Origin of the sequence: Caenimonas koreensis DSM 17982, from assembly GCF_009646335.1 — a bacterium.
GTDB lineage: Bacteria > Pseudomonadota > Gammaproteobacteria > Burkholderiales > Burkholderiaceae_C > Ramlibacter > Ramlibacter koreensis.
The window spans coordinates 1-57,671 of the sequence record NZ_WJBU01000014.1; the positions used below are offsets into that span (position 1 = coordinate 1).

Genomic DNA, 57,671 nt, shown 5'->3' on the forward strand with positions numbered 1-57,671 from the left:
GACGTCCGGTGGCCGATTCACGCAGGTAAAGAAGGGAGCCCGGCCTCGTGGCCGGCGGAATGACACGGAGTGAATCGGCCACCGGACGGCCGCGGCCCGCCCCGAACAGCGATAGCGCACTGAACAGCGACACCGCACTGAACAGCGATAGCGCCCTTAAATCATCAGCCGCAAAGAAGACTACTTCTTGTCGCGCAACTCGCGCCGCAGGATCTTGCCCACAGGCGTCTTGGGCAAGTCAGTGCGGAACTCGACGACCTTCGGCTGCTTGTAGCCGGTGAGATTGGCGCGGCAGAAGTCGCGCACCTGCGCTTCAGTGAGCGACGGATCCTTCTTCACGATCACGAGCTTCACGGCTTCGCCCGTCTTGTCGTCGGGCACACCAACCACGGCGCATTCCATCACGCCAGGCAGCGTGGCAACCACGTCTTCGACCTCATTCGGATACACGTTGAAGCCGCTGACCAGCACCATGTCCTTCTTGCGGTCCACGATCTTGTAGTAGCCCCGCGCATCGACCGTGCCGATATCGCCCGACTTGAAGTAGCCATCGGGCGTCATGACCTTGGCCGTCTCGTCGGGGCGCTGCCAGTAGCCGGCCATGACCTGCGGGCCCTTGATCGCGATCTCACCGGGCTGGCCCATCGGCACTTCATTGCCGTCGTCGTCGAGCAGCTTGAAATACGTGCTGGGCAACGGCACACCGATGGTGCCGGTGAATTCTGTGCTCGTGGGCGGGTTGCAACTGGCCGAAGGCGAAGTCTCCGACAGGCCATAGCCTTCGACGATGGGGCAGCCCGTTTTCTCGAGCCACTGCTTGGCGACCGCGCCCTGCACGGCCATGCCGCCGCCGAGGGAGACCTTGAGGTTCTTCCAGTTCACGGTGTTGAAATCGGGATGGTTCGCCAGCCCATTGAACAGCGTGTTGACCGCCGGGAAGCTGTGGATCGTGTGCTTGGACAGCTCCTTGAGCACAGCGGGCAGGTCGCGCGGATTCGGGATCAGGATCAGCTTTCCGCCCGTGCGCATCGACAGCATCATGCCCACCGTGAACGCGAAGATGTGATACAGCGGCAGCGCGCACACGCTGGTCGGCTGCTCGTTTGCAGGCACCTTTTCCATCACCGGCTTGTTGAAAGCCTCGGACTGCAGCACGTTCGCGATGATGTTCTTGTGCAGCAGCACCGCGCCCTTCGACACGCCTGTTGTGCCGCCGGTGTATTGCAGCACGGCCACGTCTTCGAACTTGATGTCAGGCTTCTTGAACGAGCCGCGGCGGCCTTGTGCCAGCGCGTCGTTAAAGCGCACGGCGCCTGGCAGGTTGAAGGCCGGCACCATCTTCTTTTTGTTGCGCACCACGTAGTTCACGAGTGCGCCCTTGAGCATGCCCAGCATGTCGCCGAACGCGGCCAGCACAATGTGCTTGACCGGCGTGCTGGCAATGCACTGCTCCAGCGTATTCGCGAAGTTCTCGATGATCACGATGGCCTTGGAGCCCGAGTCCTTCAACTGGTGTTCGAGCTCGCGCGGTGTGTAAAGCGGGTTCACGTTCACCACCACGAAGCCTGCGCGCAGGATGGCTGCGACTGCCACCGGGTACTGCGGCACGTTGGGCATCATGATGGCCACGCGATCGCCTTTGACCAGGCCCAGGCCCTGCAGGTAGGCGGCGAGCAAAGCGCTCAGCGCGTCGGTCTGTGCGAAGGTCACTTCCTTGCCCATGAAGCTGTAGGCGACGCGGTCGGCGTACTTGGTGAACGCCTCGTCCATCAGCTGGACGAGCGAGGTGTACTGCGTGGGGTCGATATCCGCCGGCACGCCTGGCGAATAGGAACTGAGCCAGGGGCGGTCGGTGTTGCTGTTGCTGATTACGGCGCTCATCGGTGTGTCTCCAGGTCCCGGTTTGTCTTGCGGGCATTGTCCTCTGGGCGCTTCACGGGTTTCCCCTTGTTTTCCCTATGACGCTCTGGGGAGGCGTACCTACGACGGAGGGAATTTGGGGGCGCCCCAGTGGCCGGAGCGCTCGCTTGTTCAGGGCACTTCGTCTGTTCAGGGCTGCTCGCGGCAGGCGGACTCTGGCGCGGCCTCCTGCTGTGACGGTTTGCGCTAGTCGCGCAAACTCCGCTTTGAAATTTGTCTTCAGGCCGGCGCAAAAGAACTCCCTGCGAGTTTGCAAGCAAACTCTCCGGTCAAACAGCTTTTGCGAGTCAGATTACGTGTCGCGCTAAAGCGCGATCCGGCCTGAAGACAAATTTCAAAGCCGCTCACAGAAGTCGGCCACGCCAGAGTCCGCCTGCCACGAGCCAACGGCTGCGCTTGATCAACGAGACACCAACCGCTCTGTGTCTTATCGGTTTGTGCGCGCAGCAATTGGCCGCGAACGCCTTTCGCTCGACCGCACTGCTCTCCAATCCCAGGCAATGCGAAGCGAGCCGAGACTTGAGTCAAACACCCCCCCGTTGGTGAACTCGCGGCAGGTGGACTCTGGTGGGGCGATTTCTTTTGTGGCTTCAAGAATTGGCTTGAAGCCGGATCGCGCTTTAGCGCGACTTGTGAACTGACTTGCGAAAGCTGTTTGAACGGAGCCTTTAGGCGCAGTGAGTTCTTTCGCACCGGCTTCGAGCCAATTCTTGAAGCGACGTTTGCGCGACAAGCGCAAACCACAAAAGCATGAGGCCCCGCCAGAGTCCACCTGCCGCGAGCGCCCCGAACAGACAGCCAGAGTCCACTTGCCGCGAGCGCACTGAACAACAGCAGCAGCAATCAGCAATCAACCCTTCAACGCCGCAAGCACCTCATCCAGCATCTTCTTGGCATCGCCGAACAACATGCGATTGTTGTCCTTGTAGAACAGCGGGTTGTCGACACCCGCATAGCCCGAAGCCATGCTTCGCTTCATCACGATCGACGTGCGCGCCTTCCACACCTCCAGCACCGGCATGCCGGCAATCGGGCTGGTGGGGTCGTCCTGCGCAGCAGGGTTCACGATGTCGTTCGCGCCGATCACCATGGTCACGTCCGTCTCGGGGAAGTCCTCATTGATCTCGTCCATCTCCAGGACGATGTCATAGGGCACCTTGGCTTCGGCCAGCAGCACATTCATGTGCCCCGGCATGCGGCCCGCAACGGGGTGAATGCCGAAGCGGACATTCACGCCGCGCTCGCGCAGCAGCTTGGTGATTTCATAGACCGTGTGCTGCGCCTGCGCCACCGCCATGCCATACCCCGGCACGATGATCACGCTCTTGGACTCACGCAGCATTTCTGCAGTTTCCTGCGCGTTGATCGGCGACACCTCACCCGCCGGCTGCGCACCCGCGCCGCTTGCCGCCGGCGCGCCGCCACCTGTGCCGAAACCACCCGCGATCACGCTGAAGAAGTTGCGGTTCATCGCCTTGCACATGATGTACGACAGGATCGCGCCGGACGACCCGACGAGAGCGCCCACCACAATCAGCAAGTCGTTCGAGAGCATGAAGCCCGTCGCCGCAGCGGCCCAGCCCGAATAACTATTGAGCATCGAGACGACCACCGGCATATCGGCGCCGCCAATGGCCATCACCATGTGCACGCCAAAGAGCAGCGCGATCACGGTCATCACGATCAGCGGCGTCATGCCGGCCTGGATGGTCGGTGCGTTCATGAACTCGCGCGCGAACCAGACCACGACCAGCAGCCCGGCGAGGTTCATCAAGTGCCGCCCCGGCAGCAGCAGCGGCTTGCCGCCAATGCGGCCAGACAGCTTGCCGAAAGCGATGATGGAGCCAGAGAACGTCACAGCGCCGATCAGGATGCCGACATAAATCTCCATCTCGTGGATGGCCTTTTCGGCGCCCGTGAATTCAATCGACGTATCGACATAGCTCGCGAAGCCGACCAGGCACGCGGCCAGGCCGACAAGGCTGTGCATCAACGCGACGAGCTCGGGCATCTGCGTCATCTGCACCTTTTTCGCTGCGATGAGGCCGACACTGCCGCCCACGACGAGCGCACCGACGATCCACGCGTAGCCAGCAGGCGTGACGCGCGGACCGAGCACCGTGGCGACCACGGCAAGCGCCATGCCGATGATGCCGAAGAGATTGCCGCGACGCGCGGTCTCGGGGTTGGACAGGCCACCCAGGCTCAGGATGAAAAGGATGGTGGCGCCGATGTAGCAGATGGTGGCGAGGCTGGAGGTCATGTTCTTGTTCTTCTCGCTGTTATTTGCGGAACATTGCCAGCATGCGACGCGTGACCGCGAAGCCGCCGAACATGTTGACGGCCGTGAGCGCAAGCGCGAAAACGGCCAGGCCCAGAATCAGTTGCGAGGGCCTGTCGGCATTCGCGCCGGTGAGCGGCGGCGCGATCTGCACCAGCGCGCCAAGCGCGATGATCGACGAGATCGCGTTCGTCACGCTCATGAGCGGCGTGTGCAGCGAAGGCTTCACGTTCCAGATCACCATGTAGCCGATGAAGCACGCGAGCACGAACACCGTGAAGTGCGACAGGAAGCTTGCGGGCGCATACAAGCCCACCAGCAGGAACAGCAACGCGCCGCCGCCGAACACCATGGCGAGCGACTTGCCGTCCATCGGCTCGCTCTCGCCATGGCCGTGGCCCTTGGCCGCTGCTGCCGCCACGACCGGCTTGGCGGCTGGCGCCGCGGGAAGCTTCAGCGGTGGAGCGGGCCATGTCACCGTGCCGTCCTTGATCACCGTGAGGCCGCGGATGGCGTCGTCTTCCATGTTGACAACGACGACGCCGTCCTTCGCCTTGCACAGCTCTTCGGCCACGCGCAGCAGGTTGTTCGAATAGAGCGTGGACGACTGCTTGGCCAGGCGGCTGACGAGGTCGGTGTAGCCGACGATCGTCACGCCGTGCTTGACCACGGCCTGACCCGGCTCAGTCAACTCGCAGTTGCCGCCGTTCTCGGCCGCCATGTCCACGATCACGCTGCCCGGCTTCATCGACTGCACCATCGCGGCGGTGATGAGTTTCGGCGCAGGCTTGCCCGGGATGAGCGCCGTGGTGATGATGATGTCGGCGTCCTTGGCCTGCTGCGCGTACATCTCGCGCTGGGCCTGCATGAAGCCTTCGCTCATGACCTTGGCGTAGCCGCCGCCGCCCGAGCCTTCTTCCTCGTAATCGACCTTCACGAACTCACCGCCTAGCGACACGACCTGGTCCGCCACTTCAGCGCGCGTGTCGTTGGCACGCACGATGGCGCCCAGGTTGGCTGCCGTGCCGATGGCCGCCAGGCCTGCAACGCCCGCGCCTGCGACAAAAACTTTCGCTGGCGGCACCTTGCCCGCCGCCGTGATCTGGCCATTGAAGAAGCGGCCGAAGGCGTGCGCTGCTTCGATCACCGCGCGGTAGCCGCTGATGCCCGCCATCGACGTGAGCGCGTCCATCTTCTGTGCGCGTGACAGCTGGCGCGGCAGCGAGTCGATCGCCAGCACCGTTGCCTTGCGGGCGGCGAGTTGCTGCATCAGCTCGGGGTTCTGGGCGGGCCACACGAAGCCGAGCAGCATGCCGCCTTCGCGCATCAACGCGACTTCCTGCGGGCTGGGCGCGCGCACTTTGAAAACGATATCGGAGCTGGCCCACAGGTCGGCAGCGGTCGGCACGATTCGCGCACCTGCAGCGGCATACGCGTCGTCCGCGAAATTCGCTGCGTCACCGGCGCCGCTTTGCACCGCGACGGCAAACCCGAGCTTGACCAGTTTCTCGACTACATCGGGCACAGTTGCAACGCGCTTTTCGCCTGCTGCCGTTTCGGCTGGAACGCCTATCTGCATGCGGTGTCTCCTCGGGTCATATGGGGCTGACCCGCGAGCTTACATCAGCCTCTGCCGCGAAACCGCATGGCCCCCTGACGCGTCACTTCCGCCAGCAGCCGCTCGCGCGCCTGCTTCTCGCGCAGCCAGCGCGCGTCGTTCGTGCCCAGTTCCGCATCTTCGCCGAGCAACTGCACGCCGGCACTGGCGCCCAGCTGGCGCGCATGGTCGCCAATGGCCCGCAAGGTCATGGCGATGCGCTCGCGCAGCGGCATGTGCAGCCCGGTCACTGGATCGACATACACCGCATCCAGCCCGAAGCGGCAGGCCTGGAAGCGGTTGTAGGTGTAGACCATGTAGTCGTCTTCGACGGGGATGAACGGCTGCTCGTGCAGGAACCACGACGCCAGCGACTGCACGAATCCCGCAAGCGCCGCCGCGCGCTCGACGGTCAGGGGCGTGTCGAACACCCGGATCTCGATCGTGCCGTACTCGGGCTTGGGCCTGATGTCCCAGTAAAAATCCTTCATGCTCTTGACGACGCCGGTGCGCGTGGTCTTGGCAAAGAACTTGCCGAATTCGTCCCAGCTCAAGGTGTAGGGCGCGCGGCCCGACATCGGAAAGGCAAACACGGAATTCAGCCGCGCCGAATCAAACTGCGTGTCATGCCCCTGCACATACGGCGACGAAGCCGACAGTGCAATGAAGTGCGGGATGTAGCGCGACATGCGATGCAGCATCAGCAGCGCCGAATCCGCATCCGGGCAGCCCACGTGGACGTGCTGGCCGAAGATCGTGAACTGCTTGCTGAGGTAGCCGTAGAGCGCCGACAGCTCGTGAAAGCGGGGCTTGTCGTAGATGCGCCGCTCGTGCCACTGCTGGAACGGATGCGTGCCACCGCCGACAACGGCGATATTGAGCTTGTCGGCACATTTCACCAGCGCATCGCGGATCTGCGAGAGCTCGGCCAGCACCTGGGAGGACGACTGGCACACGCCCGTCGATATCTCGATCATGGCCGACGTCATCTCCGGCACGACGGCGCCGGGCAGCTCGAAATTCGCCATCAGGCGAAGCATTTCATCGGAATACGGCGCGAGGTCGTAGTCGTGTGTGTTCACGAGCTGCAGCTCCAGCTCAACACCCAACGACAGCGCGGCGGACTGCTGGAACGGCTCGAGCGCCAGTGGCTTGTAGCTATCCACGCGTGTCTCCTGGTGCGGCGAAGGGCGGAGCGAACGCGCCTGGGGCCTGCACTGTGGGCGGGGAGCCGCCTGGCAGTGGCTCGGCTGCCCGCTGGCGCGAGCTTTCCCCTGCGCGGTAAATGGCAAACGTCGTGATGATCGCGCCGACCACCTCCATCAGCAGGATGGCGGGCAGCGCGATGCTCGCGATGCGCGGGCCCTGCTCGGGCAGTGTCGCCACAAACTGCGACACGAGCAACAGCGCCACCGACGACATCGGCGACATGGCACAGCCGGTATAGATCGCCTGCTTCCAATTGGTGCCGCTGCCCCAGTTCGCGGCCGACACGCCAATGATCTTTGCGGCTGCACGCGCCAGCACCACAGCGCCGACAAGGCCCGCGACAGCGGGGTTCCAATCGGCCTTGGCCGCAACCACCGAGACCAGCACGAACATCAGCAGCATCAGCATCGACGCCGCAATGCCCAGCTGCCGCGGCCACGTCCACGGGCGCGGGTTGAGCTGCTTGAGCAGCATGCCGCACAACAGAGCGGCCAGCGGCGCCGAGCCGCCGAAGTGCGCCGCAAGCGCCGTTGCTGCCGTCAGCAACGAGATCAACAGCATCGACGTGTTCTCGCTGGTCGGGCTCATCACGCGCAGCGCCATACGCAGGGCCAGCGCCAGAAACGCGCCGACGACGAACGAGACGCCCAGCACCACCAGCACCGGAAACAGTGTTTCAGTCATGGACTGCTCACCGCGGTTGATCACGCCGGTGCGCGCGCTGACCAGCGTGAAGGCATAGAGCGTGCTGAGCGTGGCCAGCACCATCGCGCGTTCAGTCACGGGGCCGGACGCGCGCGTATCCATGATCACGCGGCTGAGCACGGCGGGCGACGCGGCCATCGCCACCAATGCCACCGCTTCGGCGACAACCGGGCGCACATCAAACCAGCGCAGCGCGTAGTACACCAGCAGCGCCGTCAAGGTCGATTCGGCGACGCTTTGCAGCAGCACCATCGGGTTGTGTCGGAACCAGCGCAGCGAGATGCGCCCGCCCGCTTCGAACAACACGACAGACACGCCCAGCTCGAGCAGGAACAGCGCCGTGCCCTGCAGCGGCCAGACCGCACCCGTAAAGCCGCCCAGGCCGGCGAGCGCGCCTACGAGCGAATAGCCCACCACCTTGGGCAGGCCGACATGCCGCTGCAGAAGATGGCCCGCCGCTGCGGCGACGGCCATCAGGATCGACCATTGAACAGTGGGCAGGCCGGCCGATGGCCGGATCCACTCGGCCCACACGGCCATGATTTCATTCATGTGCTTCCCCCCGGGCGCACTCTAACCCACGGGATATGGCCCAGCTGTAGGACAGTGCCCTGAATACCAGCTCTTCAGTGCAGCGTGCGCGTGGCGCCGTCGTCCAGCGCAAAGGCAGGGATCTCGACGTCGAAGCGCTCGCCGTCGTCCGCCACAAAGAAAAAGCTGCCGTGCATCGAGCCGGTTTGCGTTCTCAGGCGGCAGCCACTGCCGTACTGGAACGACTCGCCGGGCTTGAGCATGGGCTGGTGGCCGACCACGCCCAGCCCCTTCACTTCCTCGATCTCGCCGGCGGCGTTGGTGATGATCCAGTGCCGCGAGATGAGTTGCGCAGCGACCTCGCCCGTATTGGTGATCGTGATGGTGTACGCGAAGCCGTACACCGACTGATCGGGCGCCGAATGCTCCGGCAAGTACTGCGGCATGACCTCGATGCGGAACTGATACTTGGACATGGCGTGGATCGTAACGCCGCCTGGCAACCAGCGTGGCCGGTGTGGTCAGGCGGTTCGTAGAATGGCGCCATGACCAACAGAGCCTTCCGCATTGCGCCTTCCATCCTCTCGGCTGACTTCGCGCGGCTCGGCGACGAAGTCAAGAGCGTCATCGCTGCAGGCGCTGACTGGATCCACTTTGACGTGATGGACAACCACTACGTGCCCAACCTCACGTTCGGCCCGATGATCTGCTCAGCCTTGAAGCCGCACGCAAAGACGGCGGATGGGCAGGCAGTGCCGATCGACGTGCACCTGATGGTCCAGCCTGTCGATGCGCTGGCGCAGGCGTTCGCGCAGGCGGGCGCCGACTACATCAGCTTCCACCCCGACGCATCGGGGCACGTGCATCGCAGCGTGCAGGCGATTCGCGCAGCAGGCTGCAAACCCGGCCTTGTGTTCAACCCGGCGCAGCCGCTCGATGTGCTCGACTGGACCATCGACGACATCGACCTCATCCTGATCATGAGCGTGAACCCCGGCTTTGGCGGCCAGAGCTTCATCGACTCCGCGCTGCGCAAGATCGAGCAGGCGCGCAAGCGCATCGACGCGTGTGGCAAGGACATCCGGCTCGAAGTCGATGGCGGCATCAAGACAGACAACATCGCGCAGGTGGCAGCAGCCGGTGCCGACACGTTTGTGGCGGGCAGCGCGATCTTTGGCAAGAGCGATTACCGCGGCGTGATCGACGCGATGCGCGTGGCGCTCAAAGGCTAGCGCTGCAGCTCATAAGCGCGGTCCATCGGCGCACGCTTGTCCGTGTCGACCAGGCCGCGGTCCAGGTCTTTTTTCGCCTGCTTGCCTACTTCCTGCGTGGGCGCATCGCCCGCCTCCTGGCTGCTGGCGGATTCGTCCCGCTCATGCGGTGCACGCGGAACGCGCTGCTGTCGCTCCGCTTGCCCTTCACCTTGCGCGGGAACCGTTTCGCCACCTGAGTTGTCGGGTTTTGTCATGAACGAATGCTGAAGCTCACCGGGCGGCATCGCGAGTAGGACGTGCGCGCGACTCACGAGCCTTGACGCTCGGCCATTTGTGGGAGCCGTCCTACCGCGCAACAGCGGCCCGACCTGCACAGCCGCTCGCCGCTCCACTACGGACGTTGCGCATGAGTTTGCGTAGAGTAGGTCACGACAAATTGCTTGGCTGCAGCACCTGCGCGGCGGCAACCACCATCACCAGGAGTCCACCGAATGGCGCAGTCCAAGCAGGAAGCCCAGCGTAAATCCAAGGCCGGCGAAGCAGCCCAGGCCAAGCAAAAGCAGCTGGAGACATTCAGCCAGGCGGGCGAGAACCTGCTCACGACCAACCAGGGTGTTGTCATTGCCGACAACCACAATTCGCTGCGTGCAGGCGCTCGCGGCCCGACGCTGCTCGAAGACTTCATCCTGCGCGAGAAGATCACGCACTTTGACCACGAGCGCATTCCCGAGCGCGTGGTGCATGCGCGCGGAGCGGGCGCGCACGGCTTCTTCGAGCTCACCAAGTCGCTCGTCGAATACACGCGTGCCGATTTCCTGCAGGAAGTCGGGTTGAAGACGCCCGTGTTCGCGCGCTTTTCAACCGTGGCGGGCTCACGCGGTTCGGCCGACACGGTGCGCGACGCGCGCGGCTTTGCCGTCAAGTTCTATACCCGCGAGGGCAACTACGACCTGGTGGGCAACAACATTCCGGTGTTCTTCGTGCAGGACGCGATGAAGTTCCCCGACCTGATCCACGCCGTCAAGCCCGAGCCGCACCACGAAATGCCGCAGGCCGCGAGCGCGCATGACACCTTCTGGGACTTCGTCTCGCTGATGCCCGAGACCACCCACATGCTGATGTGGGTGATGTCCGACCGCGCCATTCCGCGCAGCTATCGCATGATGGAAGGCTTTGGCGTCCACACCTTCCGCATGATCAATGCCAGGGGTGTGTCCCACTTCGTGAAGTTCCACTGGAAGCCCAAGCTGGGCAAACACGCGCTCGTCTGGGACGAAGCGCAGAAGGTCGCCGGCAAGGACGCCGACTTCCATCGCCGCGACTTGCACGAAGCCATTGCCAATGGCGACTTCCCGGAGTGGGAACTGGGCCTGCAATTGATCCCCGAAGCGAAAGCCGAGTCTCTTGGTTTCGACTTGCTCGACCCCACCAAGCTCATCCCCGAAGAGATGGTGCCGGTGCAGATCGTCGGCCGGCTCGTGCTCAACCGCAACCCTGAAAATTTCTTTGCCGAGACCGAACAGGTCGCCTTCCATCCGGGCCATGTGGTCCCTGGCATCGACTTCAGCAACGACCCGCTGTTGCAGGGCCGCCTGTTCTCATACACCGACACACAGCTCTCGCGCCTGGGCGGTCCCAACTTTCACGAGATCCCGATCAACCGCGGCGTGTGCCCGTTCCACAATTTCCAGCGCGATGGCATGCACCGCATGCTGGTGGCCAAAGGGCAGGTCGCGTACGAGCCGAACACGCTGGCGAGCGGCGCCGAGTTCCGTGTGGATGGCGGGGAGCAGGGGTTTCGAAGCTACCCGCAGGAGATGGAGTCGCCCAAAGTCCGGCTGCGCAGCGCCACCTTCGACGACCACTTCAGCCAGGCCTCGTTCTTCTGGAACAGCCAGAGCCCCAGCGAGAAGGAACACATCATTGCCGCGTTCCAGTTCGAGCTGTCGAAGCTCGATTCGGTCGCGATCCGCCAGCGCATGGTGGACAACCTGGCGCATGTGGATTCGAAGCTGGCCCGCAAAGTCGCCGATGGCATCGGGATTGCAGCGCCCGACGCCAAGGCCGCCGCAGGGCGCGCGGGGTTTCGCAATGTGCGCAACAAGCTGCCGATCGAATCGTCGGCTGCGCTGAGCATGGAGGCCAACGCCAACGTGCCGGCAAGCCTTGCCATTGCCACGCGCAAAGTGGCGATCCTCGTTGCGAACGGCGTCGAGATCGGCGCGATGCGAGCGGTGCAGACTGCATTGCAGGACGCGGGCGCGACGTGCCGCATCGTGGCCGATCAACTGGGCAGCGTCGCGACCTCGTCGGGCCAGCAGCTCACGGTGGATCACACGTTCACCAACATGCCGTCGATCATGTTCGACGCCGTACTGGTGCCCAGTGGGGCGGCCAGTGCAGAGCTTTTACAGCGCAATGGCGCCGCGGTGCACTACGTGCTGGAGGCATACAAGCATTGCAAGGCGATCTGCCTGATCGGCGAGGCAGCGGCCCTGTTGCACAGCGTCGGCATCACGGGCGATGGAGCCGGTGCGGCAGTACCCGGTGTGGTGATCGGCACGAACGACCCGGCAGGCAGGGCGCAACTCGCGCAGGATTTCATTGCCGCCATTGCACGGCATCGCCACTTCAGCCGGCCGGACATCGACGCGGTGCCTGCGTAAGCTGTGTCGCGCAACCTGGCGGCGCACAATCACCAGGCAACCCATTTGCGCGCCGCCTCCATGCCTGACACCCACTCCACCGCGCAAAACCACCTGCTTGCTGCACTGGGGGCTGCGGAATACGAGCGCGTGGCAGGCGACCTGGAACTCGTGCCCATGCCGCTCGGGCTGGTGCTCAGCGAGTCCGGCGGCGTCATGGAGTACGTGTACTTCCCCACGACCTGCATCGTCTCGCTGCTGTATGGGCTCGAAGACGGATCGTCCGCGGAGATCGGCGTCGTTGGCAATGAAGGCATCGTCGGTATCGCCGTGTTCATGGGCGGCGAGACCATGCCCAGCCGCGCCGTCGTGCGCAGCGCCGGGCACGCATACCGGCTGAAGGTCAAGCTGCTGCAAAAGGAATTCAATCGCGGTGGTGCTTCGATGCGCCTGCTGCTGCGGTACACGCAGTCGCTCATCACGCAAATGACACAGACTGCGGTATGCAACCGGCACCACTGCGTGGAGCAGCAGCTGTGCCGCGCCTTGCTGGTGAGCCTGGACCGCATGTCAGGCACTTCGCTGTCGATGACGCAGGAGCTGATTGCCACCATGCTCGGCGTGCGGCGCGAAGGCGTGACCGAGGCCGCAGGCCACTTGCAGCGCCAGGGGCTCATTCGCTACAGCCGTGGCCATATTGACGTGCTCGACCGCGAGGGTCTTGAGAAGTCTGTCTGCGAGTGTTATGCGGTGGTCAAGCATGAATTCGACCGCCTCATGTGCGACATACCGGGCGCGCGATCCCAGGGCCGTGAGAGCCCAGCGCGAACGCCGTAGCCCAAGGCTGCTGCAGCACCTCGCATGAGACCCGCCACAGCACGTAGGACGTGAGGCCGAACGAGCGCCTAAGTGCGCCAGCGTACAGAGCAGGCCGTGCTGGCCCGGTATCTTGGCTCGACTGAATTTTCAGATCGAACAAGGATTTCCATGAACCGCTCCCTCATCCTCATCTGCGCCGCTGGCGTCATCGCCCTGACGGCCTGCCAGAAAGAAGTGGTCGTTCCGCCCACCGTGGTCACCGTCCCCGCCGCCGCTGGCGTTCCTGGCCCTGCGGGTGCAACCGGCGCTGACGGCGCAACGGGCAGCACGGGCAACACTGGAAGCACCGGCGCCACGGGTGGCACCGGCAGCACCGGCAGCACCGGCAGCACCGGCAGCACTGGCAGCACGGGCGCCACCGGTGCCACCGGCGACACCGGCCAGCGCGGCCGCACGGGTGACACACTGGTCGTGATCCCGGCTGCTCCCGCATCACGCTGAGCTCGCGCTGCGTGCGCCACCGCACAGACGGCTAGCCTGCGCGACGGCACGATGAGCGCTCCATGCCCCACACCCTGCAGCCTGCAGCCTGCAGCCTGCAGCCTGGCTGAGGAGCTCACATCGCCACCAGTCCCGCACGCCTCACGGCCGTTGACGCCGACGCCTCGCACGTCGCTGACGCTGCTGTGGCCGGCTGGACAAGCGTGTACGAGGCCCTGTCGCCGATCATCGGGCAGGGCGGTGTTGCTGCGTTGTACATGCGCACTGTCCATCTGGCCTGTGCGCAATACCCGTGGCTCAGTGCGGTGTACGAAGCCTCCTTGCCCGCCGGAGATTTCACGGCGCTGCGCGCGGCAATGGCTGGCCAGTTCAGCGCACAGGCCACAGCAGCACACGATTCCATGATGCAGTCGCTTCATGAGCTGCTGCACAGCCTGATCGGCGCGTCATTGACAGCGCGCCTGCTGCCGCCCGTGCCGACACCTATTTCAGCCAGCCCCGCCGTGCAGGACCACCGTTCATGACCGAGCCCAAAGCCACCATCCAGCGCCTGAAAACCGGCGTGCCCGGACTGGACGAAGTGCTTGGCGGCGGCCTGCCCGAATTTTCATTCAACGTGATTGCCGGCTCGCCCGGCTGCGGCAAGACGACGCTCGCACACCAGATCCTGTTTGCGCTCGCCACGCCCGAGTGTGCGGCCCTCTACTTCACCGTGTTGGGCGAGCCCCCATTGAAGATGCTGCGCTACCAGCAGCAGTTCGATTTTTTCGACAACGCCAAGGTCAACGCATGCGTGCGTTTTGTGAACCTGGCCGATGAGACCGCCACAGGCGACCTGTCCACTGTGCTGGCCCGCATCCTGGCCGAGGTGCAGGCACACAGCCCCCGGCTGGTGTTTGTGGACTCGTTCCGCTCCGTCGTGCTCGCGGCAGACCACAAGAAGTCTTTCATGTCGCTGCAGGAATTCGTGCAACAGCTCGGCATGCTGATGACGAGCTGGCAGGCCACCACCTTTCTCATCGGTGAATACTTCACCGACAACGACCCGAACCCGATCTTCACAGTGGCCGACGGCCTGATCTGGCTGCGCCAGAGCGTGCAGCGCAACTCGGTCGTGCGCAAGATGGAAGTCGTGAAGATGCGCGGGCAGCCCACACTCGCGGGGCTGCACACCTTTCGCATGAGCGAAGCCGGCATTCACGTGTATCCGCCGCCGCAGTTCTCCGATGTATCCCACAGTATTTCCACCGCGGCCCATGGCGAGCGCGTGGGCATGGGTGTGCCGGGACTGGACGACATGATGGGCGGTGGCCTGCCGCGTGGCTACTCACTGCTTGTGGCGGGGCCCACGGGGGCCGGCAAGACCATCATGGCGTCGAGCTTTCTGGTGCAAGGCGCGCGCAGGGGCGAGACGGGCGTGATCGCAGCCTTCGAGCAGCGGGCCGGCAAGTCCGGCGGGACCGAACTGGCACGGCTGATCGAGGCAGGCCGTGTCGGTGTGGTCGACGCGCGTTCGCCGGGCCTGTCGGTCGATGAAATCGCCACACTCCTCATCGCAGAGATCAGGCGCCTGAACGCAACACGCGTGGTGATCGATTCCCTGTCGGGTTTCGAGCTGACACTTGCTCCCACATTCCGCGAAGACTTTCGCGAATCGCTCGCGCGCATGGTGTCGGCGCTTGCCAGCACAGGCGTGACGGTGATGATGACCTCGGAGCTCGAAGACCGCTACGACGACCTGCGCTTCAGTCCCTACGGCACCGCGTTCCTCACCGACGCGATCATCGTGCAACGCTATGTGGAAATCGGCAGCCGCCTGCTGCGCGTCATGGCCGTGGCCAAGGTGCGCGACAGCGCGCACTCCAACGAGCTGCGCACATACCAGATCGACGACGAAGGCATCCGCATCGGCGGGCCGCTCGAAGGCTATGAGGGCCTTCTGGGAGGCCATCCTTCCCTGCACCATGACCCGAACTCGCCCAACGCCAGCCGGCGCAGGTAGTCGCGATGGCCGACCTACCCGCGCCAGCAGCTGCCAGCGACGCGTCCGCTGCCGCGCAGGCGCTGGCTGTGCTGCACGAGCAGGCAGACGCCATGCGTGCAGACCTGGCGGCACTGCGCCAGGACCTGGCGCAGGTGGAGAGCGACTTCGCTCAATCGCCTGGCGTATTGATGCGGCAGGCGAACGAGCAGCTGGTGCTCGCCGCCATGCGCGCGGAGGCCCTGGCCGAAGCAGCCACCAGCCAGCTCGGCAAGCTGTCGCAGGCGGCTGCGCTTTCAGGCCTGGACGCACGGCCGCATGGAGCACCCGCGCTTGTCCTGGCGGGCGAGCAGAACATGCTGCGCCTGCGCCAGGCCAATGAACAACTCGTCATTGCCGCACTGAACTCCAAAGCGATGGAGAGCACGGCGCTCGAAGCGCACCATCGGCAGATCGCCTTCCTGGCAACCGTCGCGCACGAATTGCGCAATCCGCTCATGCCCCTGCGGCTGGCGGCTCTGATGCTGGACCGCGCACGCACGGACGACGTGGCCCACGCAAAATTGCAGGCGACGATCAAGGGGCAGGTGGCGCAAATGGCGCGGCTGATCGGCGACTTGCTCGACGGCTCGCGCATCACCACGGGCAAATTCCGGCTGGAACGCACACTGATCGATGTGTGCGACGTGATGATGCAGGTGATCGAGACGTGCCAGCCTTCAATGGACGAACACGGCCACCACTTCACGACCGACATCCCGGCCGGGCCGGTCATGATGCTCGGCGACACAGTCGGCCTGGTGCAGATCTTTGGCACCCTGCTGGAGAACTCATCCAAGTACACGCCGGCCGGCGGCGTCATTTCGCTGCGGATGGCTGTGCGCGGCGACGCTGTGATCATCGTCATCGCCGACAACGGCATTGGCATCACGGCGCGGGCGCTGCCGCACGTGTTCGACATGTTCGTGCGCGACGCGCATGCCACGGCGGTCAACGAAGGCGGACTGGGCATCGGCCTGGCCGTGGTGCGCGAACTGGTCACCGCCCATGAGGGGCTGGTGACTGCCGTGAGCAAAGGCCAGGGGCTGGGCAGCGAGTTCACGGTGACGCTACCGCTGGCACCCCTGCATCCAAAACCCGGCTGAAGTGGTCGCAAGTGAGCCGTCTGCGCCGGCGGTGCTGACAGCGCTTAACCGATGAAGGTCAGCACGTCTTCAAGCACGGGCGCCATCCATCGCAGCGGCTTGCCGATAGATGCGACGAGCGTCACGTGGCTTGCGCCATCGATCAGGCGGTAGCGCACGCGCGCGCCCGCTGCCTCGAGCTTGCGGCCCAGGCCCATGGTGCTGCGCTGCGGATTGACCGTGTCGTCCTTCGAGCCTGCCAGCAGCAACGCGGGCGGTGACGCTGTTGCGTGGTTGATTGGCTGCGTGTCGGGCAAGGTTGCGGGCCAGTTGAAGGCCACTTGCGCTTGCGGGTTCACGATGGGCAGGAAGTCGTACGGGCCAGCGAGGCCGATCCAGCCGGCGAGCTGCTTCGGCGCGAGGCCGGCCTCACCGAGCCAGCGCGCATCGAGCGCGAGCATCGCTGCGTTGTACGCACCTGCGCTGTGGCCCATCAGGTACACACGCGACGGCGCTGCGCCGAGTTCGCCTGCGTGGTCGAACGCCCATTTGACGGCTTGCGAACAGTCCTGCAGGAAGACCGGATAGCGCACCTGCGGGCTCAGTCGATAGTCGGCGATCAGCGTGGCGACGCCATGGGAGGCCAGCGCTTCCCCGACGAAACGATAGTCAGCGCGCTCGCCACTCGACCAGCTGCCGCCATAGAAGAACACGACCAGCGGCATGCCGGCCTTGTTCTCAAGCGGCAGGTACACGTCGAGCCTTTGCCGCGGGTCCGCGCCATAGGCCACGCCCTCACGGCTGCGGTAGGTGCTGCTGGGCACCAGCGCGTTCAGCAGGCCAGCGCCGGAGCAGGCAGCAAGCGGCGCCGTCAGCAAGCCCATCAGGCCCGCGCGGCGTGTCATGGGAAAAGAATTGGAGTCCACCCGTCGTGTACGCGGTGGACAGGCCCGCGGATTCAGGAGACGCGAACGATCTTCAGCATGTTGGTGCCGCCTGGCGCACCCATTGGCTCGCCACACGTGATGGCGTAGATGTCGCCGGTGGCCATGATGCCGCGCTGCTTCAGGTGAGCCTCGGCATCAGCCAGCGCCATGTCGCGGTCGGCGCTCTGGTCCATCAGCAGCGGCCGCACATTGCGGTACAGCGCCATCTTGCGTTGCGTGATCAGCTTGGGCGTCAGCGCGTAGATCGGGATGTGGATGCGGTGACGGCTCATCCACAGCGGCGTCGAGCCGGAGTCGGTCAGCGCCACGATCGCCTTGCAGCCGAGGTGGTGCGCCGTGAAGAGCGCGCCCATCGCGATCGACTGGTCGATGCGGCTGAAATCCATGCCGGTGAAGTCGGCGTCGAGCTTCACGTCTTCGGCCTTTTCTGCTTCCACGCAGATGTTCGCCATTTCGATGATCGTCTCGAGCGGGTAGCGGCCCGCGGCGGTCTCGGCGCTGAGCATCACGGCGTCGGTGCCGTCGAGCACGGCGTTGGCCACGTCGCTCACTTCAGCGCGTGTGGGCACGGGCGCGTTGATCATCGACTCCATCATCTGCGTCGCCGTGATCACCACCTTGTCGTGTTCGCGTGCGAGGCGAATCATCCGCTTTTGCAATGCCGGCACAGCGGCATTGCCGACTTCAACCGCGAGGTCGCCGCGCGCGACCATGATGCCGTCGCTGGCCTTCAAGATCGATTCGAGATTGGGGATGGCTTCGGCACGCTCGATCTTGGCGATCAGGCCCGGCTTGAAGCGATATTCAGCGCCCGCCACATTGCACAGCTGGCGCGCCATTTCCATGTCGGTGGCGTTCTGCGGGAAGCTCACGGCCACGTAGTCGGCCTGGAAGCTCATCGCGGTGCGGATGTCTTCCATGTCTTTCGCAGTGAGCGCGGGCGCCGTGAGGCCGCCGCCCATCTTGTTGATGCCCTTGTTGTTCGACAGCTCGCCGCCGAGCTTGACGGTGGTGAGCACCTGCTCGCCCCGCACGGCATCGACGATCAGCACGATCAGGCCGTCGTTGAGCAACAGGTGGTCGCCAGCTTTCACATCGCGCGGCAGTTCCTTGTAGTCCAGGCCTACACCGTTGATATCGCCAGGCTCGGTGCGCGATGCATCCAGCACGAACTTCTTGCCTGGCTCCAGCAACACCTTGCCTTCGGCGAACTTACCGACGCGGATCTTCGGGCCTTGCAGGTCGGCCATGATCGCGACTTCGCGCCCCGCGCGAGTCGCGGCGGCGCGCACGAGCGTTGCACGGTCGATGTGGTCTTGCGCCTTGCCGTGGCTGAAGTTCAGCCGCACGACGTTCACGCCGGCGCGGATCATTTGCTCCAGCAGTGCAGGATCGCTCGACGCGGGCCCGAGGGTTGCAACGATCTTGGTAGCTCTACGGGCCATGTCTTGGGCTTTCAGCATTGGTGGGGCAAAGAGCCATTCTCGCCCAAGCGTGTGTCAACTGTTTCAACTGTTGGCGCGCTTTTGCAGGATCTCGAAAGCCGGCAATGTCTTGCCTTCCAGCACTTCAAGGAACGCGCCGCCACCGGTGGAGATGTAGCCGACGTCTTTTTCAATGCCGTACTTGGCAATGGCAGCCAGTGTGTCGCCGCCGCCGGCGATGCTGAACGCATCGGACTTGGCGATGGCACGTGCGATCGTCTCGGTGCCGTGGGCGAATGCGTCGAACTCGAACACGCCCACAGGGCCGTTCCACACGATGGTGCCGGCGGCCATGAGCTGTCTGGCGAGGCGTTCAGCCGTCTGCGGGCCGATGTCCAGAATCAGGTCGTCGTCTTCGACATCGGTCGCGGCCTTGATGGTGGCCTTCGCGTCGGCGGCAAAGGTCTTGGCTGTGACGACATCAGTCGGGATAGGCACATCGGCGCCGCGCGCCTTCATCGCCTCGATGACGGACTTGGCCTTGTCGATCAGGTCAGGCTCGGCGAGCGACTTGCCGATCTTCAGGCCCGCAGCGAGCATGAACGTGTTGGCGATACCGCCGCCGACGATCAGCTGGTCGACGTTCTTCGCAAGCGCTTCGAGGATGGTGAGTTTGGTCGAGACCTTGGAGCCGGCAACGATGGCGGCGAGCGGCCGCTTCGGGTGCGCGAGGGCTTTGGTGATCGCGTCGATTTCCGCCGACAGCAGCGGGCCGGCGCACGCGATCTTCGCGAACTGGGCGATGCCGTAGGTGGTGGCTTCGGCGCGATGGGCGGTGCCGAATGCGTCGTTCACGTAGATGTCGCACAACGCGGCCATCTTCTTCGCAAGCTCAGTATCGTTTTTCTTCTCGCCCTTGTTCACGCGGCAGTTTTCGAGCAGCACGACCGTGCCCGGCTGCACGGTGACGCCATTGACCCAGTCGCGCACGAGCGGCACATCGCGATGCATCAGTTCAGACAGGCGCCTGGCAACAGGCGCGAGCGAGTCTTCGGGTTTGAATTCGCCCTCGGTGGGCCGGCCCAGGTGCGACGTGACCATCACGGCCGCGCCGGCCTTCAGCGCCATCTCGATGCAGGGCACCGATGCACGCACGCGCGTGTCCTCGGTGATGTTGCCGTCATCGTCCTGCGGCACATTGAGATCGGCTCGGATGAAGACTCGCTGGCCGGCAACGCGGCCCTGGTCGCACAGGTCTGAAAAGCGCAGGATGTTCATGCGCCGATTTTACGAGGCGAGCCTTGCAGAGCCTTACCAGCCCAGCCCGAGGTGCATGGGCAGGTACACCGCCATGCCCGCAATGATGGTGAGCAGCACGCTGTGCCGCCAGAAGTAAACGAGAGCACCCATCGCCGCGCCGTACACACGCGCATCGTGGAACGTCGTGATGAAGTGGCCGCCCTGCATCACGATTTCAGGCGCGAGCACGCCGGCAAGCGCTGCGACCGGTGCGTATTGCAATGCGCGATGGGCCCACTGGGGCAGCTCCCATGGCCTGTCGAGGATGAAGAAGAAGCAGCGCGTGAGCACGCTGATGCCGGCCAGGCCGATGATGACGGCGAGTGTCCACACATCGGTCGTGCCGCTGGCGGCCGTCATGCCGTGGGCTCCGGCGGTGGCGCGAGCTTCTTGTCCAGCACGAAGGCAATTGCCACAGTGATCGCAATGGCCGCGACGATGTTCAGCTTGAGCGGCAACGCGTACGTTGCAACTGCCGCAGCACCCGCGATCACAGCCGACAGCCTGCGCAACGGCGTGTTCGCCAGCGAGCACAGGATGCCGACCAGGCACAGCACGCCCGCAAAGCCCAGGCCCCACGACGTGGGAATGAGGTTGCCCAGCACGATGCCGATCACGCTGGAGGCCATCCAGCTGGCCCAAGTCACGAAGTAGTTGCCGCACAGGAAGGCCTCCTGCTGGTGCTGTTCTTCGGGTGTGGTGGGCGGATGCGGGAAGCGGCGCGTGAACATCGCGTAGCTCATGTCGGCCGTCATGAAACCGTTGACGAGGCGACGCCAGCGCGGCATGTGCATCAGGTAGGGCCGCAGGTGCAGGCTGAAGACGACGAAGCGCAGGTTCACGCAGAAAGCAGTGGCAAGAATCACCCACATCGGCGCCGACGCCACGATCAGCGGAATCGCGGCGAGTTGCGCGCTGCCTGCATAAACAAGGAGCGTCATGGCGAGTGCTTCGAACACGCTCATGCCTGACTTCACCATGGCAACGCCCGTCATCAGGCCCCACGCGGCGATGCCGGTTGCCAGCGGCAGCATGTCGCGCGCAGCCTCGCGAAAAGCGGGATGCGTGTAGTTGGCGCGAAGCAGAAACATGGCCTAGTGCGTCTTCACGCGCTTCATGGCTGCGCGGCTGCAGGCTGCTCGAAGGCCATGCCGGGCTTCAGGTCGAAGCCGCGAAGGAAGTCAGCGACGGCAAGGCGTTTGCCGCCGGGGCGCTGCACTTGCGTGACGCGAAGGACGCCTTGGCCGCATTGCACGTCGAATGAGTCGCCCGCGACAGCGATCACATGGCCACTGGCGCCGGTGGGGGTTTGCTGCGCAACTGCCTGCGCCTGCCACAGCTTGATCGTCTCGCCCGCCAGCACCGACGACGCGCCGGGGAACGCGTCGAATGCGCGAATGCGCCTTTCGATGGCGATGGCGCCGTGCGACCAGTCGATTGCCGCCTCGGCCTTGTCGATCTTGTGGGCGTACGTGACGCCGGCATTGGGCTGCTTGACGGGCTGCAGGCCGCCGCAAGCCGCGAGTTCGAGCGCCTCGACGATCAGCCTTGCGCCCAGCGCGGCAAGCTTGTCGTGCAGCGTGGCGGTCGTGTCGTTGTTCGCAATGCGGATTCGCTCGACCAGGAGCATGTCGCCGGTATCCAGGCCCGCGTCCATCTGCATGATGGTCACGCCCGTCTCTTCGTCTCCCGCTTCGATGGCGCGATGAATCGGCGCGGCCCCGCGCCAGCGCGGCAGCAGCGACGCATGAATGTTCAGGCAGCCAAGCCGTGGTGCATCGAGCACCCACTGCGGCAGGATCAGGCCGTACGCCGCGACCACCATCACGTCGGCTTGCGCGGCAGCTATGGCCTCTTTCGCAGCGGCGGCTTCGTCGGGGAATTTGCCATCGAGCCGCAGGCTGCGCGGCTGGGCGACTGCCATCCTGTGGGCCATGGCGAACTGCTTGACGGGCGACGCCTGCAATTTCATGCCGCGGCCAGCCGGACGGTCCGGCTGCGTGAGGACGAGGGGAATCGTGAAGCCCGCGGCATGGAGCCGCTCAAGCGCCACGCGGGCAAATTCGGGAGTTCCCGCGAAGGCTACGCGCATCGATGAAGTAATTGGAGGATCAGGACCGGTCGTTGGGCGCGTTCACGAATTCCATGCCGGGGTGCGCACGCCGCACGACATTTTGCCCGTCGAGATACACCCAGAAGAACATGTCGCTGTGCTGGTTGTCGATCCAGCGGTAAGTCAGGATGGGCCCGTTCCAGCTTGCGACCGACTCCACGGACGCAGGCGGGCCGAATTCGCGCTCGACGTCATTGCGCGTCCACACACCGGGCTCGATGCGGTTGAAGTTGTCGATGGTCAGTGCCTGCCGCGAACTGGCGACTTTGCCGGCCGCGTCCATATCGACCATCCATGCATAGCGGCCTATGGGCTGCAGCGAATACTGCAAGCGCTCGGCTCCGTTGGGCAAGCGCACGATGCGTGTGGGCTGGCCCATTCGCTCAATCACTTGCTGGCGTGGTGTGCCAGGCGCGAGCTCGACACTTGCAAACGGCGAACTCGCACATGCCGCCAGGACGACGGCTGCGAGCAACGCAGATGCAATAGTCAGTAACTTCTTCATGGGGCAGGCGTTCAGGCGCGCTCGGCCTGGCGGCGTTCCTTGAGCATCTTGGTCTTGATGCGGTTGCGCTTGAGGGGCGAGAGGTATTCGACGAAGACTTTGCCCAGCAAGTGATCCATCTCATGCTGGATGCATACCGCCAGCAGGCCGTGCGCGTCGATGATGCGCTCCTTGCCCTGGCCATCGAGGGCCTTGACCTTGACGGCTTGTGCGCGCTCCACGCCGTCGTAGATGCCGGGCACGGACAGGCAACCTTCGTCAGTCACCTGTTTTTCGTCGCTGGCCCAGACGATTTCCGGGTTGATCAGCACGATAGGGTCGTTGTGGTCTTCAGACACGTCGATCACGACGAGCCGCTCATGCACATCAACCTGCGTGGCAGCCAGGCCGATGCCTGTTGCGTCGTGCATGGTCTCGAGCATGTCGCCGATCAGGCGCTGGATGCGGGCGTCAACCGCCGCGACAGGCTTGGCCACGGTGTGCAGGCGTGGGTCGGGATATCGGAGGATCGGAAGCAGGGCCATGGTGTCGCTATTTTCGCCACTTTTGCCCGCACGGGCAGAAGCCAAAGGTGATAAACGTTGCCCAATCAAGGGCTTGAGCGCAGAATTGCCAGTACTTTGTCAAGACTTTCGGCCCAACCGGCGCATGCCCGGCAGCCGTCACGAAAGCCAATGGAACAACACCGAGACTACCCGATCATGGCCCCTGTCCAGCAGCGTCGCGGACCCGTTCGCGCCCTTTCCGTCCTGGCAGCTGCTGCGGCCCTGGCCGCCCTCGCGAGTCCCGCGGTGGCACAGAACTTCCCCATTACGTCCGGCCAGCGGGCCACGGCTGAGCAGGTCGCCCAGCAGGGCGTTCCCATCGGCGATCTGGCGCCCAATGCGCCAGACAACTACACCGTCAAGCGCGGCGACACGCTCTGGGCCATTTCCGGCATGTTCCTCAAGAGCCCCTGGAAGTGGCCGGAACTCTGGGGCATGAACATGGCCGAGGTGCGCAATCCGCACCGCATCTATCCTGGCCAGCAGCTCTACCTTGAAAGAAAAGACGGCCGCGCCCTGCTGCGCATGGGCCAGGCCCCCGCAGGCAACGAGCCGAGCGACGTCATCCGTGTCACGCCGCGTGTGCGTGTCGAGCCAATCGCTGGCGATGGCGCGGTTCCCACCCTCAAGACCCACCTGATCGAGCCATTCCTGTCCGAAGCGATGATCGTCGACGAGGGCACGCTCAATTCAGCGCCACGTATCGTTGCCGCGCCGCCTGAGCGCTTCCTGATCACCAAGGGCGACCGCGCCTACGCGCGTGGCCTTGCCGCCACCCCGCTCACGCAGCGCACAGCCGGCCGCAACGACGACTACCGCGTCTTCCGCAATGCAGTGGCGTTGCGCGACCCCGTCACCAAGGCGATCCTGGGCTACGAAGCCAAGTATGTGGGCCGCGCTTCGCTCGTTCGCAGCGAAGGCTCTGAAATGGTCCGCACGTCGGGCGGCAGCGCAGAGACCATGGTGGTGCCGGCCACCATTGATATCGTCGCGGCCAAGGAAGAGATGCGCGTGGGCGACCGCCTGCTGCCTGAGCCGCCGCGCCAGTTCCAGACTTACGTGCCGCACGCGCCCAACGGGCCGCTGGTCGATGCAGCCATCGTGTCCGTCTATGGCGATGCCGTGTCGTACGCAGGCCAGAACCAGGTCGTCGTGATCAACAAAGGCACCGCGGACGGCATCGAAACCGGCCACGTGATGGCCATCCTGAAAAATGGCGGGCTCATTACCGACAACTCCCAGGACGGCGAGCGCAAGCTGCTCAAGCTGCCCGACGAGCGCAATGGCCTGCTGATGGTGTTCCGCCCCTACGAGCGCCTGTCGTACGCATTGATCCTCGAGATCAATGACACGGTCAAGGTCGGCGACCGACTCGTCAATCCCCGCTAATCCGGATCGCGTTTTTTCATGGAGCGCGACGAGCTCGCAGCGTGGCTGCGCCTTGCCCTGGCGGAGGGTGTCGGCAACGGTGCCGCACGTAAATTACTGGCTGCCTTCGGCCTGCCGAAAGCGCTTTTTGCGCAATCGCAGGCAAACCTCTCGCAGGTGCTGTCGCCTGCCAAGGCACAAGCACTGCTGACTGAGCCTGCCGGCCTGGCCGATCTGCTGGAAGCCACATGGCAGTGGCTCGAGGCGGACCGCACCCACCGCCGCATCCTCACATTGGCTGATGCCCGCTATCCCCAGGCACTTCTCAACACGGAAGACCCGCCGCTGATGCTCTATGTGATGGGCCAGCCCATCGACGCATGGCCGGCCTCGATCTCCATGGTCGGCAGCCGCAACCCGACGACGCAAGGCGCGACCACCGCGCGGCAGTTCGCATGCAGCTTTGCGCAAGCGGGCTACACGATCGTCTCCGGGCTGGCACTGGGCATCGATACCGCCGCGCATGAGGGCGCGCTCGACGCAAAGACGCCTGGCCGCATTGCCACGATTGCGGTGGTGGGCACGGGCCTGGACCGCGTCTACCCGAAACGCAACCTGGACCTTGCGCATCGCATCGCCCGGGACGGGCTGATCATCAGCGAGTACCCGATCGGCACACCGCCGCTGTCGCAGAATTTCCCGAAACGCAATCGCATCATTGCAGCGCTCGGCCAGGGGACGCTGGTCGTTGAGGCAGCGCTGCAATCAGGCTCGCTCATCACGGCTCGACAGGCGAACGAGCAGGGCAAGGACGTGTTCGCGATTCCGGGCTCGATTCACTCGGTGCAGTCGCGCGGCTGCCACGCACTGATCAAGCAGGGCGCCAAGCTCGTCGAGACCGCACAGGACGTGCTCGAAGAGCTGTCGGCGCCGGGCTCGTCGCGGCGGCCCGCGGTGGAGCCTGAGCGCGAAGACACCGAGCCTGATCCCGTAGAGGGCGACTCATTGCTCGCAGCGCTGGGGTTCGATCCCGTGAGCCTCGATGCGCTCGTGGCGCGCACCGGCATTGCCGCCTCGGTGTTGCAGGTGCGGCTGCTCGAGCTGGAAATGGACGGCGAAGTCACGCGCCTGGCAGGCGGGCTGTTCCAGCGCGTCGGCCAAGGCTGAAGGCACCGGCCAACCCCGCCACGCAGTGGCCCGTTCGCGGTGTTGCCTTTTCGCGCAACGCGCAAAGACCGCTTGCATGCTGATGGGAGTTCGCGGTTATATTGGTGCACATGTTCGAAGTGCTCGTTTTCGTTTACGAAAACTACTGGCGCGGTGAGGCTTGCCCCGAGCTGCAACAGCTTGGCCGCAAGCTCAGCGCCCACGGCTTTGACGCCGAAGAAATCAGCGCAGCGCTGGTCTGGCTCGACGGCCTGACGATAGCCGCCCAATCTGCGGCGCAGTCCGTTGGCGCAGGCCTTGAAGAATCCCCCATCAGCTTCCTGCCACAGCAGCAGTCCGCCTGGAGCATGCGTGTGTACTCTGCGTCCGAGCAGGCGCACCTGGGTGCGCAAGGTCTGGGCTTCGTGATGTTCCTCGAGTCTGCTGGCGTATTGCCTGCGGCCATGCGTGAAATCGTGATCGACCGGGCCATGGCCGTGAATGCCGAACCCATGACGGTCGACGAGCTGAAAATCATTGTGCTGATGGTGTACTGGAGCTTCGGCCAGGAACCCGATGCGCTCGTGCTCGACGAGCTATGTGACAGCGCCGAAGGGCGGCTGGCGCACTAGCAGCCGACAGTGCACAGCCAGCAGCGCGCGGCCGGCCGCGCGCATTCAAGACACAACTACTGCAGCAGCCGTTCCGGATTCGCGTCCAGCTTGGCCAGCGCGTCGCGCGTCGCACGCACCGTCAGTGTTTCTTCTTCGGCCGGCAACAGCAGTCCGGCCTGCAGATAGGCCGCCAGGCGCCGCAGCTGGATCAGGTAGCTGCGGCCACCGGGCGCGGCAAACAGGTGCAGTTGTTTGCGCTCACTGCGCCAGACGTACTGCACGGACGTCGTCGCGCCGTTGTGGTCCAGCGAAAACCAGTTGCCCTGCTGCAGCTCTTGCGCCCAGGACAGCATGCCGGCGCTCGGACGCGAGCCGCCGTCGGCAACCACTTCGATCATCGACGCGTCGATGCCCAGCATCATCTCGATCGTTTCGCTGTCCAGCGGCAGATCGGTGTTGGGGTCGTCGGCGACAAAGTCTTCGAGGTTGGCCAGGCGCTTGGCCATGGCGTCGATCTGCGCTTGCGGAATCGATTCGGTCTTGGACAAGAAGGCGTCGGCCAGCGTATCGCCGATGGCCTTGATGTGCGCTTCCTGGTCTGCGCCGATGATGCCGATCAGCGTCATGCCCTGGCGCAGGCGCAGCAGCAACTTTGGCAGTTCCTGGATCACGCGAGCGCGTTCAGCGCGGTTGGGTTTGGCACTTGCGGCCCACACGAGATCCGATGCGGAGCTTTTGAGCGCCAGCGTATCCGCATGCTGCGGACCGTTCTTCACGGCGGAAACGGCCAGCACTTCCGCCCAGGTCTTGAAGAGGAACTCGCGGATCTCGTCGCGCATCGGCATGTCTTTGAGCATGGCGCGCAACTCGATCGTGTACTGGATGACCAGCGTTTCTTTCTGCTCGACCTGCTGGGCCACACTCACCAGCTTTTGCGTCGGCCCGCCTTCGGTGAGAAAGCGCGACAGGAATTTCTGGAACTCGTCGTACACCAGCTGGAACACGCGCCGGCCCGTCTCGGGGTATTGCTCGATGACCTGCACCACGCGCTTGATCTCGACTTCAAGTGTGCTGCCGCCAATCGTCGCGGCATTGAAGCCCATCACGCACGAGCCCATGCGGTCGATCAGCTGGCGGGCCGGATGCTCGAGCGAGCCGAAGAACTCCGGCTCGGCAATGGCCACGCGCAACACCGGCATCTGCAACCGCGCGAACCACACCCGAATGGCCGGCGGGATGCGCTCTTCAGCCAGGATGCTCTGGAACATCAGCGCAACGATTTCGATCGTCGCCTTCTCGGTCTGGGTGTTCGCCTTCTTCTTGAGCTCGCCCGTGCGCTTGCGCAGGTCGACAGCGACTTCCTGCACGTCGGCATCGTCATAGATGATGATCTCGTGCGCTGTCGCCGTGCCGCTGGCGGCCATCTGCGTGGAATGTTGCTGTGTGGCCTGCACATGGTGGTGCTGCAGTGCCTCGGCCAGCGCAGGCGATGGGCGCGTCGGCGCCGGGCCGTCGAAGCCGATCACTTTTTCGGTCAACAGCCGCTTGAGCTGGCCCAGCACGCCAGTAGCGCGAGCACGTGCCCTCGCCAAAGGCGGGCTCGTCGTCATCATGCGAGTCTCTTCGGAGACGCCGCCTCCCTGCCGCGAGTCCATGCCTGCCCGACCAGTGTGGACGGAGCCCTGGTAATCCGGCGACGAGGGCATTGCAGCACCGCCGCGCGCGTAACCGCCACTGACTGCATCTGGTCCGCGCGGTTGTTGCGCGCGTCCGCCTGCGCCGTAGCCAGGGCCGCCTGGTGGATAGCCACCTGCCTGCCCACCGCCTTGACCGCCCGCGTAGCCACCGCCGCCTTGTGATCCGCCACCCTGCGTCCACCCGCCCGGCCCAGGACCGCCCTGTGGTGCATACCCGCTGTCACCGCCGCCACCTGGCGACGGATAGCCGCCCGCAGGCCCGTAGCCGCCGCCTGCGCCGCCGCCTGCCGCGCCACCACCACCGGCGCCGCCACCCCGCGATGAGCCTGCGCCGCCGTAGGAGCCTGGCGCGGCGGGACCTGAATAGCCACCGCCACCTGCCGCGCCGCCAGAGCTGCCGGGGCCGCCTGATCCGCCCTGACCACCCTGACCGCCGTATCCCGCGCTGCCCGGGTCCCCATAGGCACCCTGATTGGGATAGCCGCCATCCTGGCCGTAATACCCGCCACCCTGGCCGCCGGGTCCGCCTTGCGCGCCAGGCCCGTATCCACCAGGGCCGCCAAATCCACCAGACCCGCCCGCCCCGCCTGGACCGGCCTGACCTGCGCCGCCATAGCCTGGCTGGCCAGCCCCACCTTGGCCGCCATAACCGCCCTGGCCGCCGAAATTGCCCTGGTTGCCGTAGCCAGCCTGGCCACCCGGCGCACCGTAGCCGCCCGGGCCGGGTTGTCCGCCGGATCCCGGTTGACCATACCCCGGCTGACCGTACCCACCACCCGGACCACCACCCGGGCCACCCGCGCCGCCGGGGCCACCCCCGCCGCTGCCCTGGAAGCCCCCGTGGCCCGACGACTGAAATCCACCTTGGCCTGGCTCCTGGTTGCCGATGCCGCCACCGGGCCCACCCCCACCGCCACCCGAACCCGTTCCGCCGACAGGCGGCGCGGCAGGTGGCTTGCGTTGCGTGGGAGACGATGCTGCCCGGCGAACGCGGGCGTTCAAGTCGATATCGCGCAGCACATCCTGCGAAATCAGGAATTCATTCGTGCTGACATAAGCCTCAGGAATCTTTGCGGCCAGCTGTTTTTGAACGACATCCTGGACCAGGCTCCAGACCTCGCGGGTCAGGCCGGCGCCCGTCCACTGCTCGATCACGAGCTGCGAAAGCGCTTCGGGCCGCAGGATATCGGTAGAGGCGGGCTCCTCAGGGCCTTCGAGGAACTGCATGCGAGCCTTCAGCTCGTTGACCTCCATGGCCGTCTTTTCCTGGATGGAGAGCGCCATGCGGCCGGAAATGATCTTGTTCTCGACGACGTCGTCGCCGATCAGCTCCAGGCTGATCTGGTCGAGCCGGACGCGGCCTGTCGCCGTGGGCGGAACCAGCGCCTTCTTCCAGGCAGCCAGCAGCCCCTTTTGCCAGGCGCCCCCCTTCTTGTCGTAGTCCATCAGCGCGTCACGGCGCTCGTACATCTCGCGCGAGCCACCGGCGCTTTCGGCCAGCTCCGCCAGGCGCGCACGCACTGCCTGCCCCATCGGCGCGATCACGGCCTGCGCCTGCGCGACGAAATGCTCACGCGCCTGCCGCGCGAGGCGCGCGGCAGTTTCGCGAGGCAGGGGGGTTTCGCTCACGTTCGAGTTATAGCCTTAAACAGTGGCACCGGCGTTGGGATCAGCAGGGTCCTCGTCCTTCTTTGTTGCGGATTTGACGAGGTCTTCCCGCTTGATGCCGAGCCACATTGCAATGGCCGCGGCGACGAAAACCGACGAGTAGATGCCAAACAGGATGCCGATCGTCAGCGCCATGGCGAAGTAATGCAGCGTCGGGCCGCCGAACAGCAGCATCGACAGCACCATGATCTGCGTGGACCCGTGCGTAATGATGGTGCGGCTGATCGTCGAAGTGATGGCGTTGTCGATCACCTGCACCGTGTTCATCTTGCGGTAGCGCCGGAAGTTCTCGCGGATCCGGTCGAAGATCACGACCGACTCGTTCACCGAGTAGCCCAGCACGGCCAGCACCGCCGCGAGCACCGCCAGCGAAAACTCCCACTGGAAGAACGCGAAAAAGCCCAGGATGATCACCACGTCGTGCAAGTTGGCGATGATGGCCGCCACTGCAAACTTCCACTCGAAGCGGAAGGCGAGGTACACCATGATGCCCACGACCACCATGCCCAGCGCCTTCAGGCCGTCGGTGGCCAGCTCCTCACCGACTTGCGGGCCGACGAATTCGGTGCGGCGAAGCTGCACATTGGGGTCAGCGGCCTTGAGCGCGCCGAGCACCTTCTCGCTTTGCTGCGCCGAGCTCACGCCCTTCTGGGCGGGCAGGCGGATGAGCACATCGCGCGAGGTGCCAAAGTTCTGCACCTGAACATCTGCGAAGCCCAGGCCCGCTACGGTCTTGCGAACACCTTCGACGTCGGCGGACTGCGAATAGCCCACTTCCATCACCGTGCCGCCGGTGAATTCAACCGACAGGTGCAAGCCCTTGGTGACGAGGAAGAACACCGCCGCCGCGAACGTCAGGAACGAGATGATGTTGAACACCAGCGCGTTCTCCATGAACGGGATGTCGCGCCGGATCTTGAAGAATTCCACCTGTGTCCCCTTAGTCTGCTTTGGCTACGGCGCCGTCCGCATCGGGGCGCCATACCGTGCCAATCGATACCGACTTCAGCTTCTTCTGGCGGCCATACCAGAGGTTGACGAGGCCGCGCGAGAAGAACACCGCCGAGAACATCGACGTGAGGATGCCGATGCAGTGCACAACGGCGAAGCCGCGCACCGGCCCCGAGCCGAATGCAAGCAGCGCCACACCCGCAATGAGCGTCGTGATGTTCGAGTCGAAGATGGTTCCCCATGCCCGCTCGTAGCCCGCATTGATCGCGGCCTGCGGCGACGCGCCGTTGCGCAACTCCTCTCGCACGCGTTCGTTGATCAGCACGTTCGAGTCGATGGCCATGCCCAGCGCAAGCGCCATGGCGGCCATGCCGGGCAGCGTCAACGTGGCCTGCAGCATCGACAACACCGCCACCAGCAAGAGCAGGTTGACGGCCAGCGCGATGCCTGAGAACAGGCCGAACAGCATGTAGTAGATCGCCATGAAGGCGCAGATCACCGCAAAGCCCCAGGCCACCGAGTGGAAGCCCTTGGTGATGTTCTCGGCACCGAGCGTCGGGCCGATGGTGAATTCCTCGATGATTTCCATGGGCGCAGCCAGCGAGCCGGCACGCAGCAGCAGCGCTGTGTCAGCCGCCTCCACCGTGGTCATGCGGCCGGAGATCTGCACGCGGCCACCGCCGATTTCGCTGCGGATCACCGGCGCCGTCACGACTTCGCCCTTGCCCTTTTCGAACAGCAGGATGGCCATGCGCTTGCCGACGTTCTCGCGCGTGATGTCGCGGAAGATGCGCGAGCCTTTGGAATCCAGCGTCAGGTGCACGGCGGCTTCCTGCGTCTGGTTGTCAAAGCCCGGCTGAGCGTCGGTGAGGTTCTCGCCCGTGAGGATGACCTGCTTCTTGACGATCACCGGTGCGCCGCTGCGCTCGAGGTACTTCTCGGCACCGAACGGCACGGGGCCTGCGCCGATGGCGGCGGAACTCGCTTCGCTGCTTTCATCGACCAGCCGCACTTCGAGCGTGGCCGTGCGACCAATGATGCTCTTGACGCGATTGGGGTCCTGGATGCCGGGCAGCTGCACGACGATGCGGTCAAGGCCCTGCTGCTGGATCACCGGCTCGGCGACACCGAGCTCGTTGATGCGGTTGTGCAGCGTGACGATGTTCTGCTTGAGCGCCTGCTCCTGGATGCGGCGGCCGGCTTCGGGCTTGATGACCGCAGTCAACTTCGAATCAGTGCCGCTCGTCGTGTCAGTGGCCTGCAGGTCAGGGAACTGGTCCGCGATGATGGCCTGCGTGGCCTTGAGGCCTTCAGCGTCTTTGAAGGCGATCTCGATTGCCTGGTTGTTGCGGTTGATGCCGTTGTGGCGAATGCTCTTCTCGCGCATGCTGGAGCGCAGGTCGCCCGCGAGCGATTCAGCCTTCTTGGACAGTGCGGCCTGCATATCGACTTGCAGCAGCAAGTGCACACCGCCGCGCAGGTCGAGGCCCAGGTACATCGGGAACGCGTGCAGCGCCGTGAGCCACGTGGGCGAGCTGGAGATCAGGTTCAGCGCGACGACATAGCTTTCGTCGGCTGCGTCGGGCACGAGCGCCTTCTTGATCGCGTCGCGGGCCTTGAGCTGCGTGTCCGTGTCACGAAAGCGCGCCTTGATGCCCACGTTGTCGATCGTGACGAAGTCGGCCTTGATGCCCGCTGCGGTCAGGGCCTGCTCAACCTTCGCCTGCGTGGACGTATCGACCTTCACGGTCGCCTTGCCCGCCGACACCTGCACGGCCGGCGCCTCGCCAAAGAAGTTGGGGGCCGTGTACAGCGCCCCAATCACCAGCGCGACCAAAATGATCGCGTATTTCCAGATTGCGTATCTATTCATTGCGTTCGGCGTCCGGCGGTATGCGTCAGGTGACAGGCGTCGGGCGTCATCTCAAGCACCAAGCAACCCGCTCAACGCCCAACGCTCAACGCCCAACCTCATTTGATAGTGCCCTTGGGCAGAACTTGAATGACTGCGCTGCGCTGCAGCTGTACTTCGACGCCATTGGCGATATCAACGCTGATATAGCCTTCGCCGAGCTTGGTGACCTTGCCCAGCATGCCGCCTGCAGTGGCGACTTCATCGCCCTTGGCCAGCGCATCGATCATCGCGCGATGCTCTTTCTGCTTTTTCATCTGCGGGCGGATCATGACGAAATACAGCACAACGAACATCAGCACCAGGGGTGCCATGCTCATGAGCGACGACGTCGTGTCGCCACCGGCGGCGGTTTGGGCGAAGGCGGAAGGAATGAACACGGGATGAGTCTCCGGGATGGGATGGATATCGATGCAGATCGCGCACGATCAAGCAGGCATAAACCCTTATGCCTGCTTCGGGCGAAAGCCTTCGATTGTATGCGGCGATGCTGCCAGTCATAAGTTGTAAACCCCGGCAACAGGCAGGGCAATGAGGTGCCTTGCCACTGGGCCGGCGCAGCCCTTGCGCCGCCCAGATGGTGAGTCAAGCCGCCTGGCGCACCGCCGCTGTGCCGCGCCATTGCGCCATCAGCCGCTCCCACTGCGGCCGGGCCAGCGCAAGGTGGCGCTCCTTCACGTGGCCATAGCCCTTGATGAGCTCGGGAACGCGCGCGATCTCCACGGCAAGGCCGTGATTGGCGGCATCCAGCGTGCGAAGCACTTCTTCGACACTGGCGCGGTATTCGCCGATCAAGGCCCGTTCGGTGCGGCGCTCGTGCGTCCTGCCAAAGATGTCGAAAGCCGTGCCGCGCAGCCCCTTCAGCCTGGCCAGCAGCTTGAAGCCGGTGAGCATCCACGGGCCGAACTTCTGTTTGACGAGTTCGCCCTTGTCATTGCGCCGCGCGATCATCGGCGGCGCGAGGTGGAAGTTGACCTGGTAGTCGCCTTCGAACATCGCGGCGATCTTTTCCGCAAAGCCCGTGTCGGTGTGCAGGCGGGCCACCTCGTATTCGTCCTTGTAGGCCATCAGCTTGAACAGGTAGCGCGCGACGGCTTCGCTCAACGCCGTCTTGCCCAGCTTGCTTTCCGCTGCGCGCACGCTTTCCACAAATGACTGGTATTGCTGCGCATACGCTGCGTCCTGGTACTGCGTGAGGAATTCAACCCTGCGCTCCACCAAGGCTTCCAGTGTGTCGCGCTTCTTGAACTCGATCACCTGCGCGGGCGTGAGCAACGCCTCGACCGAGGCCCAGTCGTGCGCGGCGCGGCGGCCCCATTCGAAGGCCGCCTTGTTGTTGTCGACCTGCACGCCGTTGAGCTCCATGGCCCGCACGAGCGATTCGCGCCCCAGCGGAATCCAGCCCTTTTGCCAGGCGTAGCCCAGCATCATCGGGTTGGTGTAAATGCTGTCGCCCATCAGCTTGGACGACACGGCATCTGCATTGAATGCGCCAACACCTTCGGCGCCCACGGCTTTGGCGATTTCCCCCGCGCAGGCATCCGCCGGATTGGCCCAGTTCGCGTTCTTCACGAATGCTGCTGTGGGCGTGCTGTGCGAGTTGAGCGCGACATGCGTGCGGCCCTCGCGCATGCGCAGCACAGTCTCCTTGCCGGCCGTGACGATGGGGTCGCAGCCGATGATCAAGTCAGCGCCCGCCATGCCGACCTTGGTCGTGCGGATGTCTTCGGCGCGCTCGCCGATCAGCACGTGGCTCCACGTCGCGCCGCCCTTTTGCGCGAGCCCCGCCGAGTCCTGCGTGATGATGCCTTTGCCTTCAATGTGGCCCGCCATGCCGAGCAACTGCCCGATCGTGATCACGCCCGTGCCACCGACACCGGCCACCACGATGCCCCACGCCCCGTTGATGCGCGGCAGCACGGGCTCGGGCAACGTGCCCGTCATCTCGAACGGTGAGACCGACTTGGTTTTGGCCTTGCCCTTGAGCTTGCCGCCCTCGACGGTGACGAAGCTCGGGCAGAAGCCTTTGAGGCAGCTCGTGTCCTTGTTGCAGGTGTTCTGGTTGATCGTGCGCTTGCGGCCGAACTCGGTTTCAAGCGGCTCGACTGACAGGCAATTGCTCTTGGCGCTGCAGTCGCCACAGCCTTCGCACACCAGGTCGTTGATCACGACGCGCACGGCCGGGTCAACCATCTTTCCGCGCTTGCGGCGGCGGCGCTTTTCAGTCGCACAGGTCTGGTCGTAAATGATGGCCGTCGTGCCTTTGAGCGTGCGGAACTCGCGCTGGATTTTGTCGAGCTCATCGCGGTGGTGCACCTGCACACCCGGCGGCAATTTCGCGAGTGTGTATTTCTCTGGCTCGTCCGTCACGATGACGAGCTTCGTCACGCCTTCCGCCGTCAGGCTGTGCGCGATCTGCAGCACGCTGTGGCCCTCGGGCCGCTCGCCGACTTGCTGGCCGCCTGTCATCGCGACGGCATCGTTGTAGAGCACCTTGTAGGTGATGTTCACGCCCGACGCGATCGACTGGCGGATGGCAAGCAGCCCGCTGTGAAAGTACGTGCCGTCGCCCAGGTTCGCGAACACGTGATCTTCGGTTGTGAACGGCGCCTGGCCGACCCACGGCACGCCTTCGCCGCCCATCTGCGTGAAGCCGATGGTCGAGCGGTCCATCCACGTCGCCATGAAGTGGCAGCCGATGCCTGCCAGTGCGCGCGAGCCTTCCGGCACCACGGTGGAGGTGTTGTGCGGGCAGCCCGAGCAGAACCACGGCGCGCGGTCACCCTTGACCTCCAGCACATCCATCGAGCGCTCTTTTGCTTCAAGGATGGCGAGCTGCGCGTCGATGCGCGCGCTGATGTCGGCATCGACGCCGAGCTTCTTCAGCCGCTTGGCAATCGCGCGCGCAATCAGTGCGGGCGAGAGGTCAGCGTTTGCGCGCAGCAGCGTTTGCCCGATCGGGTTGGGCAGCGACCATTCACCACCCGAATAGTCGCCGCCCGCTTCCTCGAACTTGCCGAGCACGTTGGGCCGCACGTCGGGCCGCCAGTTGTAGAGCTCTTCCTTGATCTGGTATTCGATGACCTGGCGCTTTTCTTCGACAACAAGAATCTCGCGCAGGCCGGTGGCAAATGCGCGCGTGATCTGCGCCTCGAGCGGCCACACCACACCCACTTTGTGCACGCGAACGCCGATGCGGCGGCAGGTGTCGTCGTCCAGCCCTAGGTCGAGCAGGGCCTGGCGCATGTCGTTGTAGGCCTTGCCGCTCGCGATGAGGCCGAAGCGGTCGTTCGGGCCTTCGATCACGTTGTAGTTCAGCCGGTTCGCGCGGATGTACGCCAGCGCCGCGTACCACTTGTAGTCGAACAGGCGCGCCTCCTGTTCGAGCGCGTTGTCCGGCCAGCGGATGTGCAGGCCGCCTGGCGGCATCTCAAAGTCGGTCGGGATGCGGATATCGACGCGCTCCGGATCGATCATCGCGGTGGACGCCGATTCAACGACCTCCTGGATCGTCTTCATGCCCGACCACAGGCCCGAGTAGCGGCTGAGCGCGATGGCGTGGATGCCCTGGTCGAGGATTTCCTGCACGTTCGCCGGGAAGAACACCGGCAGGCCGCACGCCTTGAAGATGTGGTCGCTCTGGTGCGCGGCCGTCGAGCTCTTGGCGACGTGGTCGTCACCGGCCACTGCAATCACGCCGCCCCAGGGCGTGGTGCCTGCCATGTTCGCGTGCTTGAACACATCGGACGTTCGGTCCACGCCCGGCCCCTTGCCGTACCAGATGCCGAACACGCCATCGAACTTGTGTTTGTCTTGCGGCACGAACCCGAGTTGCTGCGTGCCCCACAACGCCGTCGCTGCCAGCTCTTCGTTCACGCCCGGCTGGAAAACGATGTTCTGTGCCTTGAGGTATTTGCTCGCGTTCCACAGCGCCTGGTCGTAGCCGCCGAGCGGCGAGCCGCGATAGCCACTGATGAAGCCCGCCGTGTTCTTGCCGGCGTTCGCATCGCGCAGGCGCTGCAGCATGGGCAGCTTCACCAGCGCCTGCACGCCGCTCATGAAAGCGCGGCCGTAGTCCAGCGAATACTTGTCGTCGAGCGTGACGGTTTCGAGGGCTTTGCGAATGTGTTCGGGCAGGGGGGCGTTCATAGGGAAGAAAGTGTAGGGAGAACGCCCCGATATGTCTTTGCTTTCGCGGGTGGCGCGAGGGTTATCCCGCAGGGAGCCTTGTTGGCTGCGTAGGCTGCTGTTGTCCGGGGTGGGCCACGGGCGTGGGGGGGCCGGTTCACTCCGTGTCCCTCCGCCGCCCTATGGGCGAGCTCCTTCCTTAACCTGCGTGAACCGGCCACCCAACGCCCGCGGCCTGCGCAGTGCGGTTGGCGATCAACTCAGTGATTGCGGCCGTGGCGCGCCGCCTCAATGGCGGCGATGTCGATGTTCTGCATCGTCATCATCGCGGCGAACACCCGCTTGGCCGCGGCCGGGTCCGGGTCGCTAATCCCGGCCATGAGTGCACGTGGCGTGATCTGCCACGACACGCCCCACTTGTCTTTGCACCAACCGCACTCGCTCGCTTGACCGCCGTTGCCCACGATGGCGTTCCACAGCCGATCGGTCTCGGCTTGGTCATCGGTTGCAACCTGGAACGAGAAGGCTTCGCTGTGCTTGAACATGGGTCCGCCGTTTATGCCCAGGCACGGAATGCCCATCACGGTGAATTCGACAGTCAGAACGTTGCCCTCTTTGCCGTTCGGATAGTCACCGGGCGCTCGATATACGGCCCCTACTGCGCTGTCTGGAAAGGTCGTCGCGTAAAACGTCGCGGCTTCCTCAGCTGTGCCGTCGTACCAGAGACAGATCGTGTTCTTTCTCATCATCGGGCTGCTCCTTGAAATGTGCGATTTTCAAGTGATTTGGTGTCGTTTGGCAGCCTTCTGGGGATAGCCAAGGGTGCCGGATGATCAACTCAGTGATTGCCCCATTCCGAATGAACAAAGCGCAGCCGCGATCACCGAGTAAATCGATGACCGCGCTGCTTAGAACTGCGAGCGCCGGGTGGCCTTTTCCCGCAGGTAAAGAAGGGAGCCCGGCCTCGTGGCCGGCGGAATGACACGGAGGGAAAAGGCCACCCGGCGTTCGCAGTTCCGCCCTGAACGAATCAACGATCCAGTCGCGGCTGAACCGGCGCCGCAGTGAGATACCCCACCGACGCGCCAAAGCGGTCCTTGTAGTTCGCGCGCACCAGCGGATCGAGCGTGGCCTGCACCTTGGCGTGGATACCGCCCCAGTCGCCGGGGTGCTGGAAGTTGCTCATGATGTACGTCCAGCCGTTGATCTCATCGACCGCGTGCAGGCCGGTGGACTCACCGCCTGATGGCACCGACATCACGCGCGACAGCTGCTTCGTGTCGACGTTGTACGCCCACAGGAAGTTGTTCACGTGGCTGCTGCTGTCCTCGCCGATGAACAACGTGCGCATCTTCTCGGAGAACTTCAGGTTGTCCGGGTTGGCGATCTTCTCGGGGTTGGACGTGTTGCCCAATGCGTCGGACGCAATGTCTTCACCCATCAGGAAAGCACGCGTGCGCACCGGCATCCAGTCGCTGGTGATCGCGGCACCGTCGGTGTCTTTCACGCCGCCAGCCAGGTCATGCGCCATCACACCACCGGCATTCAGGCCCTTTTCCACCGTCACGTTCAACGCCTCGCGCCACGCCGCGTTGTTGCGCACCATGGAAGACTGGATGTTCTGCAAGGCCGAGTACGCCACCTTGTCCTTCGCATTCACGGTCGTGCCTTCAAGCTTGGTGAAAGCCATGCTCGCGCCCTTCAGGTTGGCGTAGCGGTGTGTCTCCAGGAAGGCAGCAGCCTTCTCCATGCCCGGCTTGAGCTTGACCCATTGGGCAACGCCGTCGCAGAACATCTTCGTGTAGGTGGCGTCGGCGGGATCAGTCTTCGTCACCGTCATGATGTCCGAAGCCTTCAGCGTGTTGGCCAGCGCTTCGATCTCGGCGCTGGTTGCATGCCCGAGGTTGATCCACGACAGCGCGGCTCCCGGCGCAGCCGGGTCGATCGAAAAGCCCGTGCCGACCTTGGCCACATACAGCGTGCCGGCCGACAGGTCCGCTGCCTTGTCGGCGACGAACACGAACAGGCCGCCGTTGGTGTAGTCGTCGCCCATCAGCACCGTGCGGTTGTCAGGCATCACCTGCACGAGCTCGTGCGAGATGCGGCCCATGCAGTAGTGCTTCTTGATAGACGCCGTGCCGTCGTTGTTGACGGTGACTTCCGGCGTGTGACCATAGTGATACGGGTTGGCTGCCGTCTCGCTGCCGAACAGGTTCTTGCTGAACGCCTTGAACATCGCGTTGGTCTCGATGAACGCGGCGTCCGGCTCGTACTCTTCACTGGACAAGTGCGTGTTCCACGGCGACAGGCTCGCGCCGCACGTGATCCACAGGCCATGCACCGACGACGTGTTGACGTTGTGGTACTTCACCAGGTTCAAGCAGCCATTGGATGGGTTCTGGTCCAGCGTCAGCACTGCGATGGGCGAGGGCAGCACGCCATAGGTGCTGGCACCGGCCTGGTCACGCGAGTTGTATTCGAACTGCACGACGGCAAACACCGGCTTGCCCGTGACGCCGGCAACGCTGGCATTCGGCAGCGCGAGCAGCGAAGTGCCGTCAGGCGAATCGGAGAAGAACTGGCGCTCTTTGCCTGCCACCGACTTGTCGATGATCGGCTGGCCATTGATGTCGAAGTAGCCGCCAGCCAGCACCGTGCCGCCGCTGCCGTTGGGCACAGCGTCGCCCGTCATGAAGAACGGCTGGTAAGCGAGCTTGTACGTCTGCGAATTGCTGAAGCCACCGCTGCTGAAATTCACGGTGAGGCTGCTGTTGACGAGCGTCGTCGCCATGTCGGCGGGCGTCGCGAGCGAGGGCGCGGCCATCGGCGTGAACGTCGCGCTGGTGAACGCAGAGATCGTGCCGTCGCCGCCACCGCCGCCACACGCGGCGAGCAGGCTGGCGCCTGTGACTGACGATGCAAGCGGCAGCATGGGCGCGCCTGCGAGGAATTGGAGAATGCTGCGGCGGGAAAGAGTGGTGTTGGTCATGCGTCGCAGTGTTCGCGCCGCGCATTTCAGCCGCGTGACAAATCCCCCGCACTTCGGTTGTAGTGCTTTAGCGTGTCACGCCTGTGTCATGCGATTGCGGCAATCACTGTGCAGCAATCACTTGGGCCAGAGCACCCACAAGCGCAGCGGCTGCTTGAGCCGCCCCGCGATCTCGCCAGCTTCATACCCGCCACCGGTGAAGTAGTCGGCACGCACCGCGCCGACGATGGCGCTGCCCGTGTCCTGCGCGAGCACAAGCCGTTGCAGGTTCACCAGCGGCCCCGGTGATGCAAGCCACACCGGCGTGCCGTACGGAATGCTGTCTTTGTCCACCGCGATCGACCTGCCCGGCGTCAGCGCAACGCCTTGCGCACCGCGCGGGCCTGACGAAGCATCGACATCCGTGATGGGCTCCTCGCGAAAGAACGTGACGCGCGGATTGCTCCACAGCAATTCATTGAGCCGCTGCGGGTTTTGCTGCGCCCATGCCTTGATGCCGGGCCACGACGCATCGCGCACCGCGCCTTGCTGCAACAGCCAGCTGCCGATGCTGCGATAGGGCTGGTCGTTGGTGCCCGCGAATGACATGCGAACCAGCCGCACGCTGCCATCGGCCTCGGCCAGGCGCAGCCGGCCCGAGCCTTGTATCTGCAACATCATTGCGTCGAGCGGATCAGCCACATACGCGATCTCACGGCCGCGCAGTGCAGCGCGAGCATCAGGCAACGTGTCGATTTCCTGCCGCGTGAACCAGGGCCGGCGCGATGCGAGCGATGCAGGCGGGCGGTAGAGAGGCACTGACTGCGAAGCCGTGGGCACACGGCTCGCGTCGAGCAGCGGCTCGTAGTAGCCAGTGAGCAAGCCTTCTGCACCTGCAGGCGAGCCCTGCAAGGGCTCGACCCGATACGGCTGCAGCCGCTCTCGCATCCACGCGCGCTGCTCATCCGCTGATGCAATCGACAGCCGCCTGATCTGCGGGCACAGCGGAACAAAGGCGGGCGCAGGCCGCTCGCAGCTCTTGAGCCACGCGTTCCATGCATCGTGCAGCGCGTCTTCGTCGAAGCCAGGCAGGTCGCGAAAGCGCACGGGCTGCCAGCGGCTCTTGCCCTGCACGATCGCAGGCGGCAGCGGCCCGCTCTCATCCGCCACCGGCGCGGCGCCACCCGGCGCATTGCGCGGTGGCTCATCTGCGGGTGGTAGCGGCACGCTCGAGCATGCGGCCAGCATTCCTACAATCAACGCAACAAGGAAACGCCTCATGCTGCTGATTTTGCTTGAAGCCCTGCTCGCGTTGGTGCTGCTCGTCGCCATCGTGTGGTGGACGATGTTCTCGGGCCGCAAGAAGGGCGAACTTCCACCAAGCGACAAACCCGACGACAAGCCCTGACTTGCTCCCTCCCCCTCTGGGGGAGGGCCGGGGTGGGGGCAGGCCGCACCCCAAAGCCAGCGACGCCTAAGCCATCAACCCCGCCAGCCGCCGCACCGCATCCTCGGACAACGCACGGTCAACCTGCGTGTCCTCGTTGTTGTAGTCGTGCGGGCCTTGCGCCTGCACCAGCAGCCCGTCGCGGCGCGGCACCATGGCGAGGTTGTGGCCGCGCCAGTACAACGCGTAGTCCACCTGGGGCTGCGGAATCAATCGCGCTGTCTGTCCGCGCACGGGCACGATGGATTTGTCGCCGAACAGCGCCTTCGCGCCGTAGCCTGTGCAATTGACGATCGTTCGTTCACGCAGGCCCGCGATCTGCCGCGCATGCACGAAGTCACGCTGCTCGATCTCACCGCCTTCACGCAGGAAGTCGTCCATCAACAGGCGCTGGTACGTCGCCAGGTTGAACACCAGCTGCGCAAAGCGGCGCGCGTGCGGCGCCTTGAATGGATGCTCGCCGGGCCGCAGCGTCACCAGGCGCGGGCGCAGCTCGCGAACGCGCTCTTCCAGCTCGGCGTACTCGGGCTCTTCATCGGGGCCGGTGTCGGGCAAGGGCTCTTCGAATGGCGTGTCGGACACCACATAGGCGTCGTGCCACTCCACCGGCTCGCCCGGCAGGCCAAGCATCGACTGCCACGTCTTGAACGAGCTGCGCGCCATGCGCTCCCATTGCGCGGCAACCGGCGGCGTGGCGTGTTCTTCGGTGTAGAGCCGCGAATCGGGCGACCACACGCCCGTGGCTGCCGACGAGCGCACTTCAGGCGGGCGCTCCTTGCAGTAGATGCGCACACGCAGCCCCGCGCGCTGTGCGACGCGCGCCGTCGTCAGTCCAATTGCGCCGCAACCAATGATGGCAATGTGTCTGTCGCGCGTCGCCAGGATCAGCGGCAAGGCCTGCCGGGCAGAGCCCCACGAGAGCGACCAGCCGCTGCCCCCGTGGCCGTAGTGATGCACGACATGCTTGCCGTGCAACTGCTGCGCCTCGATGCGCGGGCCTTGCGGGCGAAACGGCCGCGTGCACACGGCGAAGTCGATGAGCCGGTCAGGCTCGGCGCGCACTTTGGCCAGTGGTGCGTTCGCACGAAACGGCAGCCGCGGCGCAACACCCGATGCGTCATCGGCCAGCGCCGTGAGCGGCGCGAAGGGTGCGAGCGCGCCGGCCGCCCACGGAATCGACTGGAGCAACTGCCGGCGATGAATCACTTGCCGTTCACCACTCGCAGCAGATTCGCCAGCTCCACCGCCGACTTCACTTCCATCTTGTCGAACACGCGTGCGCGATGCACTTCCACGGTGCGAACGCTGATGTCGAGCTGGTCGGCGATGAGCTTGTTGGGCAGGCCTTCGATCACCAGACGCATCACGTCGCGCTCGCGCTCGGTCAACTCCGCCAGGCGCGCCTGCAGCTGCGTTGCGCGGCGCCGCTGCGCCAGCACCTCGGCCGACTTTGCAATGGCCTGCTCGATACGGTCGACCAGTGCGTTGTCGGAAAACGGCTTCTCGCAAAAATCAAAAGCGCCGCGCTTGACCATGTCCACCGCCGTGGGCACATCGGCATGGCCCGTGAGGAAGATGACCGGCATCGCCTCCACCAGCTTGCGCTCTGCGAGCTGGTCAAACAGCGCCAGCCCGCTCATGCCGGGCATGCGCACATCCAGCAACAGGCAGCACGGCTGCGAGAGATCGATGCGGTCGAGCGTGGCGTGAAACTGCTCTGCGCCCGCATACGTTTCGGACAGCAGGTGGCGCGAGCGCAGCAGCCATGCCAGCGCCTCGCGCACGCTCGCGTCGTCATCGACGATAAAAACGGTGGCGTTGGTTGCAGGTTGCATCAGGCGGGGATTGTCGCTGCGACGGCTTTGGAAGTGACAGGCAGCGTGAACCTGAAGATCGTACCCACCGGCTCACGCGGCTCGAACCCGAGGAATCCCCCATGCTGCTCCACCACCGTGCGGCACAGCGACAGGCCCAGGCCCATACCCTCGGATTTTGTGGTGAAGAAGGGCGTGAACAGCTGCTGCTTCACGTCCTCGGGGATGCCAGGGCCCACATCGGCCACCGAGAACTCCAGCCAGCCCTTGCCCGCATCTGAAGGGCCTGGCGCGCGCCGCACCTCGATCACGAGCGAAGGCTCCGCCACACGCGCCTCGTCCATTGCCTGCATCGCATTGCGCGCGAGATTGAGCAGCACCTGCTCGACCATCGTGCGGTCGCACATCACATCGGGCAGGGCACGTTCGAGCTTCGGGTCCACCCGCACGCCCAGCTTGCGCGCCTGCAACTGCACGAGCGGCATGATCGCGTCGAGCAAGCGCTGCGGCTGCACGGGTTCGCGCTCGCTGTCGCGTCGGCGCACGAAATCATGCACGCTCTTAATCACCTTGCCTGCACGCTCGGCCTGCTCAGCGATGCGGCGCATGGCGAGCTCAATGTCCGCGATGTCGGGGCCGTGCGGCGATGCGGGTGCGCCGGCCTTGAGCAGGTTCATCGAGCCCGTTGCGTAACTGGAGATCGCGGCCAGCGGCTGGTTCAGCTCGTGCGACAGCAGCGACGCCATCTCGCCCACCGTCGCCAGCCGCGCCGTGGCCTGCAGCCGCTCCTGGCTCGCGCGCGACAGCTCTTCGATGCGGCGCTGCTCGCTGATGTCGAGAAAGGCGCTCATCCAGCCCGTCTGCAGGCCGTCGTGGTTGATCAGCGGCGCTTCAATGATCAGCACCGGAAAGCGCGAGCCGTCCTTGCGCATGAACACTGATTCGAAACCTTCGCGCGGCGGCACATGCTGGCCTGCGAGGCGGACGTCCTGGCGCTTCTGGTATTCGCCCGCCAGCTCGGGGGGCCAGTAGGGCGCTGGCGTTTCGTGGCCGAGAAGTTCTTCGGGCTCGAAGCCGACCATCTGGCAGAACGCGGGGTTCACATACGTGATGCGGCCTTGCAAGTCGCGCGCGCGCAAGCCGGTGACGAGCGAGTCTTCCATCGCCTTGCGAAAGGCCAGCGCATCGGCGAGGTCGTCTTCCGCCTGCAGGCGTCGGCGCTGGTCCTTGGCGAGCAACACGAGCACGGAAACCAGCGCGATCGACATCGCCGTGACAAGCGCCGTGAGCACATTGGGGAACACATCGGGCGCGCCGCGCCAGCTGTCCATGCGCAGCACCATGGTGTTGCCCGGCAAGTCGAGCAGTTGCTGCGAAGTGAACACGCGGCTGCCGCGACGTGGCGCGCCTTGCATCGCCAGCCGCGTGCCGTCAGCTTCGGTGAACGAGATGTCCTGGCTGCGTGTGAGCGCAGGCCCGACGAGCCCCGCCAGCATTTCGCTGAGCGAGTAAGTCGCCACCACGTAGCCGGCAAGTTGCCCGGCGTTGATCAGCGGCAGGCACAGCTCCATGACCTCGATGCCCAGCCCGTCCTGCTGCGGCAGGAAGTAGCTGCTCGAATAACCCGGGCCGCTCGCACGGCGCCCGTTGGCGCAGGCCGCCACCACATCGGACTGTGCGTTCGGCCGGCCGAGGCGGTCGAATGGTCCGGGGCGATAGGGCGTGTCGACGTATTGGCGCACAGCCAGTGCAGCGTCGCGCCATTCAATGCGCATCCACTCGCGATGATCGCGGATCAGGCGCGAGGCCTCCAGGTTCCAGGTGTCTGACTGAGGCTGGCCCGCGTGCAGCGCCTGCAGGCTCTGCACGTTGCGCGTCAGCGCCGTGCGGATGTCGCCCAGCGCGTCGGTCGTGTCGCGGTCGAGGCGGCTTTGCACCTGGCTCGCTTCATAGCGGCCCGCCAGCCACACGAGCGTCACCAGCGTCGCGGCGACCAGGCCGATCAACAGTGCCCAGAGCAACACGCGCACACGCATGGATGCACGCTCGCGCGGCTGCAGCGCGCGAGCGGGTGCGAGCGAAGCCTTGGTCACAAGATACGGTGTTCCAGCGCAGGCAGCTGCGCGCGCAATTGGTGCTGCCTCTGCGCATCCAGCTCTGCCACGACAACGCCGGCGCCCTCGGCGCGCTGCTGCAGCACGACGCCCCATGGATCAACCACCATGCTGTGGCCCCAGGTGCGCCTGCCGTTGGCATGGACGCCGCCCTGCGCCGCTGCGACGACAAAAGCCAGGTTCTCGACGGCGCGCGCACGCAGCAGCAGTTCCCAATGCGCCTGGCCCGTCACGTACGTGAAGGCGCTGGGCACGAGCAGCACATCAGCGTGCAGCGAGCGATACAGCTCCGGAAAGCGCAGGTCGTAGCAGACGCTCATGCCAATGCGCCAGGTGCGCCCGTCGCGCGAGGTCACGTCGAATGCCACGGGCTGCGCGCCACGCTCGATCACGCGCGACTCGTCGTATTGCTCGCGCCCGTTGTCGAACTTGAACAGGTGGATCTTGTCGTAGCGCGCCACGCGCTCGCCATCGGGCCCGTACACCAGGCTGGTGTTGAGCACGTGCGCGTCGTCGCTGCCCACAAGCGGCATCGTGCCGCCCACCACCCACAGGCCATGCTCGCGCGCGGCGCCGGCCAGGCAACGCTGGATAGCGCCGTCGCCAAGCGCTTCGCGTACGGCGAGCTTGTCGCTGTCCTTGTGGCCCATCAGGCAGAAATATTCAGGCAGCAACGCCAGCTCAGCGCCCGCCTGTGCAGCTTCGCGCAGCAGCGCGCGCGCGGTGTCGAGGTTGGTCGCCACATCCGGCGCGGAGACCATTTGCAATGCGGCGACTTTCATGTGGCTAGTGCCTGTGCGAAAAAAATCAGTTGGTGCCGACGGGCCGGGGATTTTCTGCAGCAGTGCTGACCGGCGGCGCGTCACCTTTGTAAGGCACGCGCGTGATCTTCGGGTCAGACCAGGTGCCGGTGATGTGGAACTCCTGCGTGTTCGCGCGAATGAGCGGCTGGCGCAGGAACAGCTGCGCGAGAAACGTCCCCACGCCGATGGCCGGATTGATCACGCTGGCCACAAGCGACGCCGTACCCGCATTGATCTCGGGCACGACCACCACCTTGATGTCCTGCGTCTCGCGGGCAATGTCGGCGCGGCCCTCCATCAGCACGGCGGCGTTCACGCCCTTCATCTGCAGGTTGTTGGTCGCAGCGATGCCGTCTTCGATCGTCACGTCGCCGCGCAGGAAGTCGAAGCCGAAGCCCTCGGTGAACACATCGCGGAAGTCGAGCGTGAGCCGGCGCGGCAGCGACTGCAGGCTCAGCACGCCCAGCAGCTTGGCCAGGCCCGGGTCCGCCTTCAGGAACTGGCCCGATTCGATGTTGACGGTGAAGGCACCGTCGAGCGTGGGGTAGTTCAGCGCCAGCGGCGAGCCCACCCACGCCACTTGCCCTTCCATGCGCCCCTTGCCGCGCCGCACGACGTCTTTCATGCCGAAGCGCGCGAGCAGCTGGCCCGAATCCTGGATGTCCAGCTTGAACTTCATCGCAGTGCGGCGCTTTTCAGCCACAGGCGCTGCGCCCGGCCGCGCTGGTGCGGCGGGGCCGCCAGCGGGCGCTTGGGCGTTGAGTGCGACCCAGTTGCCCGTCGCGGCGAACTGCGCTTCGGGCGTCGTGAGGTTCAGCTTGTTCAGCCGCCACTCGCGCACACCACCATCGCGCGCCACGGAAGCCGCGCCACGATTGACGGCATCGATCTCCAGCTTGCCGAGCTTCTTGCCACGCAGCTCGAAGTCGTCCACGACGATGTCCAGGCCCGGCAGCACCTCGGGCTGTTCGTCCAGCAATGACTCCACCTGCTTTGCCTCGGCCGCTGCAATGATGAGTCGTGCCAGGCGCGCGTGCAGCCGCCCCGCACCCGACGCGGTGGACTGCCTGTATTCCACATAGCCATTGAGCTCGTTCGCATCAATATTGGCCCGCCACAAAGGGCCGTCGCGCGACCCGCCGACCACAACGTTATGCAGCACGCGGCCCTCGACGGTGAGTTCCTTGGCGCGTACCGCCATCACGGTGGGCAGGTAGCTCGCGGCTGCCGAGGCGGTGTTTGCACCAGCGGCTGAAGGGCGCAGCTGCGCGGCCGTGCCACCTGTGACACTGGTGCTGGCCACCTGGCCCAGCGCGTCGTCCCAGGCATCGAGGTTCACCGTTGCGAAGTTCACGTTGGCGGCCACGCCCTGGTCCGTGACGGGCACTGACTCGCCCGGCGCCAGGCCCACTGCAATCCCGCCGCGCACCACGCGCGGCTCGGGGCCCGAGAGGTCCCGCACGTATGAAACAGCCAGCAGGCGGCCCAGCTCGACGCTCAGCTGGTCCTGCAGCTTGCCCGTGCTGACCGACTCTCGCACGAGCGTGTTTTCGTAGCGCAGGGGCAGCGCCGACTCCGCGCTCTTGACGAGCGGTGGCGGCAGGTTCACGGCCAGCCCCTGCAAGGTGCTCGTCACGCTGATCTCCGAGACGCCGGCGCGCAAGCCCATGGTGAGGTTGTAGGGCGAGCTGCCGGTGGCGTCGCGCGCAATCCGCGAGACGAACCCCAGCTCCTTTGCCGCACGCAGGCCTTCGGCCGTCGCAACGCCTTGTGCGCGCAGCAGCACCGTCGGCTCGCTGCCCGCAGCCGCGGCGGCGGCCGACACGGTGCGGCTGCCGCCTTCTATCCTGACGTCGCCCCCGAGCGCGCGCGCCTGTCCGCCCGTCACCGTGAACCCGCGTTCGCTGAAATTGATCACACCACGCGCTTTCGACAGCAGCGGCGTGTCTGGCGTGACCTGGATGTCGTTGGAGGCAAGCGTGACGGTGCCCTGCACGCGCGACTGCTCGATCGTGGCGATCGGCAGTTCCAGCCGCAGCTTGACCTCCGAATTGCCCGTGGCCGACGTCTTGGCCAGCGCGTTACCGATCAACCCCGCGACGGGCGACACGTTCACCACCTGCAACGCCTGGTTGAGCGGCCCCTTGATCTCGCCTGTGACGCTGACCACCGCGCCTTTGTATTCAGGAATCTGCGCATCGCTCTTGACCTGCAGGCCGGGCGCCCCGGCGAAGCGCGCCGTTGCGCCTTTGATCTGCATGCCGTTGCCGATGAAGACCAGCTCGGCCGACAGCTGCGTGAGCGGCGGCCACACACCGGCAGCCTTGTTGCGATCAGGCGGCACGAACGCGAACGTCACATCCTTCACATCGGCCCGTATATCGAGCGTGCCAACCTTGGCATCGCGAAACGGGAAGTCGTGCAGGTCTCCCTTGACCTTGAAACGCGCATTGCTCACATGGCCCTGGATCACCGAATCGCGAACGTAGTCGCGCGCCGCCTTCGCCACGCCGACCGGCAAGTAACGATGGACCTTGGCGCCATTGGCGCGCACGAGGCTCGCCTGCAGGTCGAGCACGCCGGGAAATCGGGTCGAAGGCGCTGCGCCGGTGCGCCAGCTGATCTGGCCCTGGCCTTCCAGGTCGGGGTTGCTGAATTTCAAGCCGCTGACAGTGGCGGTGATGTCCTGCCCATTGACCTGCCACTGCATGTCGGCCGCCAGATCGTCAAAGGCAATGACAGGCTCTTCGAGCACGCCCGGCACATCGACTGCGCCACCGCGAATCTGCAGCTTGCCCTTGCCGCCCGCCTGCGTGAAGTCGAAATCCAGTGTGGCGCCACGAATGCCCGGTGTGCCTGCATGCCCCGGGCCTGCGGTCGCCGAGGCCGCCGGTGTCGCAGGCTGCGCCGCAATTTCAAGCTGCACGGCGCGGCCTTTCGCCTCGTATTTCTGCAGCTGTGCGATGGGGCCCTGCCACTTCGCCTCGACTTTCTCGACCAGGCCCCGGGGCGCATAGGCTGCCAATGCCGCATGCGTGGCCGTGCTCAGGGGCAGGCGCGTGGCGATCTGCGAGACGGCAAACAAGTCCAGCTTGTCCGCGCGGATTTCACCGCGCGCCGGACGGCTGCCTTCGGCATCGGTCCACTGCACAAAGACATTGCCGCCGGGCCAGCGCTGGCCCTCCTGTGTGGTGAACTGCAACTCGCGGGTCTCGAATTCGAAGCCGCCTGCCAGGCGCTTGCCGCCCAGCCGGCCCGACAGCGACTGCAGGGCCAGCGGCGTGAGCTGCGGACCCAGGCGCGTGCTCACGTCGGCGAGCACGAGGTCGGCGGTGCCACCCACAATCTGCCCCTTTGCGACGTCGGCCCACGCGCGCAAGGCGCCGCGGCCTTCGCTCACCTCGATGCCGACATGGGCGTAGCGGCGCAGCTGCGACACATCCACGCGGGAGAAGTCGCCGTGCAGCTGGCCATCCCATTCCTGCCACTGGCCATTGCGACGCGACAAAAGCGGCTGGCGAAACAAGCCGCGCACCGAAAAGCGGTCGCCCCAGTCGGCCGGCGGCGTTGCGTCCAGCCGCAGCGCATGGCGGCGTGTGCTGTTGCGCATCACGAAGTCGACGTTGGCCAGGGCCAGGGGCGGCGCATTGCGCAACTCGTCGGTCCAGCGGATGATGCCGCCGCGGATCACGAATTCGGTCTGGCCGAAAAACCAGTCGGCGCCACGGCCATCGTTGTCGCTCGAGCGCGAGAAGTCCAGGCCGGCCACGAAGATCTTGCCGTCTGCCGCACGGCGGATATCGAGCTCGGGCTTGTCCACGTACAGCTGCTCGAAGCTCAGGTTCCACAACGACCGGGGCGACAGGGCTGCCACCACGCGAGGCAGGCGCAACGCAGGCCGGCCCTGCGGGTCGAGCAGGACCACATCGACCAGCTCGAACGACGGGATCAGGAACTCGCTGTGGGCCGTGACGCTGCCAATGCGCACAGGTACCCCCAGGACGCGCCCGACTTCGGTTTCCAGCTCGGGGCGAAGCTCACCGATTCGCGGCACAATGAATCCATGAAGAGCGCCCCACGCCATCACGAGTACAAGCCACGCGGCCAGCAAGAGCCACAGTGCCCACTTCACGGCGGCAGCGTAGGACCGCAGGAAACGTGATGAAGTCGGCTGCAAATCGATCATGAATAGGTCGTGGTGGCAGGAATTATGACCCCCGAATCTGCCCGAGGTTCAGCCGTGGCGGACGCAGTTGTGTCTGACGGCGTCATGGCCGGTCTGCCCTCGAACCCGACCGCGCCCTCGCGGCTGTCGGGCCATTCGCGGTTTGCGCAGCGCCTGCGCAGGCGTTATGAAGGCCAGCTCACTTTGCTGGCCCCCGGTGCACCGACACGCGCCTGCATGCTGGCCGCATTCGAGGTCATTTGCGCGCAGGGCCACGACCACCCGACGGCGCTTCGCATCCTGCGGCAACTGGTGATGGAGCGGCTGCTGGTGCTCGACTGCGAGCAGGCTGCGCCGTTGGGCACCATCACCAGCGCCGTCACCGAGCTGGCCGAGATCGCGCTGGACATCGCCTGCACCCATGCTTTCGCCGAACTCGATGCGCAGTTCGGCGCGCCCATGACAGCCGAGGGCGCGCTCGCGCAATTCTGGATCGTGGGCATGGGCAAGCTCGGCGCACGCGAGCTGAATGTGTCCAGCGATATCGACCTCGTCTATGTGTACGACTGCGACGGCGAGACAGCCGGCACCGCTGGCGGGCGCGGGCACATCAGCAACCACGAGTACTTTGCCCGCGCCGTGAAGGCGATTTATTCCGTGGTCGGCGACACGACCGAGCACGGTTTCGTGTTCCGCATGGATCTTGCGCTGCGGCCCAACGGCAACTCCGGCCCGCCGGCCGTCTCGCTCGGTGCGCTTGAAGAATATTTCCAGGTGCAGGGCCGCGAATGGGAACGCTTCGCCTGGCTCAAGAGCCGCGTTGTCGCGCCGCGCGCCGCGATCGAAGGCGGCACCGCCCAGGCCTTGCGCGGTGTGGTGCTGCCCTTCGTGTTCCGCAAGTACCTCGACTACAGCGTGTTCGACTCGCTGCGGCTGCTGCACAAGCAGATTCGCGAGCACGCGGCCAAGCGCAGCGCCGGACGGCCCGAACGCGCGAACGACGTGAAGCTCTCGCGCGGCGGCATCCGCGAAATCGAATTCACCGTGCAGCTGCTGCAAGTGGTGCGCGGCGGCCAGTTCCCCGAGCTGCGCACCCGGCCCACGCTGCAGGCACTGCATCGCATCGCGGCTGCAGGGCTGATGCCGCAGGCCACGGCGGATGCACTGGCTGCAGCCTATGAATTCCTGCGCCGCGTCGAGCACCGCATCCAGTACCTGGACGACCAGCAGACGCACGTGCTGCCCGCGGGCGACGACGACATCAGCTGGATGGCGCGCACGATGGGCTTTGCCAACAGCTGCCCGTTCCTGCATGAGCTCGATGCGCACCGCGAGCTCGTCGCGCAGGAATTCGACAAACTCCTCGGCGGTGCGTCGGCCAGCGAATGCAAGGGCTGCGCGGGCCCGCGCGGCAGCAAAGGCCCGGCACTCGATCTTGAGCAGGTGCTGGAACACCTGCCGCCTACGGTGCGCGAGCGCGTGGACGAGTGGCGGCGCCATCCGCGTGTGCTGGCGCTGCGCGAAGATGCGCGCGCCCGGCTGTCACGCCTGCTGGGGCGCACGGCGCAGTGGCTGCAAGAGGGCCGCGTGAGCGAGGACGCGGTGCTGCGGCTGGCCGACTGGATCGAGCCGCTGCTGCGCCGCGAGAGCTACCTGGCGCTGCTGCTGGAGCGGCCCGGCGTGCACGAGCGGCTCTTGCGGCTGCTGGGCGCGGCGCGCTGGCCCGCACGCTACCTGTTGCAGCACCCCGGCGTGATCGACGAGCTGGCGAGCGACCAGATCGTGTCAGAGCGGTTCAATGCTGCTGAATTCGAAGGCGAGCTGGAAGCGCGCCGCAACTCGCTGCAGATCACCGGCGAGGACGACGACGAAGCACTGATGAACCTGCTGCGCCGCGCGCATCATGCAGAGGTGTTTCGCACCCTCGCGCGGGACGTGGAAGGTGTGCTGTCGGTCGAGCAAGTGGCCGACGACCTCAGCGCACTGGCGGACAGCGTGCTGCGCGTCACCGCCAAGTGGTGCTGGCACCGGCTCAAGCAAAAGCACCGCGAGACACCGCGCTTTGCGATCATTGGCTACGGCAAGCTCGGCGGCAAGGAGCTGGGCTACGGCAGCGACCTGGACATCGTCTTTGTCTATGAAGACGACGACGAGCGATCGCCCGAGGCGTATGCGGCCTTCGTTCGCAAGCTGATCAACTGGCTTTCGGCCAAGACCTCCGAAGGCGACCTGTTCGAGATCGACACGGCACTGCGGCCCAACGGCAACTCGGGGCTGCTGGTGACCACCTTTGATGCCTATGCCCGGTACCAGCAGCAGCGCGGCAGCAACACGGCGTGGACATGGGAGCACCAGGCGATGACGCGTGCGCGCTTCGTGCTCGGTGCCGATGCATTGCGCGAGCGGTTCGACGCCATCCGTGAATCCGTGATCGCTGCGCCGCGCGACGCAGCTTTGCTGCAAAGCGAGATCATGGCCATGCGCGACAAGGTGCGCGCGGCCCATCCAGTGAAGGCCGACCGCTTCGACGTCAAGCACAGCGCGGGCGGCATGGTCGATGTTGAATTCGTGGTGCAGTTCCTTGTGCTGTCGCAGTCGGCAGCGCACAGGGAGCTGATTCCCAACGTCGGCAATATTGCTCTGCTGCAAAGAGCCGAAGCTTGCGGCTTGTTGCCGACGGGCCTGGGCGAGAGGGCTGCAAGCGCCTATCGCGCACTGCGGCGCGTGCAACACCAGGCTCGCCTGAATGAAGAGCCGACGCAAGTGCCGCCCGCCTCCATGGACACCGAGCGCGACGCCGTGCTGGCACTGTGGAGCGCAGTGTTCGGGCATTCTCCTGCCATCCATTGACAGCACGCCGGTGGTAGTCTTGCGGCCTCCCACCGGCAACGAAGCATGAAGAAAACTGGCTTGACAGCCGCGCTTGCCGCGGCGCTTTGCATTGCGGGCTGCGCAGTCTCGCGCCCCACGCCCGGCGCGGGGCAGGTGCCGCCGCCCCAGTGGTATGCCACCTTGCCGCACAACGGCGCGCTGGCTGACCTGCGCTTGTGGTGGCAGCAGCTCAATGACCCGCTGCTGGTCGAGCTGATCGAGGCAGCCCAGGCGGCCAGCCCGACAGTCGCCTCGGCACGTTCGCGCATCGAGCAGGCGCGCGCGACGCGTGTGGCGGCCGGGGCCGCATTGCTGCCTGCGCTCGACGGCCAGGTGTCCGCGCAACGCAGCAATTCGCAGCCCCCCACACCACTGGCGACGGTGCTGCAGGCGGGTTTGCAGACATCCTGGGAGATCGACCTGTTCGGCGGCAATCGCGCAGCGGCGGATGCCGCGCAGGCGCGGCTTGCGGGCGCACAGGCGCTCTGGCACGACGCACGCGTGTCAGTCGCTGCAGAAACTGCGAATGCCTATCTTGACTTGCGCAGCTGCGAGCGGCAGCTGGCTGTCGCGCGCAATGATGCGAAGTCCCGCGCTGAAACCGCACGGCTTGCCGACCTGAGCGCACAGGCGGGCTTTCTCGCGCCTGCCAATGCGGCGCTGGCGCGAGCGAGTGCGGCAGAAGGCTCCGCCCGCGCCACGCAGCAGCTCGCGCTATGCGATATCCATGTGAAGACACTGGTCGCCTTGAGTGCGGTGGCCGAACCCGCACTGCGCGCCAAACTCGCAGCGCCGTGGGTGGATGCAACGCAGTCAACCACGTTCACGGTCGCGTCGGTGCCGGCGCAAGTGCTGTCGCAGCGGCCCGACGTGTACCAGGCAGAACTGGAAGTTGCCGCTGCCAGCGCGGAGGTTGGCGCTGCACGGGCGCAGCAGTATCCGCGGCTGTCGCTGTCAGGCTCGATCGCCGTGGGCCGGGTACGCACGGGTGGTGTCAACGCGACGCTCGATACCTGGTCCATCGGACCTGTGGCGTTGACGTTGCCGATCTTCGACGGCGGCCGCCGCGCCGCCGATGCGGATGCAGCGCTGGCGCGCTACGAAGAGGCATCTGCGTTGTATGCAGCGCGCGTGCGCCAGGCAGTGCGCGAAGTGGAAGAAGCGCTGGTCAACCTGGAGAGCACGCGGCTGCGCAGTGAAGACGCGCGCGTCGCCGCCGAAGGCTATCGCGCCTCGTTTGTAGCGACCGAGGCGCGCTATCGCAGTGGCCTGGCAAACCTTGTCGAGCTGGAAGACGCGCGCCGCACGCAGCTGGCTGCCGAGACCGCGCTGGTCAGCCTGCAACGCGAGCGCGCTGCCGCGTGGGTGGCGCTGTACCGCGCGATGGGTGGCGGCTGGGCACGGCCTGCCGCCGCGCAGCCTTGATGCAGATGCGGCAAGCACACACAGAGACGTAACAGGTAGGGCGAGAACTCATGGAAAAAAAGAAATTCACACCCGGCGTCGTGGGCGCCATCGTTACCGCTGTCGTGGTGGTGGCCATCATCGTGTTCGTCGCGCTCAAACCCAGGAGCGAAGACGAGAGCAAGAAGGGCACCGTCAAGCCGGCACTGACCGTCACGGTGACGCAGCCGCAGCGCGTGGCCATGCCGATCACACTGGCTGCGAACGGCAATATCGCTGCGTGGCAGGAGGCCATCGTCGGCGCCGAGGCATCGGGGCTGCGCGTGGCGCAGGTGCTCGTGAACGTGGGTGACCGCGTGAAGCAGGGGCAGGTGCTGGCAACGCTGGCGGGCGACACGGTCCGCGCGGAAGCTGCGCAGTCGCGCGCCACCCTGGCAGAGGCAGAAGCCGCCGCTGCCGATGCGGTGAACAACGCGCAGCGTGCCCGCACGCTGGAGGGCACGGGTGCATTGAGCACGTCGCAGATCAACCAGTACCTCACCGCCGAGAAAACTGCGCAGGCGAAGGTGGAGGCAGCTCGCGCCGCGGTTGCACTGCAGGTTGCCCGCGTGAGCCAGTCCGAAGTGCGGGCACCCGACAACGGGATCATTTCTTCCCGCACGGCCACCGTGGGCGCTGTGCTCAACGGCGGCGCGGAACTGTTCCGCCTGATACGCGGTGGCCGCCTGGAGTGGCGCGCCGAAGTCACCTCCACCGAGATCGGCAAGCTCACGACCGGCACGACGGCGCTTGTGACTGCGGCGAGCGGCGCGCGCCTGTCCGGGCGCGTGCGCACCATCGGCCCGACGGTCGATCCGCAATCGCGCGCAGCGCTGGTCTATGTGGACCTGACGCCACTGCCCGCGAACCCGGGCACGACGGGCAACGCGCTCGCCGGCATGTTCGCGCGTGGCGAATTTGACCTGGGCACTGCTTCGGCACTCACGGTGCCGCAAAGCGCCATCGCGATCCGCGAAGGCTTCAGCTATGTGTTCCGCGTGGAGCCCGACAACCGCGTCACGCAAGTGAAGGTGCAGACCGGCCGCATGGCAGGCGAGCGGCTTGAAATCACGAGCGGCCTCGCAGCCGATGCGCGCGTGGTGGCCAGCGGCGCGGGCTTCCTGAACGACGGCGACCTGGTGCGCATTTCAGAGGGCGCAAAGCCTGCAGGCGCAAAGGCCGCATCGGCAGCCGCAAAGGCCGCACCGGCAGCGTCCGCAGCGAAGCGATAGGACGCACACCATGATCAATGTCTCGTCCTGGTCGATCCGCAACCCGATTCCTGCGGTGATGCTCTTCGTGCTGCTCACGTTCGGCGGCGTGCTGTCGTTCAACGCGATGAAGATCCAGAACTTCCCCGACATCGACCTGCCCACCGTGATGGTGACTGCAGCGTTGCCGGGTGCGGCGCCCGGCCAGCTGGAAACCGATGTCGCGCGAAAGCTCGAAAACTCCATCGCGACGCTGCAGGGCTTGAAGCACATCACCACCAAGGTCCAGGACGGCGTGGTGACGGTCACGGCGGAATTCCGCCTCGAAAAGCCGGTGCAGGAAGCTGTCGACGACGTGCGTTCCGCTGTGGCGCGCGTGCGCGCCGATCTGCCGGGCGACGTGCGCGACCCGACCATCACCAAGATGGATTTCGCGAGCCAGCCCGTTCTCGCGTTCACCGTAGCTTCGCCGCGCATGGACGAAGAGGCGCTCTCATGGTTCGTCGACAACGACATCTCGCGCAGGCTGCTGGCCGTGCGTGGCGTCGGCGCCGTCAACCGCGTCGGCGGCGTGAACCGCGAAGTGCGCGTGTCGCTCGATCCGTCCAAGCTACAGGCGCTGGGCATCACCGCGGCCGACGTCTCGCGCCAGCTGCGCGAGGTGCAGGTCGAAAGCGCGGGCGGCCGCACGGATCTGGGCGGCGCAGAGCAGCCTGTCCGCACGCTTGCCACCGTGAAGACCGCTGCCGATCTCGCGCGCATATCGATCGCCCTGCCAGCCAGCGCGGGCGGGCAGCCGCGCTCGATCAAGCTCGATGATGTCGCCACCGTGACCGACACCATCGCCGAGCCGCGCGCTGCTGCGCTGCTCAATGGCAAGCGCGTCGTCGGCTTCGAGGTGGCGCGCTCGCGCGGCGAGAGTGAAGTGACGGTGGGCGCGGGTGTGAAGGCGGCGCTGGCGGAACTGCAGAAAGCGCATCCCGACCTGGAGCTCGTGCAGGCATTCGATTTTGTGACGCCTGTCGAAGAGGAATACGAAGGCTCGCTGCATCTGCTGTACGAAGGCGCTGCGCTCGCGGTGCTGGTGGTGTGGCTTTTCCTGCGCGACTGGCGTGCGACGTTTGTGTCGGCGATTGCGCTGCCGATGTCGGTGATACCGGCGTTCATCGGCATGCACCTGCTCGGCTTTTCGGTCAACGTGGTGTCGCTGCTGGCGCTGTCGCTCGTCGTCGGCATCCTGGTGGACGACGCGATCGTCGAGGTCGAGAACATCGTGCGGCACTTGCGCATGGGCAAGACGCCGTTCCAGGCGGCGATGGAGGCGGCTGATGAAATCGGCCTGGCCGTGATCGCAACGACCTTCACGCTCATCGCAGTGTTCCTGCCCACGGCGTTCATGAGCGGCATTGCGGGCAAGTTCTTCAAGCAGTTCGGCTGGACAGCGGCGCTGGCCGTGTTCGCATCGCTCGTCGTTGCACGGGTGCTCACGCCGATGATGTCGGCGTACATGCTCAAGCCGGAGCCCGAGGGTGAGGTGAAGGACGCGAAGTGGATGACGGTCTACCTCGGCTGGGCGCGGTGGTGCCTGAACCACCGGCTCGTCACGGTGCTGGTGGCCGGCGCGTTCTTCGTCGGCTCGGTGATGCTGATTCCATTGCTGCCCACCGGCTTCATTCCGCCCGACGACAACTCGCAGACGCAGGTGTACATCGAACTGCCTCCGGGTGCGACGCTCGCGCAGACAACGGACGTCTCCGAAGAAGCGCGACAACGTCTCATGAAGGTCGAGCACGTCAAGAGCGTGTACACCACGATTGGCGGCGGCTCGGCTGGCACCGACCCGTTCGCCAATTCAGGCGCCGCCGAAGTGCGCAAGGCCACGCTGACGATCCTGCTCACCGATCGCGGCGAACGCCCGCGCAAGCAGAAGATCGAGAACAACATCCGCACCGCGCTGGAAACACTGCCCGGAGTGCGCACCAAAGTCGGCT

Annotated in this window: 42 protein-coding genes and 2 pseudogenes (1 of these 44 running past the window's edge); 15 read left to right on the top strand and 29 right to left on the bottom strand. The window is 65.2% G+C overall.

The window, feature by feature from the left end; translation table 11 throughout:
- Nucleotides 1–180 precede the first annotated feature (180 nt).
- The 6 genes from GHT07_RS14790 to apaG all read right to left on the bottom strand — a co-directional run bounded on the left by GHT07_RS14790 (nt 181) and on the right by apaG (nt 8,719).
- The gene (locus GHT07_RS14790) at nt 181–1,881 is read right to left on the bottom strand and encodes a long-chain-fatty-acid--CoA ligase (protein ID WP_153585878.1); all 1,701 of its coding nucleotides are present in this window, start codon (nt 1,879–1,881) and stop codon (nt 181–183) included.
- An 889-nt stretch (nt 1,882–2,770) separates the two neighbouring features.
- On the bottom strand, nt 2,771–4,183 hold the full coding sequence (pntB, locus tag GHT07_RS14795) for a Re/Si-specific NAD(P)(+) transhydrogenase subunit beta (protein WP_153585879.1): 1,413 nt from the start codon (nt 4,181–4,183) through the stop codon (nt 2,771–2,773).
- Nucleotides 4,184–4,202: 19 nt separating this feature from the next.
- Nucleotides 4,203–5,780, bottom strand: coding sequence for a Re/Si-specific NAD(P)(+) transhydrogenase subunit alpha (locus GHT07_RS14800; RefSeq protein WP_153585880.1), 1,578 nt, complete (start codon nt 5,778–5,780; stop codon nt 4,203–4,205).
- A gap of 44 nt (nt 5,781–5,824) precedes the next feature.
- On the bottom strand, nt 5,825–6,946 hold the full coding sequence (locus GHT07_RS14805; protein ID WP_153585976.1) for a YbdK family carboxylate-amine ligase: 1,122 nt from the start codon (nt 6,944–6,946) through the stop codon (nt 5,825–5,827).
- Nucleotides 6,947–6,956: 10 nt separating this feature from the next.
- Nucleotides 6,957–8,264: a cation:proton antiporter gene (locus GHT07_RS14810; RefSeq protein ID WP_153585881.1), complete on the bottom strand. Its 1,308-nt coding sequence runs from the start codon at nt 8,262–8,264 to the stop codon at nt 6,957–6,959.
- A gap of 74 nt (nt 8,265–8,338) precedes the next feature.
- Nucleotides 8,339–8,719, bottom strand: coding sequence for a Co2+/Mg2+ efflux protein ApaG (apaG, locus tag GHT07_RS14815; protein WP_153585882.1), 381 nt, complete (start codon nt 8,717–8,719; stop codon nt 8,339–8,341).
- A gap of 69 nt (nt 8,720–8,788) precedes the next feature.
- On the opposite strand from apaG, the gene rpe reads away from it, so the two are divergent.
- Nucleotides 8,789–9,475, top strand: coding sequence for a ribulose-phosphate 3-epimerase (gene rpe, locus GHT07_RS14820; RefSeq protein ID WP_153585883.1), 687 nt, complete (start codon nt 8,789–8,791; stop codon nt 9,473–9,475).
- Here the strand turns inward: rpe and GHT07_RS14825 are convergent.
- On the bottom strand, nt 9,472–9,711 hold the full coding sequence (locus GHT07_RS14825; RefSeq protein WP_153585884.1) for a hypothetical protein: 240 nt from the start codon (nt 9,709–9,711) through the stop codon (nt 9,472–9,474). The genes rpe and GHT07_RS14825 overlap by 4 nt on opposite strands.
- A gap of 237 nt (nt 9,712–9,948) precedes the next feature.
- On the opposite strand from GHT07_RS14825, the gene GHT07_RS14830 reads away from it, so the two are divergent.
- From GHT07_RS14830 to GHT07_RS14855, 6 genes are all read left to right on the top strand, one after another.
- A complete protein-coding gene (locus tag GHT07_RS14830; protein ID WP_153585885.1) occupies nt 9,949–12,123 on the top strand; it encodes a catalase in 2,175 nt (724 codons plus the stop codon).
- Nucleotides 12,124–12,183: 60 nt separating this feature from the next.
- Complete coding sequence (locus tag GHT07_RS14835) at nt 12,184–12,939, top strand: Crp/Fnr family transcriptional regulator (RefSeq protein ID WP_153585886.1); 756 nt, start codon at nt 12,184–12,186, stop codon at nt 12,937–12,939.
- 150 nt (nt 12,940–13,089) lie between these two features.
- Nucleotides 13,090–13,422, top strand: a complete 333-nt coding sequence (locus GHT07_RS14840; protein WP_153585887.1) for a collagen-like protein — start codon at nt 13,090–13,092, stop codon at nt 13,420–13,422.
- A gap of 185 nt (nt 13,423–13,607) precedes the next feature.
- Nucleotides 13,608–13,946 (top strand): hypothetical protein, encoded by a 339-nt coding sequence (locus tag GHT07_RS14845; protein WP_153585888.1) that lies wholly within the window; start codon nt 13,608–13,610, stop codon nt 13,944–13,946.
- Nucleotides 13,943–15,424 carry an ATPase domain-containing protein gene (locus tag GHT07_RS14850; protein ID WP_153585889.1) on the top strand — a complete coding sequence of 494 codons (1,482 nt, stop codon included), beginning with the start codon at nt 13,943–13,945 and terminating at the stop codon, nt 15,422–15,424. Before GHT07_RS14845 ends, GHT07_RS14850 begins: the two co-directional genes overlap by 4 nt.
- A gap of 5 nt (nt 15,425–15,429) precedes the next feature.
- Entirely contained in the window at nt 15,430–16,548 is a 1,119-nt protein-coding gene (locus GHT07_RS14855) for a sensor histidine kinase (protein WP_153585890.1), read from the top strand.
- A 44-nt stretch (nt 16,549–16,592) separates the two neighbouring features.
- On the opposite strand, the gene GHT07_RS14860 is transcribed toward GHT07_RS14855, so the two are convergent.
- The 8 genes from GHT07_RS14860 to def form a co-directional block, all read right to left on the bottom strand.
- A complete protein-coding gene (locus GHT07_RS14860; RefSeq protein WP_153585891.1) occupies nt 16,593–17,432 on the bottom strand; it encodes an alpha/beta hydrolase in 840 nt (279 codons plus the stop codon).
- Nucleotides 17,433–17,485: 53 nt separating this feature from the next.
- Entirely contained in the window at nt 17,486–18,919 is a 1,434-nt protein-coding gene (pyk, locus tag GHT07_RS14865) for a pyruvate kinase (protein WP_153585892.1), read from the bottom strand.
- A gap of 63 nt (nt 18,920–18,982) precedes the next feature.
- Nucleotides 18,983–20,176: a phosphoglycerate kinase gene (locus tag GHT07_RS14870; protein WP_153585893.1), complete on the bottom strand. Its 1,194-nt coding sequence runs from the start codon at nt 20,174–20,176 to the stop codon at nt 18,983–18,985.
- A 33-nt stretch (nt 20,177–20,209) separates the two neighbouring features.
- Nucleotides 20,210–20,557, bottom strand: a complete 348-nt coding sequence (locus tag GHT07_RS14875; protein ID WP_153585894.1) for an AzlD domain-containing protein — start codon at nt 20,555–20,557, stop codon at nt 20,210–20,212.
- Nucleotides 20,554–21,288 carry an AzlC family ABC transporter permease gene (locus GHT07_RS14880; protein ID WP_153585895.1) on the bottom strand — a complete coding sequence of 245 codons (735 nt, stop codon included), beginning with the start codon at nt 21,286–21,288 and terminating at the stop codon, nt 20,554–20,556. The genes GHT07_RS14875 and GHT07_RS14880 overlap by 4 nt, the downstream gene beginning before the upstream one ends.
- A 23-nt stretch (nt 21,289–21,311) precedes the next feature.
- Nucleotides 21,312–22,289, bottom strand: a complete 978-nt coding sequence (gene fmt, locus GHT07_RS14885) for a methionyl-tRNA formyltransferase (RefSeq protein WP_153585896.1) — start codon at nt 22,287–22,289, stop codon at nt 21,312–21,314.
- Between the two features lie 19 nt (nt 22,290–22,308).
- The gene (locus GHT07_RS14890) at nt 22,309–22,815 is read right to left on the bottom strand and encodes a hypothetical protein (RefSeq protein ID WP_153585897.1); all 507 of its coding nucleotides are present in this window, start codon (nt 22,813–22,815) and stop codon (nt 22,309–22,311) included.
- 11 nt (nt 22,816–22,826) lie between these two features.
- Nucleotides 22,827–23,339 carry a peptide deformylase gene (gene def, locus GHT07_RS14895; protein WP_153585898.1) on the bottom strand — a complete coding sequence of 171 codons (513 nt, stop codon included), beginning with the start codon at nt 23,337–23,339 and terminating at the stop codon, nt 22,827–22,829.
- Between the two features lie 177 nt (nt 23,340–23,516).
- On the opposite strand from def, the gene GHT07_RS14900 reads away from it, so the two are divergent.
- From GHT07_RS14900 to GHT07_RS14910, 3 genes are all read left to right on the top strand, one after another.
- Nucleotides 23,517–24,749, top strand: coding sequence for a LysM peptidoglycan-binding domain-containing protein (locus tag GHT07_RS14900; protein WP_153585899.1), 1,233 nt, complete (start codon nt 23,517–23,519; stop codon nt 24,747–24,749).
- Nucleotides 24,750–24,767: 18 nt separating this feature from the next.
- A complete protein-coding gene (dprA, locus tag GHT07_RS14905) occupies nt 24,768–25,895 on the top strand; it encodes a DNA-processing protein DprA (RefSeq protein ID WP_153585900.1) in 1,128 nt (375 codons plus the stop codon).
- 110 nt (nt 25,896–26,005) lie between these two features.
- Nucleotides 26,006–26,506 (top strand): DUF494 family protein, encoded by a 501-nt coding sequence (locus GHT07_RS14910; protein ID WP_153585901.1) that lies wholly within the window; start codon nt 26,006–26,008, stop codon nt 26,504–26,506.
- A 56-nt stretch (nt 26,507–26,562) separates the two neighbouring features.
- On the opposite strand, the pseudogene GHT07_RS21525 reads toward GHT07_RS14910, so the two are convergent.
- The 9 genes and pseudogenes from GHT07_RS21525 to mltA form a co-directional block, all read right to left on the bottom strand.
- Nucleotides 26,563–28,341 (bottom strand): annotated as a pseudogene (locus tag GHT07_RS21525) (DUF1631 family protein); the annotation flags it as partial.
- 807 nt (nt 28,342–29,148) lie between these two features.
- A pseudogene (locus GHT07_RS21530) lies at nt 29,149–29,814 on the bottom strand (DUF1631 family protein); the annotation flags it as partial.
- A gap of 15 nt (nt 29,815–29,829) precedes the next feature.
- Entirely contained in the window at nt 29,830–30,783 is a 954-nt protein-coding gene (gene secF / locus GHT07_RS14920) for a protein translocase subunit SecF (RefSeq protein ID WP_323740952.1), read from the bottom strand.
- A gap of 10 nt (nt 30,784–30,793) precedes the next feature.
- Nucleotides 30,794–32,677 carry a protein translocase subunit SecD gene (gene secD, locus GHT07_RS14925; RefSeq protein WP_153585903.1) on the bottom strand — a complete coding sequence of 628 codons (1,884 nt, stop codon included), beginning with the start codon at nt 32,675–32,677 and terminating at the stop codon, nt 30,794–30,796.
- 98 nt (nt 32,678–32,775) lie between these two features.
- Nucleotides 32,776–33,096: a preprotein translocase subunit YajC gene (gene yajC / locus GHT07_RS14930; RefSeq protein WP_323740953.1), complete on the bottom strand. Its 321-nt coding sequence runs from the start codon at nt 33,094–33,096 to the stop codon at nt 32,776–32,778.
- Nucleotides 33,097–33,301: 205 nt separating this feature from the next.
- A complete protein-coding gene (locus GHT07_RS14935; protein ID WP_153585904.1) occupies nt 33,302–36,865 on the bottom strand; it encodes an indolepyruvate ferredoxin oxidoreductase family protein in 3,564 nt (1,187 codons plus the stop codon).
- Nucleotides 36,866–37,104: 239 nt separating this feature from the next.
- Nucleotides 37,105–37,593, bottom strand: a complete 489-nt coding sequence (locus GHT07_RS14940) for a VOC family protein (RefSeq protein WP_153585905.1) — start codon at nt 37,591–37,593, stop codon at nt 37,105–37,107.
- Between the two features lie 281 nt (nt 37,594–37,874).
- The gene (locus GHT07_RS14945; RefSeq protein ID WP_153585906.1) at nt 37,875–39,833 is read right to left on the bottom strand and encodes a PhoX family protein; all 1,959 of its coding nucleotides are present in this window, start codon (nt 39,831–39,833) and stop codon (nt 37,875–37,877) included.
- A gap of 117 nt (nt 39,834–39,950) precedes the next feature.
- Nucleotides 39,951–41,144, bottom strand: coding sequence for a murein transglycosylase A (gene mltA / locus GHT07_RS14950; RefSeq protein ID WP_153585907.1), 1,194 nt, complete (start codon nt 41,142–41,144; stop codon nt 39,951–39,953).
- On the opposite strand from mltA, the gene GHT07_RS21650 reads away from it, so the two are divergent.
- Nucleotides 41,092–41,220, top strand: coding sequence for a hypothetical protein (locus tag GHT07_RS21650; RefSeq protein WP_267237624.1), 129 nt, complete (start codon nt 41,092–41,094; stop codon nt 41,218–41,220). The genes mltA and GHT07_RS21650 overlap by 53 nt on opposite strands.
- A gap of 66 nt (nt 41,221–41,286) precedes the next feature.
- On the opposite strand, the gene GHT07_RS14955 is transcribed toward GHT07_RS21650, so the two are convergent.
- From GHT07_RS14955 to GHT07_RS14975, 5 genes are read right to left on the bottom strand one after another with little or no spacing between them, the layout of a single operon-like run.
- On the bottom strand, nt 41,287–42,465 hold the full coding sequence (locus tag GHT07_RS14955; RefSeq protein WP_323740954.1) for an FAD-dependent oxidoreductase: 1,179 nt from the start codon (nt 42,463–42,465) through the stop codon (nt 41,287–41,289).
- Nucleotides 42,462–43,094: a response regulator transcription factor gene (locus tag GHT07_RS14960; RefSeq protein ID WP_153585908.1), complete on the bottom strand. Its 633-nt coding sequence runs from the start codon at nt 43,092–43,094 to the stop codon at nt 42,462–42,464. The genes GHT07_RS14955 and GHT07_RS14960 overlap by 4 nt, the downstream gene beginning before the upstream one ends.
- Entirely contained in the window at nt 43,094–45,109 is a 2,016-nt protein-coding gene (locus GHT07_RS14965; protein WP_153585984.1) for a two-component system sensor histidine kinase NtrB, read from the bottom strand. Before GHT07_RS14965 ends, GHT07_RS14960 begins: the two co-directional genes overlap by 1 nt.
- A 53-nt stretch (nt 45,110–45,162) precedes the next feature.
- Nucleotides 45,163–45,969, bottom strand: a complete 807-nt coding sequence (locus GHT07_RS14970) for a carbon-nitrogen hydrolase family protein (protein ID WP_153585909.1) — start codon at nt 45,967–45,969, stop codon at nt 45,163–45,165.
- Between the two features lie 25 nt (nt 45,970–45,994).
- Nucleotides 45,995–50,176: a YhdP family protein gene (locus tag GHT07_RS14975; protein ID WP_153585910.1), complete on the bottom strand. Its 4,182-nt coding sequence runs from the start codon at nt 50,174–50,176 to the stop codon at nt 45,995–45,997.
- Nucleotides 50,177–50,260: 84 nt separating this feature from the next.
- Here GHT07_RS14975 and glnE point away from each other — a divergent pair, with 84 nt between their 5' ends.
- The 4 genes in view from glnE to GHT07_RS14995 are tightly spaced (at most 50 nt apart) and all read left to right on the top strand, a layout consistent with a single transcriptional unit that may run on beyond the window.
- Complete coding sequence (gene glnE, locus GHT07_RS14980; protein ID WP_153585985.1) at nt 50,261–53,005, top strand: bifunctional [glutamate--ammonia ligase]-adenylyl-L-tyrosine phosphorylase/[glutamate--ammonia-ligase] adenylyltransferase; 2,745 nt, start codon at nt 50,261–50,263, stop codon at nt 53,003–53,005.
- A 45-nt stretch (nt 53,006–53,050) separates the two neighbouring features.
- A complete protein-coding gene (locus tag GHT07_RS14985; protein ID WP_153585911.1) occupies nt 53,051–54,451 on the top strand; it encodes an efflux transporter outer membrane subunit in 1,401 nt (466 codons plus the stop codon).
- A gap of 50 nt (nt 54,452–54,501) precedes the next feature.
- On the top strand, nt 54,502–55,701 hold the full coding sequence (locus GHT07_RS14990) for an efflux RND transporter periplasmic adaptor subunit (protein ID WP_153585912.1): 1,200 nt from the start codon (nt 54,502–54,504) through the stop codon (nt 55,699–55,701).
- 13 nt (nt 55,702–55,714) lie between these two features.
- On the top strand, nt 55,715–57,671 hold the 5' portion of the coding sequence (locus GHT07_RS14995) for an efflux RND transporter permease subunit (protein WP_323740960.1). The gene runs 1,190 nt beyond the window's last position; the window shows 1,957 of its 3,147 coding nt (coding positions 1–1,957); the start codon lies at nt 55,715–55,717; the stop codon falls past the right edge of the window.

Coding starts and splice junctions, on each gene's coding strand:
- GHT07_RS14790 (WP_153585878.1), bottom strand. CDS start 1,881: ATGAGCGCCGTAATCAGCAACAGCAACACCGACCGCCCCTGGCTCAGT.
- pntB (WP_153585879.1), bottom strand. CDS start 4,183: ATGACCTCCAGCCTCGCCACCATCTGCTACATCGGCGCCACCATCCTT.
- GHT07_RS14800 (WP_153585880.1), bottom strand. CDS start 5,780: ATGCAGATAGGCGTTCCAGCCGAAACGGCAGCAGGCGAAAAGCGCGTT.
- GHT07_RS14810 (WP_153585881.1), bottom strand. CDS start 8,264: ATGAATGAAATCATGGCCGTGTGGGCCGAGTGGATCCGGCCATCGGCC.
- apaG (WP_153585882.1), bottom strand. CDS start 8,719: ATGTCCAAGTATCAGTTCCGCATCGAGGTCATGCCGCAGTACTTGCCG.
- rpe (WP_153585883.1), top strand. CDS start 8,789: ATGACCAACAGAGCCTTCCGCATTGCGCCTTCCATCCTCTCGGCTGAC.
- GHT07_RS14825 (WP_153585884.1), bottom strand. CDS start 9,711: ATGACAAAACCCGACAACTCAGGTGGCGAAACGGTTCCCGCGCAAGGT.
- GHT07_RS14830 (WP_153585885.1), top strand. CDS start 9,949: ATGGCGCAGTCCAAGCAGGAAGCCCAGCGTAAATCCAAGGCCGGCGAA.
- GHT07_RS14835 (WP_153585886.1), top strand. CDS start 12,184: ATGCCTGACACCCACTCCACCGCGCAAAACCACCTGCTTGCTGCACTG.
- GHT07_RS14840 (WP_153585887.1), top strand. CDS start 13,090: ATGAACCGCTCCCTCATCCTCATCTGCGCCGCTGGCGTCATCGCCCTG.
- GHT07_RS14850 (WP_153585889.1), top strand. CDS start 13,943: ATGACCGAGCCCAAAGCCACCATCCAGCGCCTGAAAACCGGCGTGCCC.
- GHT07_RS14855 (WP_153585890.1), top strand. CDS start 15,430: ATGGCCGACCTACCCGCGCCAGCAGCTGCCAGCGACGCGTCCGCTGCC.
- GHT07_RS14860 (WP_153585891.1), bottom strand. CDS start 17,432: ATGACACGCCGCGCGGGCCTGATGGGCTTGCTGACGGCGCCGCTTGCT.
- pyk (WP_153585892.1), bottom strand. CDS start 18,919: ATGGCCCGTAGAGCTACCAAGATCGTTGCAACCCTCGGGCCCGCGTCG.
- GHT07_RS14870 (WP_153585893.1), bottom strand. CDS start 20,176: ATGAACATCCTGCGCTTTTCAGACCTGTGCGACCAGGGCCGCGTTGCC.
- GHT07_RS14875 (WP_153585894.1), bottom strand. CDS start 20,557: ATGACGGCCGCCAGCGGCACGACCGATGTGTGGACACTCGCCGTCATC.
- GHT07_RS14880 (WP_153585895.1), bottom strand. CDS start 21,288: ATGTTTCTGCTTCGCGCCAACTACACGCATCCCGCTTTTCGCGAGGCT.
- fmt (WP_153585896.1), bottom strand. CDS start 22,289: ATGCGCGTAGCCTTCGCGGGAACTCCCGAATTTGCCCGCGTGGCGCTT.
- GHT07_RS14890 (WP_153585897.1), bottom strand. CDS start 22,815: ATGAAGAAGTTACTGACTATTGCATCTGCGTTGCTCGCAGCCGTCGTC.
- def (WP_153585898.1), bottom strand. CDS start 23,339: ATGGCCCTGCTTCCGATCCTCCGATATCCCGACCCACGCCTGCACACC.
- GHT07_RS14900 (WP_153585899.1), top strand. CDS start 23,517: ATGGCCCCTGTCCAGCAGCGTCGCGGACCCGTTCGCGCCCTTTCCGTC.
- dprA (WP_153585900.1), top strand. CDS start 24,768: ATGGAGCGCGACGAGCTCGCAGCGTGGCTGCGCCTTGCCCTGGCGGAG.
- GHT07_RS14910 (WP_153585901.1), top strand. CDS start 26,006: ATGTTCGAAGTGCTCGTTTTCGTTTACGAAAACTACTGGCGCGGTGAG.
- secD (WP_153585903.1), bottom strand. CDS start 32,677: ATGAATAGATACGCAATCTGGAAATACGCGATCATTTTGGTCGCGCTG.
- GHT07_RS14935 (WP_153585904.1), bottom strand. CDS start 36,865: ATGAACGCCCCCCTGCCCGAACACATTCGCAAAGCCCTCGAAACCGTC.
- GHT07_RS14940 (WP_153585905.1), bottom strand. CDS start 37,593: ATGATGAGAAAGAACACGATCTGTCTCTGGTACGACGGCACAGCTGAG.
- GHT07_RS14945 (WP_153585906.1), bottom strand. CDS start 39,833: ATGACCAACACCACTCTTTCCCGCCGCAGCATTCTCCAATTCCTCGCA.
- GHT07_RS21650 (WP_267237624.1), top strand. CDS start 41,092: ATGCTGCTGATTTTGCTTGAAGCCCTGCTCGCGTTGGTGCTGCTCGTC.
- mltA (WP_153585907.1), bottom strand. CDS start 41,144: ATGGCGACGAGCAGCACCAACGCGAGCAGGGCTTCAAGCAAAATCAGC.
- GHT07_RS14960 (WP_153585908.1), bottom strand. CDS start 43,094: ATGCAACCTGCAACCAACGCCACCGTTTTTATCGTCGATGACGACGCG.
- GHT07_RS14965 (WP_153585984.1), bottom strand. CDS start 45,109: ATGCGTGTGCGCGTGTTGCTCTGGGCACTGTTGATCGGCCTGGTCGCC.
- GHT07_RS14970 (WP_153585909.1), bottom strand. CDS start 45,969: ATGAAAGTCGCCGCATTGCAAATGGTCTCCGCGCCGGATGTGGCGACC.
- GHT07_RS14975 (WP_153585910.1), bottom strand. CDS start 50,176: ATGATCGATTTGCAGCCGACTTCATCACGTTTCCTGCGGTCCTACGCT.
- glnE (WP_153585985.1), top strand. CDS start 50,261: ATGGCCGGTCTGCCCTCGAACCCGACCGCGCCCTCGCGGCTGTCGGGC.
- GHT07_RS14985 (WP_153585911.1), top strand. CDS start 53,051: ATGAAGAAAACTGGCTTGACAGCCGCGCTTGCCGCGGCGCTTTGCATT.
- GHT07_RS14990 (WP_153585912.1), top strand. CDS start 54,502: ATGGAAAAAAAGAAATTCACACCCGGCGTCGTGGGCGCCATCGTTACC.